Source organism: Acinetobacter boissieri (assembly GCF_900096955.1).
GTDB lineage: Bacteria > Pseudomonadota > Gammaproteobacteria > Pseudomonadales > Moraxellaceae > Acinetobacter > Acinetobacter boissieri.
In genome coordinates this window covers 1-55346 of the sequence record NZ_FMYL01000007.1, presented here as the reverse complement: position 1 = coordinate 55346, position 55346 = coordinate 1, and the positions used below count along the sequence as shown (strand labels likewise).

69 protein-coding genes, 4 tRNA genes and 3 pseudogenes (1 of these 76 running past the window's edge) are annotated in these 55346 nt (G+C 39.4%); 55 read left to right on the top strand and 21 right to left on the bottom strand.

From position 1 onward, the window contains the following. The 4 genes from asd to BLS38_RS08320 form a co-directional block, all read right to left on the bottom strand. Positions 1-50, bottom strand: the 5' end (the start) of a protein-coding gene (gene asd / locus BLS38_RS08335; RefSeq protein ID WP_092748532.1) for an aspartate-semialdehyde dehydrogenase. It extends 1069 nt beyond the left edge of the window; 50 of the gene's 1119 nt are visible here — the first part of the coding sequence; the start codon lies at positions 48-50; the stop codon falls past the left edge of the window. A gap of 120 nt (positions 51-170) precedes the next feature. Then, positions 171-1112, bottom strand: a complete 942-nt coding sequence (locus BLS38_RS08330; protein ID WP_092748530.1) for an LpxL/LpxP family acyltransferase — start codon at positions 1110-1112, stop codon at positions 171-173. Between the two features lie 76 nt (positions 1113-1188). Continuing rightward, a complete protein-coding gene (locus BLS38_RS08325; RefSeq protein ID WP_092748528.1) occupies positions 1189-1581 on the bottom strand; it encodes a tautomerase family protein in 393 nt (130 codons plus the stop codon). Positions 1582-1648: 67 nt separating this feature from the next. Next, positions 1649-3520 carry an ATP-binding cassette domain-containing protein gene (locus BLS38_RS08320; protein ID WP_092748526.1) on the bottom strand — a complete coding sequence of 624 codons (1872 nt, stop codon included), beginning with the start codon at positions 3518-3520 and terminating at the stop codon, positions 1649-1651. A 36-nt stretch (positions 3521-3556) separates the two neighbouring features. On the opposite strand from BLS38_RS08320, the gene BLS38_RS08315 reads away from it, so the two are divergent. The 9 genes from BLS38_RS08315 (at position 3557) to BLS38_RS08275 (ending at position 12009) form a co-directional block, all read left to right on the top strand. Next, complete coding sequence (locus BLS38_RS08315; protein ID WP_092748524.1) at positions 3557-3799, top strand: SlyX family protein; 243 nt, start codon at positions 3557-3559, stop codon at positions 3797-3799. Positions 3800-3871: 72 nt separating this feature from the next. After that, positions 3872-4681, top strand: coding sequence for a PIN domain-containing protein (locus BLS38_RS08310; RefSeq protein ID WP_092748522.1), 810 nt, complete (start codon positions 3872-3874; stop codon positions 4679-4681). A gap of 169 nt (positions 4682-4850) precedes the next feature. Continuing rightward, on the top strand, positions 4851-5303 hold the full coding sequence (locus BLS38_RS08305) for an ammonium transporter (RefSeq protein WP_171258557.1): 453 nt from the start codon (positions 4851-4853) through the stop codon (positions 5301-5303). 25 nt (positions 5304-5328) lie between these two features. Further along, positions 5329-7971 carry a type I DNA topoisomerase gene (gene topA, locus BLS38_RS08300; protein WP_092748520.1) on the top strand — a complete coding sequence of 881 codons (2643 nt, stop codon included), beginning with the start codon at positions 5329-5331 and terminating at the stop codon, positions 7969-7971. 33 nt (positions 7972-8004) lie between these two features. Beyond that, positions 8005-8760 (top strand): hypothetical protein, encoded by a 756-nt coding sequence (locus tag BLS38_RS08295; RefSeq protein ID WP_092748518.1) that lies wholly within the window; start codon positions 8005-8007, stop codon positions 8758-8760. 35 nt (positions 8761-8795) lie between these two features. Continuing rightward, the gene (locus tag BLS38_RS08290) at positions 8796-10778 is read left to right on the top strand and encodes an ATP-dependent helicase (protein ID WP_092748516.1); all 1983 of its coding nucleotides are present in this window, start codon (positions 8796-8798) and stop codon (positions 10776-10778) included. 59 nt (positions 10779-10837) lie between these two features. Then, complete coding sequence (locus BLS38_RS08285) at positions 10838-11077, top strand: RNA recognition motif domain-containing protein (RefSeq protein ID WP_092748514.1); 240 nt, start codon at positions 10838-10840, stop codon at positions 11075-11077. A 35-nt stretch (positions 11078-11112) separates the two neighbouring features. Continuing rightward, positions 11113-11619, top strand: a complete 507-nt coding sequence (locus BLS38_RS08280) for a DUF6586 family protein (protein ID WP_092748512.1) — start codon at positions 11113-11115, stop codon at positions 11617-11619. A 108-nt stretch (positions 11620-11727) separates the two neighbouring features. After that, positions 11728-12009: a hypothetical protein gene (locus tag BLS38_RS08275; RefSeq protein WP_092748510.1), complete on the top strand. Its 282-nt coding sequence runs from the start codon at positions 11728-11730 to the stop codon at positions 12007-12009. A gap of 53 nt (positions 12010-12062) precedes the next feature. On the opposite strand, the gene BLS38_RS08270 is transcribed toward BLS38_RS08275, so the two are convergent. The 3 genes from BLS38_RS08270 to rpmB all read right to left on the bottom strand — a co-directional run bounded on the left by BLS38_RS08270 (position 12063) and on the right by rpmB (position 14296). Further along, positions 12063-13775: a cation:proton antiporter gene (locus tag BLS38_RS08270; protein WP_092748755.1), complete on the bottom strand. Its 1713-nt coding sequence runs from the start codon at positions 13773-13775 to the stop codon at positions 12063-12065. Positions 13776-13891: 116 nt separating this feature from the next. Beyond that, positions 13892-14047, bottom strand: coding sequence for a 50S ribosomal protein L33 (gene rpmG, locus BLS38_RS08265; protein WP_001205031.1), 156 nt, complete (start codon positions 14045-14047; stop codon positions 13892-13894). A gap of 12 nt (positions 14048-14059) precedes the next feature. Further along, a complete protein-coding gene (gene rpmB / locus BLS38_RS08260) occupies positions 14060-14296 on the bottom strand; it encodes a 50S ribosomal protein L28 (protein ID WP_092748508.1) in 237 nt (78 codons plus the stop codon). 483 nt (positions 14297-14779) lie between these two features. On the opposite strand from rpmB, the gene BLS38_RS08255 reads away from it, so the two are divergent. Then, positions 14780-15466: a TetR/AcrR family transcriptional regulator gene (locus BLS38_RS08255; RefSeq protein ID WP_092748753.1), complete on the top strand. Its 687-nt coding sequence runs from the start codon at positions 14780-14782 to the stop codon at positions 15464-15466. A 73-nt stretch (positions 15467-15539) separates the two neighbouring features. Further along, positions 15540-16403, top strand: a complete 864-nt coding sequence (gene purU, locus BLS38_RS08250) for a formyltetrahydrofolate deformylase (protein ID WP_092748506.1) — start codon at positions 15540-15542, stop codon at positions 16401-16403. Between the two features lie 53 nt (positions 16404-16456). On the opposite strand, the gene yihA is transcribed toward purU, so the two are convergent. Then, on the bottom strand, positions 16457-17236 hold the full coding sequence (gene yihA / locus BLS38_RS08245) for a ribosome biogenesis GTP-binding protein YihA/YsxC (protein ID WP_092748504.1): 780 nt from the start codon (positions 17234-17236) through the stop codon (positions 16457-16459). A 202-nt stretch (positions 17237-17438) separates the two neighbouring features. Between yihA and BLS38_RS08240 the strand changes: the two genes are divergently transcribed. The 29 genes and pseudogenes from BLS38_RS08240 to rplQ all read left to right on the top strand — a co-directional run bounded on the left by BLS38_RS08240 (position 17439) and on the right by rplQ (position 31970). Continuing rightward, complete coding sequence (locus BLS38_RS08240; RefSeq protein WP_092748502.1) at positions 17439-18155, top strand: type 1 glutamine amidotransferase; 717 nt, start codon at positions 17439-17441, stop codon at positions 18153-18155. A 246-nt stretch (positions 18156-18401) separates the two neighbouring features. Then, the gene (rpsJ, locus tag BLS38_RS08235) at positions 18402-18713 is read left to right on the top strand and encodes a 30S ribosomal protein S10 (protein WP_000070912.1); all 312 of its coding nucleotides are present in this window, start codon (positions 18402-18404) and stop codon (positions 18711-18713) included. A 57-nt stretch (positions 18714-18770) separates the two neighbouring features. Beyond that, a complete protein-coding gene (gene rplC, locus BLS38_RS08230) occupies positions 18771-19409 on the top strand; it encodes a 50S ribosomal protein L3 (protein WP_092748500.1) in 639 nt (212 codons plus the stop codon). A gap of 11 nt (positions 19410-19420) precedes the next feature. Then, positions 19421-20023 (top strand): 50S ribosomal protein L4, encoded by a 603-nt coding sequence (gene rplD, locus BLS38_RS08225; RefSeq protein ID WP_092748498.1) that lies wholly within the window; start codon positions 19421-19423, stop codon positions 20021-20023. Continuing rightward, positions 20020-20340: a 50S ribosomal protein L23 gene (rplW, locus tag BLS38_RS08220; protein ID WP_092748496.1), complete on the top strand. Its 321-nt coding sequence runs from the start codon at positions 20020-20022 to the stop codon at positions 20338-20340. Before rplD ends, rplW begins: the two co-directional genes overlap by 4 nt. Positions 20341-20351: 11 nt before the next feature. Then, positions 20352-21176, top strand: coding sequence for a 50S ribosomal protein L2 (gene rplB / locus BLS38_RS08215; RefSeq protein ID WP_092748494.1), 825 nt, complete (start codon positions 20352-20354; stop codon positions 21174-21176). A 20-nt stretch (positions 21177-21196) separates the two neighbouring features. After that, positions 21197-21472 carry a 30S ribosomal protein S19 gene (rpsS, locus tag BLS38_RS08210; protein ID WP_092748492.1) on the top strand — a complete coding sequence of 92 codons (276 nt, stop codon included), beginning with the start codon at positions 21197-21199 and terminating at the stop codon, positions 21470-21472. A gap of 10 nt (positions 21473-21482) precedes the next feature. Beyond that, on the top strand, positions 21483-21812 hold the full coding sequence (gene rplV / locus BLS38_RS08205; RefSeq protein WP_092748490.1) for a 50S ribosomal protein L22: 330 nt from the start codon (positions 21483-21485) through the stop codon (positions 21810-21812). 1 nt (position 21813) lies between these two features. Beyond that, positions 21814-22627, top strand: a pseudogene (rpsC, locus tag BLS38_RS08200) (30S ribosomal protein S3). After that, complete coding sequence (gene rplP / locus BLS38_RS08195; protein ID WP_092748486.1) at positions 22567-22980, top strand: 50S ribosomal protein L16; 414 nt, start codon at positions 22567-22569, stop codon at positions 22978-22980. The pseudogene rpsC and the gene rplP overlap by 61 nt, the downstream one beginning before the upstream one ends. Beyond that, positions 22980-23177 (top strand): 50S ribosomal protein L29, encoded by a 198-nt coding sequence (gene rpmC / locus BLS38_RS08190; RefSeq protein WP_092748484.1) that lies wholly within the window; start codon positions 22980-22982, stop codon positions 23175-23177. Before rplP ends, rpmC begins: the two co-directional genes overlap by 1 nt. Then, on the top strand, positions 23174-23431 hold the full coding sequence (gene rpsQ, locus BLS38_RS08185; protein WP_092748482.1) for a 30S ribosomal protein S17: 258 nt from the start codon (positions 23174-23176) through the stop codon (positions 23429-23431). The genes rpmC and rpsQ overlap by 4 nt, the downstream gene beginning before the upstream one ends. Positions 23432-23523: 92 nt before the next feature. After that, positions 23524-23892 (top strand): 50S ribosomal protein L14, encoded by a 369-nt coding sequence (gene rplN, locus BLS38_RS08180; RefSeq protein WP_092748480.1) that lies wholly within the window; start codon positions 23524-23526, stop codon positions 23890-23892. Positions 23893-23902: 10 nt separating this feature from the next. Further along, positions 23903-24223: a 50S ribosomal protein L24 gene (rplX, locus tag BLS38_RS08175; RefSeq protein WP_092748478.1), complete on the top strand. Its 321-nt coding sequence runs from the start codon at positions 23903-23905 to the stop codon at positions 24221-24223. 16 nt (positions 24224-24239) lie between these two features. After that, positions 24240-24776, top strand: a complete 537-nt coding sequence (gene rplE / locus BLS38_RS08170) for a 50S ribosomal protein L5 (protein ID WP_092748476.1) — start codon at positions 24240-24242, stop codon at positions 24774-24776. Positions 24777-24785: 9 nt separating this feature from the next. Continuing rightward, positions 24786-25091, top strand: coding sequence for a 30S ribosomal protein S14 (gene rpsN, locus BLS38_RS08165; protein WP_092748473.1), 306 nt, complete (start codon positions 24786-24788; stop codon positions 25089-25091). Positions 25092-25102: 11 nt separating this feature from the next. Continuing rightward, entirely contained in the window at positions 25103-25498 is a 396-nt protein-coding gene (gene rpsH / locus BLS38_RS08160; protein WP_092748471.1) for a 30S ribosomal protein S8, read from the top strand. Between the two features lie 13 nt (positions 25499-25511). After that, a complete protein-coding gene (gene rplF / locus BLS38_RS08155; RefSeq protein WP_092748469.1) occupies positions 25512-26045 on the top strand; it encodes a 50S ribosomal protein L6 in 534 nt (177 codons plus the stop codon). A gap of 14 nt (positions 26046-26059) precedes the next feature. After that, the gene (gene rplR / locus BLS38_RS08150) at positions 26060-26410 is read left to right on the top strand and encodes a 50S ribosomal protein L18 (protein ID WP_092748467.1); all 351 of its coding nucleotides are present in this window, start codon (positions 26060-26062) and stop codon (positions 26408-26410) included. A 2-nt stretch (positions 26411-26412) separates the two neighbouring features. After that, entirely contained in the window at positions 26413-26910 is a 498-nt protein-coding gene (rpsE, locus tag BLS38_RS08145; protein ID WP_092748465.1) for a 30S ribosomal protein S5, read from the top strand. 7 nt (positions 26911-26917) lie between these two features. Continuing rightward, a complete protein-coding gene (gene rpmD / locus BLS38_RS08140) occupies positions 26918-27094 on the top strand; it encodes a 50S ribosomal protein L30 (protein WP_092748463.1) in 177 nt (58 codons plus the stop codon). Positions 27095-27098: 4 nt separating this feature from the next. Further along, a complete protein-coding gene (gene rplO / locus BLS38_RS08135; protein WP_092748461.1) occupies positions 27099-27539 on the top strand; it encodes a 50S ribosomal protein L15 in 441 nt (146 codons plus the stop codon). Positions 27540-27583: 44 nt separating this feature from the next. After that, on the top strand, positions 27584-28903 hold the full coding sequence (gene secY, locus BLS38_RS08130) for a preprotein translocase subunit SecY (RefSeq protein ID WP_171258562.1): 1320 nt from the start codon (positions 27584-27586) through the stop codon (positions 28901-28903). Positions 28904-28924: 21 nt separating this feature from the next. Continuing rightward, positions 28925-29041, top strand: coding sequence for a 50S ribosomal protein L36 (rpmJ, locus tag BLS38_RS08125; protein WP_017395330.1), 117 nt, complete (start codon positions 28925-28927; stop codon positions 29039-29041). 108 nt (positions 29042-29149) lie between these two features. After that, a complete protein-coding gene (rpsM, locus tag BLS38_RS08120; protein ID WP_092748457.1) occupies positions 29150-29506 on the top strand; it encodes a 30S ribosomal protein S13 in 357 nt (118 codons plus the stop codon). A gap of 20 nt (positions 29507-29526) precedes the next feature. Next, the gene (rpsK, locus tag BLS38_RS08115; RefSeq protein WP_088823437.1) at positions 29527-29913 is read left to right on the top strand and encodes a 30S ribosomal protein S11; all 387 of its coding nucleotides are present in this window, start codon (positions 29527-29529) and stop codon (positions 29911-29913) included. Between the two features lie 12 nt (positions 29914-29925). Beyond that, positions 29926-30549: a 30S ribosomal protein S4 gene (rpsD, locus tag BLS38_RS08110; RefSeq protein WP_092748455.1), complete on the top strand. Its 624-nt coding sequence runs from the start codon at positions 29926-29928 to the stop codon at positions 30547-30549. A 17-nt stretch (positions 30550-30566) separates the two neighbouring features. Continuing rightward, positions 30567-31574 (top strand): DNA-directed RNA polymerase subunit alpha, encoded by a 1008-nt coding sequence (locus BLS38_RS08105; protein ID WP_092748453.1) that lies wholly within the window; start codon positions 30567-30569, stop codon positions 31572-31574. An 18-nt stretch (positions 31575-31592) separates the two neighbouring features. Beyond that, positions 31593-31970 carry a 50S ribosomal protein L17 gene (gene rplQ / locus BLS38_RS08100; protein WP_092748451.1) on the top strand — a complete coding sequence of 126 codons (378 nt, stop codon included), beginning with the start codon at positions 31593-31595 and terminating at the stop codon, positions 31968-31970. 101 nt (positions 31971-32071) lie between these two features. On the opposite strand, the pseudogene BLS38_RS13185 reads toward rplQ, so the two are convergent. Beyond that, positions 32072-32527, bottom strand: a pseudogene (locus BLS38_RS13185) (transposase); the annotation flags it as partial. Here BLS38_RS13185 and BLS38_RS08090 point away from each other — a divergent pair. From BLS38_RS08090 to BLS38_RS08075, 4 genes and pseudogenes are all read left to right on the top strand, one after another. After that, positions 32525-32797: pseudogene (locus tag BLS38_RS08090) on the top strand (hypothetical protein); the annotation flags it as partial. The pseudogenes BLS38_RS13185 and BLS38_RS08090 sit on opposite strands and share 3 nt — an antisense overlap. Then, positions 32686-32919: a hypothetical protein gene (locus BLS38_RS13350; protein ID WP_425283478.1), complete on the top strand. Its 234-nt coding sequence runs from the start codon at positions 32686-32688 to the stop codon at positions 32917-32919. The pseudogene BLS38_RS08090 and the gene BLS38_RS13350, both read left to right, overlap by 112 nt. A 549-nt stretch (positions 32920-33468) precedes the next feature. After that, positions 33469-33717, top strand: coding sequence for an FAD assembly factor SdhE (locus tag BLS38_RS08080; protein WP_092748445.1), 249 nt, complete (start codon positions 33469-33471; stop codon positions 33715-33717). Next, the gene (locus BLS38_RS08075) at positions 33710-34111 is read left to right on the top strand and encodes a hypothetical protein (protein ID WP_092748443.1); all 402 of its coding nucleotides are present in this window, start codon (positions 33710-33712) and stop codon (positions 34109-34111) included. The genes BLS38_RS08080 and BLS38_RS08075 overlap by 8 nt, the downstream gene beginning before the upstream one ends. An 11-nt stretch (positions 34112-34122) precedes the next feature. Here BLS38_RS08075 and BLS38_RS08070 read toward each other — a convergent pair whose 3' ends face one another. The 3 genes from BLS38_RS08070 to rnr form a co-directional block, all read right to left on the bottom strand. After that, positions 34123-34326, bottom strand: coding sequence for a YheV family putative zinc ribbon protein (locus tag BLS38_RS08070; RefSeq protein ID WP_092748441.1), 204 nt, complete (start codon positions 34324-34326; stop codon positions 34123-34125). A gap of 29 nt (positions 34327-34355) precedes the next feature. Continuing rightward, positions 34356-36395 (bottom strand): M3 family metallopeptidase, encoded by a 2040-nt coding sequence (locus BLS38_RS08065; RefSeq protein WP_092748439.1) that lies wholly within the window; start codon positions 36393-36395, stop codon positions 34356-34358. A gap of 171 nt (positions 36396-36566) precedes the next feature. Then, positions 36567-38990: a ribonuclease R gene (gene rnr / locus BLS38_RS08060; protein ID WP_213030510.1), complete on the bottom strand. Its 2424-nt coding sequence runs from the start codon at positions 38988-38990 to the stop codon at positions 36567-36569. A gap of 301 nt (positions 38991-39291) precedes the next feature. On the opposite strand from rnr, the gene BLS38_RS08055 reads away from it, so the two are divergent. The 6 genes from BLS38_RS08055 to BLS38_RS08030 all read left to right on the top strand — a co-directional run bounded on the left by BLS38_RS08055 (position 39292) and on the right by BLS38_RS08030 (position 41187). Further along, positions 39292-39381, top strand: a tRNA-Ser gene (locus BLS38_RS08055). A gap of 9 nt (positions 39382-39390) precedes the next feature. Then, positions 39391-39467 (top strand) — tRNA-Arg (locus BLS38_RS08050). A gap of 40 nt (positions 39468-39507) precedes the next feature. After that, positions 39508-39584 (top strand) — tRNA-Arg (locus BLS38_RS08045). Between the two features lie 228 nt (positions 39585-39812). Next, positions 39813-39889: transfer RNA gene (locus BLS38_RS08040), tRNA-Arg, on the top strand. 131 nt (positions 39890-40020) lie between these two features. Next, the gene (locus BLS38_RS08035; RefSeq protein WP_092748435.1) at positions 40021-40521 is read left to right on the top strand and encodes a YcxB family protein; all 501 of its coding nucleotides are present in this window, start codon (positions 40021-40023) and stop codon (positions 40519-40521) included. Positions 40522-40551: 30 nt separating this feature from the next. Further along, positions 40552-41187: a fumarylacetoacetate hydrolase family protein gene (locus tag BLS38_RS08030; protein WP_092748433.1), complete on the top strand. Its 636-nt coding sequence runs from the start codon at positions 40552-40554 to the stop codon at positions 41185-41187. A 57-nt stretch (positions 41188-41244) separates the two neighbouring features. Here BLS38_RS08030 and BLS38_RS08025 read toward each other — a convergent pair whose 3' ends face one another. From BLS38_RS08025 to miaB, 7 genes are all read right to left on the bottom strand, one after another. Continuing rightward, the gene (locus BLS38_RS08025; protein ID WP_092748431.1) at positions 41245-42510 is read right to left on the bottom strand and encodes a YihY family inner membrane protein; all 1266 of its coding nucleotides are present in this window, start codon (positions 42508-42510) and stop codon (positions 41245-41247) included. Positions 42511-42723: 213 nt separating this feature from the next. Beyond that, the gene (locus tag BLS38_RS08020; protein ID WP_092748429.1) at positions 42724-43296 is read right to left on the bottom strand and encodes a xanthine phosphoribosyltransferase; all 573 of its coding nucleotides are present in this window, start codon (positions 43294-43296) and stop codon (positions 42724-42726) included. A 98-nt stretch (positions 43297-43394) separates the two neighbouring features. After that, the gene (locus tag BLS38_RS08015) at positions 43395-44090 is read right to left on the bottom strand and encodes a DUF3108 domain-containing protein (protein ID WP_092748427.1); all 696 of its coding nucleotides are present in this window, start codon (positions 44088-44090) and stop codon (positions 43395-43397) included. Positions 44091-44185: 95 nt separating this feature from the next. Then, positions 44186-44812 (bottom strand): hypothetical protein, encoded by a 627-nt coding sequence (locus BLS38_RS08010; protein WP_092748425.1) that lies wholly within the window; start codon positions 44810-44812, stop codon positions 44186-44188. A gap of 158 nt (positions 44813-44970) precedes the next feature. Beyond that, complete coding sequence (gene ybeY, locus BLS38_RS08005; protein WP_092748423.1) at positions 44971-45462, bottom strand: rRNA maturation RNase YbeY; 492 nt, start codon at positions 45460-45462, stop codon at positions 44971-44973. Positions 45463-45488: 26 nt separating this feature from the next. Continuing rightward, the gene (locus BLS38_RS08000; RefSeq protein WP_092748421.1) at positions 45489-46562 is read right to left on the bottom strand and encodes a PhoH family protein; all 1074 of its coding nucleotides are present in this window, start codon (positions 46560-46562) and stop codon (positions 45489-45491) included. A gap of 40 nt (positions 46563-46602) precedes the next feature. After that, the gene (gene miaB / locus BLS38_RS07995; RefSeq protein WP_092748419.1) at positions 46603-48069 is read right to left on the bottom strand and encodes a tRNA (N6-isopentenyl adenosine(37)-C2)-methylthiotransferase MiaB; all 1467 of its coding nucleotides are present in this window, start codon (positions 48067-48069) and stop codon (positions 46603-46605) included. A 209-nt stretch (positions 48070-48278) separates the two neighbouring features. On the opposite strand from miaB, the gene BLS38_RS07990 reads away from it, so the two are divergent. The 3 genes from BLS38_RS07990 (at position 48279) to BLS38_RS07980 (ending at position 52115) form a co-directional block, all read left to right on the top strand. Further along, positions 48279-50237 (top strand): lytic transglycosylase domain-containing protein, encoded by a 1959-nt coding sequence (locus BLS38_RS07990; RefSeq protein WP_213030509.1) that lies wholly within the window; start codon positions 48279-48281, stop codon positions 50235-50237. A 72-nt stretch (positions 50238-50309) separates the two neighbouring features. Further along, positions 50310-50975, top strand: a complete 666-nt coding sequence (locus tag BLS38_RS07985) for a ribonuclease T2 family protein (protein ID WP_143230120.1) — start codon at positions 50310-50312, stop codon at positions 50973-50975. Positions 50976-51131: 156 nt separating this feature from the next. Beyond that, positions 51132-52115, top strand: coding sequence for a malate dehydrogenase (locus BLS38_RS07980; protein WP_092748415.1), 984 nt, complete (start codon positions 51132-51134; stop codon positions 52113-52115). Positions 52116-52164: 49 nt separating this feature from the next. On the opposite strand, the gene BLS38_RS07975 is transcribed toward BLS38_RS07980, so the two are convergent. Further along, positions 52165-52683 carry a hypothetical protein gene (locus BLS38_RS07975; protein ID WP_092748412.1) on the bottom strand — a complete coding sequence of 173 codons (519 nt, stop codon included), beginning with the start codon at positions 52681-52683 and terminating at the stop codon, positions 52165-52167. A 42-nt stretch (positions 52684-52725) separates the two neighbouring features. Continuing rightward, positions 52726-53328 (bottom strand): 2OG-Fe(II) oxygenase, encoded by a 603-nt coding sequence (locus BLS38_RS07970; RefSeq protein ID WP_092748410.1) that lies wholly within the window; start codon positions 53326-53328, stop codon positions 52726-52728. Between the two features lie 111 nt (positions 53329-53439). Between BLS38_RS07970 and BLS38_RS07965 the strand changes: the two genes are divergently transcribed. After that, positions 53440-54297 carry a 23S rRNA (adenine(2030)-N(6))-methyltransferase RlmJ gene (locus BLS38_RS07965; RefSeq protein WP_092748408.1) on the top strand — a complete coding sequence of 286 codons (858 nt, stop codon included), beginning with the start codon at positions 53440-53442 and terminating at the stop codon, positions 54295-54297. A 34-nt stretch (positions 54298-54331) separates the two neighbouring features. Continuing rightward, entirely contained in the window at positions 54332-55147 is an 816-nt protein-coding gene (pssA, locus tag BLS38_RS07960; RefSeq protein ID WP_092748406.1) for a CDP-diacylglycerol--serine O-phosphatidyltransferase, read from the top strand. Positions 55148-55346 lie beyond the last annotated feature (199 nt).

The window sequence follows — 55346 nt, the reverse complement described above, 5'->3', positions numbered from 1 at the left end:
ATTAGAACAGAACCAACCATTCCACGCCAACCGACCAGACCTACTTTCATGTCATTGTGCCTCGGTAGTGTATCAAAATAAAAAAGGACTTCCGAGTGTATCAAACCTAGTTTGAACTGCAACAGTTACTTGTACTGAAATACATGATTTTTTTAAGGGTTTAGCGATCTTTATTGGTAAATGTTTGGATAGCCTTCAGGTCTAGTTTTAAATCGTCTGTGAAACCACATGTATTGGGTGGGTGCAATGCGTAGTTGTTGCTCAATAATTTTGTTTACTCGAGTCGCATCTTCAAGCTCATTGTTTGAGGGCATTTGATCAAGCAGAGGTTCAATTAAAATTTTGTAACGAGGGTTCTTATCATCGCCATCACGGTAAAAATATAGCGGAATGGCGACCGCTTTAGAAATCTTTAGTAATCTGCGATGTGCGGTCACTGTTGCGGCAGGCTCACCAAAAAAAGGGGCCATGATACCTTGTTTTAGGCCAAAGTCCTGGTCTGGGCTATACCAAATGGCATCACCTGCTTTGAGGTGTTTAATCAGCCCTCGCATATCATCATGGTCAATTTGTGTTTTGTAGATGGTGGCACGACAACGATAAATTAACATGTCGAGCAGTGGGTTGTTTTGTGGTCTGTAGACGACATCGGGGCTAAAGTATTTTGAGCAAATATAGCCACCTGCATCAAGTAGGGTACTGTGTGTACCAAGGAGTAAAATACCTTGTCCATTTTTTTGTGCGTTTTCGATATGTTCTAAGCCTTCAATACTGACGCGACCTTTAAACCAATGGGGTTTATACCATGCATTAAGTGTTTCAAAAACGCCAAGCATCATGTCATGAAAGACCTGTTTGCTCTGCGCATACACTTGTTTTTCTGACCATTCAGGAAAGCATACTTTTAAATTGGTGATTGTCGTTTTTTTACGTGACTTAAGCAGACCCCAGCATAGATTTGCCAAAGTATGTGCAATGGAGCGTTGTATGAACCATGGTAAAATAGCAAGGAGCATGAGCAGTATAATAGATAACCAATTTAGCCAGTATTTGGGCTGTAAAAACTGGTAGTAAAATTTGCCAGGAATATACTGTGGACTAGGATTACTCATACGTAAAAAGGTCGATCTTTAGATAAAAACGATTGTAGTTTAACATGCCATCTTTGGGTTTTAATATGTTCGCTATCTATTCTAGATGGACCGTATAGTTTAACTGTAATTCATCAGCCACTTTGCCTCGAATGCCCCAATGTGAACGTGGGGTCTCAAAAATGGTGATTTCAATGTCTTGCGGTGAGATACCACATTGTTGTTGTATGTTATGAAAAATTGTTTTGATGAGTTGTTTTTTATGTACTTCGCTCCGTCCTTCAAACATAGATATTTCAATGATGGTGTAGTGCGATGAACGGTCATTTGGATAAATAAAGTTTTCACGACTCAGTGTAATAAAGCGTTGAAAGCGTTTGTCTTCTGGTAAGTTTAAACAACTCACTAAGGCATCATGAATGGCTTCAGAAAGCTTGTCTCTAAATTGGGTAATTGTATATTGTTCTGCATATATTTTAATGTGTGACATGTTAGACCTATTATTTTTATAGTGAATAACCCCAAACCATCATGTGTTGGTTTGGGGTAAATATTGCTTATTTATTATCTAAAGTGTCCCAACGCTCAATTTTTTCAAGCAGTTGTTCTTCAATTTCTGCAAGACGTTGGCTCGCAAGTGTTGCTGCGCCTGCATCTTTTACAAACCAAGAACCATCAGCCAATTTATCGGTCAATTCGGTTTGCTCTTTCTCTAGCTTCTCAATCTCTTGTGGTAGTTGTTCAAGCTCACGTTGATCTTTATAGCTCAGCTTGGTTTTTGGTGTCGTATTCGTTTTTTCAGCTTTCGGACTTTCTTTTTTTACTGCTGTTGGCGTCGTGCTTGGGCGCTGCGCCAAATAGTCTTGATAGCCACCAATGTATTCTTCAATACCGCCTTTACCATCAAAGACCCATGTTGATGTCACCACATTGTCCATAAATGCACGGTCATGGCTAATCAGAAGCAGTGTGCCTTTGTATTCACCTAACATGTCTTCAAGTAGCTCTAAAGTCACCATATCTAGGTCGTTGGTGGGTTCGTCCATTACAATCAAGTTAGATGGTTTTAGTAGTAGTTTTGCCAGTAAAACACGGTTTCTTTCACCACCTGAGAGTGCTTTTACAGGCGTGCGGGCACGTTCTGGTAGAAACAAAAAGTCTTGTAAGTAGCTTAAAATATGACGGCGTTGTCCGTTAACATCCACGAAGTCAGAGCCTTCCGACACGTTGTTAGCAACAGTGTTTTCTAGATCAAGTTGGTTACGTAGCTGATCGAAGTATGCAATTTCTAATTGCGTTCCAATTTTCACTTCACCTGTATGTGGTAAATCACCCAAAATAGCCTTAATGAGCGTTGTTTTACCTACACCATTGTCACCCACAAGGCCAATACGGTCGCCACGCATGACGACTGTTGAGAAGTTTTTAATTAGTGGTGTGTCATCATAGCTCACACTAATGTTGTCAATTTCAAAGACCAGTTTGCCTGAACGTTGGGCAGTTTGTACGCCCATATTGACTTTACCTTGCTGTGAACGTCTGGCTTTTGACTCATCTCGCAGTGCTTTGAGTGCACGTACACGACCTTCATTACGGGTACGTCGGGCTTTAACGCCTTGACGAATCCACGCTTCTTCTTCCGCTAATTTTTTATCAAATAAAGCATTTTGCTTTTCTTCTGCTTCCATTTGTTGTGCTTTGAGTTCGAGATAGCGTGTGTAGTTGCCTTCATAACTACGCAATGTACCACGGTCTAGCTCTACAATACGTGTGGCTAAGCGGTCTACAAATGAACGGTCATGTGAAATGAACAGGAGTGTAAGGTTGTTTTGTTCGAGTAAAAATTTCTCTAACCATTCAATACTTTCCACATCTAAGTGGTTGGTTGGCTCATCAAGGAGTAAAATATCTGGTTGCATGAGTAAGGCTCTTGCCAATAACACACGGCGTTTTCGTCCCCCAGATAAGTCAGCAAGGTCAGCTTCTGGGTCTAAGCCCATTTTTGCTAAAATGGTATTGACTTTGGTTTCTAATGACCAGCCGTCAAGCTGATCCATTTGATGTTGTAAATCTCCCATTCTTTCACATGCTTGCATGTCGCCAAGAACACACGCATCGCTCGCTTCATTGTATTTTCTTAAAATTTGAGCGACTTCACCTGCACCATCTGCCACAATGTCGGCCACTCGACCACTGTCCATAGGTACGTCTTGGGTGAGCATAGATACGGTCAGGCTGTTTTGTACTAAAACTTCGCCTTTATCAGGTTGCAAAGTACCTTCAATCAGTTTAAGTAAAGTAGATTTACCTTCACCATTACGACCAATTAAACATACTCGCTCGCCACGTTCTAAAGTAAAATGCGCGCCATCGAGGAGGGCAGGGCCACCAAATGCAAGTTGGACGTCCCTTAGTGTAATATAGGCCATAATGTTTCCTAAAGTTTTAAAATACAGGAGTGTGAAATGACAACACCAGTAAATGATGATTTTGGTTTATTGTCTGCACCCATTGAAGATTTGCAAGTGCGTATTGCATTTTTAGATGATTTGGTTGAGCAGTTAAATCAGCAGTTAGTCTGCCAGCATCAAGAAATCAGTGTGTTAAAAAAGCAAATGCAATTGTTGTATCAGCGTGTAGAAAATGCAGATTTATCGGAAGGGGTTGCGACATTTGACCCATTTACCAATAAACCACCGCACTACTAAATGCTGTTGCAAACTTGGCTATATTAGCATAGATATAGAGGTGTACTTTTTATAATAGATGAATAATTGGTAATGAATAAAATTTTACTCATCGATATTGAAAATTGTGGTCGAGCATTACATCAGTTACAGCATCAATTAAATGATTATGCGCAAGTTTATGTGGTATATGCCACGTCTAATGTCAATTTTTCTTTAGATGAGTTACATGATTTTTTGCCCTTTATACAAGCAGGTCGTTTTCATTTATTAAAAATGTCAAAGGCCGGTAAAGATGCTGCTGACTTTGGTTTAGCCTTTTGGGCGGGTAAATTGAGTCAGCAATATCATGCACAAGATGTTGTATTTGATATTGTATCGCACGATCATGCGATGTGTTATGTGTCGGAACTTTTACAGCGTCAAGGATTTGATGTAAACATTAAACATCAATTGGTTGAGCATGTGGAAGATGTGTTGTGGGTGAAACTATTACACACGTGGTCTAAAGTACAAAATAAACCAACCACATCTGAAGCATGTATAAACGCAATTTGTTCTTGGCTTAAAGTGGATCGCTTGCAGGCCGCGCAATTATTAAAACGATTGGTTACAGAAAAGTATTTTGTTCAATCACAAAAGGTTTCTCAAGTAAACGTGAAACCACATCTGCAATTTTTATATGAATATAGTTGTTATTTGGCCAAGCAAAAAAGTAAACCAGCAACAAAAACTGCACTACTCAATTCAATTAAAAACGTGATGAAAATAGATAAAGAGCAGACACTCATCGATCGGTTTAATTTGTTATGTAAGTATTGTATTGTGAATACAAATGATAAAAATAATAAAGTGCAGTACAACACAGATGTCATTTGTCGTTATGTACAACAAGAATTGTAATATTTTTCTGTTTAGATCAATACACATTATAAAAATATAAATAGGTATTGAAAATCTATCATTCAAGATTACTATACAGCACTATTGATTGCTGAAAGTTGTGTAAATGTGCACAATGCTTGCCTTTTTCATTCAGATTATGTAAACCTAATAGCAAGGTTTGTGGGAGATGGTTACGACCATGGGTCTTTGGATTACCTTAATTATTGTAGTATTTGTTGTAGGTTCAATATTTGGTGCACGTGTGAACCCGAGAGAAAAAGCATTGGGTGAGACGCGTGATAAGGCACGAAAAATGGGTCTTTACCCTCGGTTACTGCCTGCACCTGCATGGACAAAGATTGAAAAAGCAGCAGAAAATCGAGCCAGTATGGTAGCTTACTATAATGTATTGCTCCCACAAGCGAGATTACCGCTCATGCGGGCTTGTGTTGAAAATGGCATGTTTGTTGTGGTGCATGGCGCGGACAAATTTAAAGACCACCCCGTTCCATTAACAGGTGTTTATGCAGTAGATATGCAAGCCAACAGTATCGGGTTGTACTGGAACGAAGAGGCTGATCTGCATGGTACACAATTAGAACAGATGAAAACCTTTTTAATGTCTTTAGCAGACGTTTAATTTAGTAATAGGATACAAACAACACATGGCGAATGCTTCTACAACCACAGTGAAATCCACCACAGCAAAGACAGGCACCGTGGCTAAAAAACGTGCCTTAGTGATTGTGGAATCGCCTGCTAAAGCTAAAACTATTAATAAATATTTAGGTTCAGAATATATCGTTCGCTCATCTGTTGGGCATGTACGTGATTTACCGACAGGTGGTTCAGCAAAAACGACAGAGAAAAAACCTGCAACACGTACCAAGTTGACCGATGCACAAAAGCAAAAAAAAGCACAATTGGCGCTGGTTAATCGTATGGGAATCGACCCAGAGCATGATTGGAAAGCCCATTACGAAGTGCTACCGGGTAAAGAAAATGTAGTGTCTGAGCTTAAAAAACTCGCTGCACAGGCCGATGAAATCTATCTCGCAACCGATTTGGACCGTGAAGGTGAAGCGATCGCATGGCATTTAAGAGAAGTCATTGGTGGTGATGCATCGCGTTATCACCGCGTGGTCTTTAATGAAATTACTAAAAATGCCATTCAGGATGCTTTTAAAAAACCAACACGTTTAGACATAGACCGAGTGAATGCACAACAAGCACGTCGATTTTTAGACCGTGTGGTTGGTTTTATGATTTCGCCACTTTTGTGGGAGAAAATTGCCAGAGGACTTTCAGCAGGGCGTGTGCAATCGGTGGCTGTAAAATTGGTTGTAGAGCGTGAACGAGAAATTCGTGCATTTATTCCAGAAGAATATTGGCAAATTTTTGCAGATACGCAGTCTAAGAAAGACCCGATTCGTTTAGAAGCAGTGAAACACTTGGGTAAAACACTCAAGCTAAAAAATAAAGCAGATACAGATGCCATTTTAGACATACTTAAAACGGCAGATTTTACTGTTGCACAGCGTGAAGATAAACCCACTAAAGTTAATCCGAGTGCGCCTTATATCACCTCTACGTTACAGCAAGCAGCCAGTACACGACTTGGCTTTTCTGTAAAGAAAACCATGACCTTAGCACAGCGCTTGTATGAAGCGGGTTTCATTACCTATATGCGTACTGACTCGACTTTTTTAAGTGACGATGCGGTAAATATGGTACGTGGCCATATTACCGAACAATATGGTGATCAATATTTACCTGCACAGCCTAACCGTTATGGTAATAAAGCGGGGGCACAAGAAGCCCACGAAGCCATTCGTCCATCGAATGTAGCTTTAAAAGGTGATCAGTTAGCAGGTGCAGAGCGTGACGCACAGCGTTTATATGATTTAATTTGGCGTCAATTTGTAGCTTGTCAGATGACACCTGCACAATATCTATCGTCAACATTACACGTGAAAGCAGGTGATGTCGATTTAAAAGCCAAAGGCCGTACTTTGGTGTTTGATGGCTTCACTCGTGTACGTGGTGCCAATAAATCTGACGACGATATTTTATTGCCTGCGGTACAAGTGGGTGAAACACTTAAACTCGAACAACTTGATCCGAGCCAGCATTTTACGAAGCCACCTGCACGTTTTACTGAAGCTTCTTTGGTGAAAGAGCTTGAGAAAAAAGGCATTGGTCGACCATCAACTTATGCAGCTATTATTTCGACCATTCAAGATAGAGGATATGTCAAGCTTGAAAATCGTCGTCTGTTTGCTGAAAAAATGGGTGAGATTGTTACCGAACGATTGGGTGAAAGCTTTAGTAACCTCATGAACTATGCCTTTACAGCAGACTTAGAGGGTCAGCTTGATAAAGTTGCTGTGGGTGATCGTGACTGGAAAGAGCTACTGAATAGCTTTTACGGTGACTTTAAAACACGCCTAACTACAGCTCAGGGTGAAGAAGGCATGCGCCGTAATCAGCCTGTTGAAGTCGCAGAAGTACATTGTCCCGAGTGTGAACGTGCTATGCAAATTCGTACAGGAACAACGGGGGTGTTTTTAGGCTGTTCAGGCTATAACTTGCCACCGAAAGAACGTTGCAAAGGTACACTCAACCTTACACCTGTCGAGTCTTTGGCAATACTGTCTGATGATGAAGGGGCTGAAACAGCCGACCTCATGTCAAAAAGACGTTGTCCAAAGTGTAGTACAGCCATGGACAGCTATGTGGTCGATGGTGGACGTAAATTACATGTGTGTGGTAATAACCCAGACTGTGATGGTTTTGAAGTTGAAGAAGGCGAATTTAAAATCAAGGGTTACGATGGGCCAACCATTCCTTGTGATAAATGTGATGCTGAAATGCAACTCAAAACAGGCCGTTTTGGGCCATATTTTGCCTGTTTAAGTTGTGATAATACGCGCAAAGTGCTTAAAAATGGTCAACCCGCACCACCACGTGTAGACCCAATTAAAATGGAACATGTTCGTTCAGCCAAGCACGATGACTTTTTTGTACTGAGAGATGGTGCTGCAGGATTGTTTTTAGCAGCCAGTAAGTTTCCCAAAATACGCGAAACACGCACACCTAAAGTCAGTGAATTACGTACCGTTGCAGATCAGCTCGATGCTAAGTATCAATACCTTTTAGAAGCGCCTGATCAAGATCCAGAAGGCCAAGCGACAATTGTTCGTTTTAGTCGTAAAAATCAGACCCAATACATTGGTTCTGAGAATGCAGAAGGCAAATCAACAAAATGGAGCTTGATTTATAAAGACGGTCGTTGGGTTGAAGAGTAAGTGTCTTAAATAACATATTGAGAATAAGATCGTATGTGGAAAAAAGCTAGAATTGCGATCTTATTAGCAATTTTATTATATGTAGTGGTAGATGCATGGCGAGATCAAAATCAAAATTGGACTCGCCCTATTGCTGTATTGTTACATCCAATAAATGCTGATGGTACAGCAGAAACTCAAGCCTATATTCAGCAGTTACAACAGTATCAGTTTGGAGAAATTTCGAGTTACCTCAGACAAAGTGCGCAGCAATATGGGCAAAATACACATTTTTTAATGTTACTCGGACGACCATTGCAAGTGTTGCCGCCTACTGTACCGACACAGGGTGGTATTTGGCAAAGTATATGGTGGAGTCTGAAATTTCGTTACTATGCATGGCAACAACAGTCATCTGTAGACCCTACAGCGACAGTCGTACTATATTTAAATTATTACTCACCAAAAACACGGCAACGACTTGTGCACTCCACTGCTTTAGAGCGAGGGCGTATTGGTAGTGTGAATTTATTTTCAGATCCGCAGCAAAATGCACAAAATGAAGTCGTGATTGCACACGAGTTACTGCATGCATTTGGTGCAACAGATAAATATGATTTAAGTACAGGGCAACCGATTTACCCCAATGGTTATGCTGATTTACAACAACAGCCATTATTGCCACAACATATGGCAGAGCTCATGGCAGGTTATATTCCAATCACACCTCAGCAAAGTAAAATGCCACAAAATTTAGAGCAAACCAAAGTGGGTGCAGTGACTGCAAAAGAAATTGGCTGGGCTAAGTAAGTCACTGCTGTACAGCCCTCAGTAAGGAATACTACATGACATTAGAGCAGTTGTTGTCCGAATTAAATGAGCAACAGCGTATGGCTGTTACAACAGATCAAGCTCACTGTTTAGTATTGGCTGGTGCAGGCTGCGGTAAAACAAAAACGATTATTTCACGTGCAGCATATTTAATTGCTCAAGGCTTACCTGCAAGAAATGTACAAATTTTGACATTTACTCGTAGAGCAGCCAGTGAAATTGTCACACGTGTTGAGCAATATTTAGGGGAGAGTGCTCAAGGACTACGAGCTTCTACTTTTCATACATTTTGTATTTCCTTATTACGCCGTCATAGTAAAGCATTAGGTTTGGGGCAATTTACAGTGATTGACCGCGATGACCAAGTGATGATATTTCGTTTACTGCGTGGTAAAGGAAAAGATAATGCACTGCCCAAAGCTGCGCAGCTGTGTGATATTTATTCTTTTGCTCGGAATACACGCTGTAAGCTTTCAGAAGCCATTGAAAAATTATTACCAGAAGTCATCAATCAGAAACAACAGATTGCTGAAGTAATGAAAGCATATGAAGTGCGTAAGCATCGTAGTGGTTTTTTTGATTATGATGATATTTTGGCAGTGGTTGCCACACACTTACATCAGTCACCTGCATTTTTAGCATCGGTTGTACAACAGCATCATGTGTTTTTAGTGGATGAAATGCAAGATACCAACCCCTTACAATGGGCGATACTGGAGCCTTTGATTAGCCATTCTCAAATTTTTTGTGTGGGTGATGATGCTCAGTCTATTTATGGCTTTAGAGGTGCAGATTTTGAAAATATTCATCGATTTAAAAGCCATGTCCCCAATGCTACGGTGTATAAACTCGAAAAGAACTATCGTTCCACACAACAAATTTTAGATGTTTCAAATTGGTTGTTAGGGCAAAGTGAGATTGCATATAATAAATCTTTAGTTGCCCATCGCAAAACTCAGAGTACGCCACAATTTCATTTATTTAGTAACGAATTTGAAGAAGCCAGTTGGATTGCTCAAGATATCTATACACGACATCATGATAATAATACATCATGGCATGAGCACATGGTACTTGTGCGTTCAGCATATGCGGCACGCCATATTGAACGTGCTTTCATTGCTATGTCTATTCCTTATCGATTTATTGGTGGGGCAAAGTTATTAGAGTCGGCACATGTTAAAGATGTATTGAGTATGCTCAGAGTGGTAATTAATGTTAAAGATGATATTGCTTGGATGCGCTTTTTAACTTTATGGAATGGTATTGGTGATGTTGGTGCGAGTAAAATTGCGCTACACATGAACACGTATACGAGTTTAACCGAATGTTGCGACTATCTTGCCTCTAAGGTTAACAAAATTCCGACTCAAGCGGTTGATGGTTTAAGGCAACTAGCAGATCTCACTACGCAGGTTGAAACTTGTATGGTTTTGGCTGTAGGGTTATTAACGGCGCAACTTGAAGAAAAATATCAACAAGATTGGTCAAAACGCCAAAAAGACTTTAAGTTAGTAGAGCAACTGGCAAGCAAGCATCAACATCTCGCCCAGTTTTTAGAAGAATATGTACTTGAGCCAATTTCTATTGCAGATGTAAAGCAAGCCATTGTTGAAGATATTGTGACACTTACCACGATCCATTCAGCCAAAGGCTTAGAAGAAAATGTATGTTATGTGCCTCATTTATCAGTGGGTTTTTATCCACATGCGCGGACACAGGGTGATTTTGATGCCGTTGAAGAAGAGCGCCGTGTTTTGTATGTTGCTCTAACACGTGCAAGACATGAGCTGATTTTGACTAAACATGAATCTGTGAGTTGGAGTTATGATCTGCAAGATGATCAAGGTCGTCATGTGAGTGGTTATTTTTTAAATGATTTTCCGAGTGATTTGGTTGATGTTAAAGTGCATCAACGAACATCTATGAATCATGGTTTGCAAAAAGCATCTGCAAATGGTGTAAAAAAAATCTCATTTGACTTAGATTTAGATTAAACTGCACCGCTATTTTTCGAGATCTGCTTTGTCAGTCTCAAGCAAATTGAGTGAATGATATGAAAATTTTAGTACGTAATTTAGAACGATCAGTGACAGAAGCTGAGCTTCGTGAGTTATTTCTTCCTTTTGGTGAAGTAGAAGCATGCGCTGTGGTCTTAGATCAAGCCACTGGAAAATCAAAAGGCTTTGGTTTTGTAGAAATGCCTCATGGTCGTGATGCTGTAAAAGCCATTAAAGGCTTGAATACTTTAAGAGTGAAAGGCATTGGTATACGTGTAAAGGCTGCTACTGAATAACATTTGCACAAATTATACGTATTTGAGGAGTAGTTATGTCTAGAGTGGCACGTTATCATGCAGACCGTACCAACCAAAAATTGTATTTTGCACGGTTAGGCTGTGTGCAGGCAGAAACACTATGTGACAATATACAGCAAGCCCAAGGCCATAAAGAAGCTGTTGTATTCCATTTGCAAGGTGCTGTTTTAGCATTTTTGCAAGAGTTGGTGCGTTATTATCGTTTACCAGACATACAACCTACACTCCAATCTATTGAACAAAAAATGGCTGAAAAAGGGCAGGTATCTCCTGAAATCTCAGTACTCAAACAACTTTCAAAAGATGGTTTCTTGGCTGAATTAAATCATGCTTATCGTATGTGTCAATATAGTCCAGAGCCAACTCAGCCACAGGCAGAGCAAGATACATCATCACATTTGATTATTAAAGTTACCCAAGGTCCGCAATCTTGGTTGCCCGATACGACAATCTTAAGGGATTGGTATCAGCAATTGATGCATCTGATTAATGGCTTTCGAGATGAAATGGTTGAGTTCTAATCATAAAATAATGCAAATACGCACTTGAAATTTTACTTTTGATCCCAGATATAGGTTAGTCTAAGGCTTAAGCAATGCACCGGTAATCACGGTGTACTAGGAGGTGAAATGTCTATTCAACAGCAACTCAAAGAACTTTTTGGTAGTCAAGAGGCTGTGCTTGAGTTAGTACAACTTGAAAGCGGAGAGCTTGCGTTACGTAATGCAGACTCGGAAAAAGCGCCTCTGATGACAATTCAATTTAATGACGAAGTTAAAGCTATACTTGGCGATCAAGCAGGTAGTGTGGCGCAAAATATGGTGCAAGCTGCGCTCTTTAGTTTGCTTGAAAAACAAATGAATCAAATCAATGCTGAAATTGTCGATGAACAACCACAATACTTTAGCTAATGATGTAAAAAATGCGCCTTTATAGCGCATTTTTTACATGCTTATATTAAATTTTAATGGCCTTTTTGGTGGGCTGCATCAATATGTTTTAAAATATATTGGCTCATATTTATTGCCATTTGCTCTTTTGCATAAAACACCTGACCTACATCATCTGTACGAATGACTTCAGCTTCTTCTTTATTTTCAGCACATAATAGTACTTCAATTGCTGGATTCAACTGTTTTGAAATATCTACAATACGGTGAATATCTAAAATATCCATGGGTGAAATGACTACTAATCGTGCATGTTGAATGTGTGCTTGAATGAGTACACTTGGTTCGGTTGCAACACCACACACAGCAGCAATATCTTTATCTCGTAAGTCTTCAACAATCTCTCGATTCTCTTCAGCAATCACGACTTTAATATGTTGCTCTATCAATTTTTGTGTAATACGGCGCCCAACTTCACCATAACCAATCATGACCACTTGATCACGTAAATAGTTTTGATCAACGGCATCTGGCAACATTGCGAGAGGATCGCTGCTGCGTTCAAGTAAGCGAGCTAAAGATGAACGGCCACGAATCCATTGTTGCACAGGTTCTATCGCAGTAAACATAAATGAGTTGAGTGTAATTGAAAACAATGCACCTGCTAAAATCAAGTTTTGTGCTTCAGTCGTGAGTAGACCTAAAGAGATACCAAGGGCGGCCAAAATAAAAGAAAACTCTCCAATTTGTGCCAAACTTGCTCCGACGGTGAGTGCTGTATTGAGTGGATAGCGAAAAAATAACACCAATGCCATGGCCGCAATTGTTTTTCCCGCCACAATAATGGCAACAACAGCTAAAATATGTAGTGGTTTTTCAATTAAAATATGTGGGTCAAAGAGCATACCAACAGAAACAAAGAATAAAATGGCAAAAATTTCACGTAATGGTAGGGTTTCCTCTTCAGCACGATGACAAAAGTCAGACTCTTTTACTACCATACCCGCGAAAAATGCTCCAAGTGCCATAGATACACCAAATACAGCGTAAGCACCGTAAGCGATTGATACAGCACAAGCCACCACTGTGAGGGTAAATAACTCTCTTGAACCAAGTCGTGCTACAAATTGCATAATTGCAGGAATTAAACGTTTACCAATAATGAGCATGAACGCAATAAAGCCACTGACTTTAAGTAGTGTGATTAAAATCGTGAGCCAAATGGCATGTTGAGGTCCGTGGGTATCTATATGTTTACCACCGAGTAAAACTGAAATTGCAGGGAGTAATACCAACACAATAACCATCATGAGGTCTTCGACCAATAACCAACCGACCGCAATTTTGCCATTGACTGAAGAAAGTAATCCTTTATCGCCTAGCGCTTTGAGTAACACCACTGTACTTGCACAAGATAAACATAACCCGAAGACTAATGCGCTTCCAAATGGCCATCCCCACAACATAGAAACTGTAATGCCAAGTAAAGTGGCCACAGTAATTTGCAAGATGGCACCAGGTAAAGCAATTCTTTTGACTTCAAGTAAATCTTTTAATGAAAAGTGCATACCTACACCAAACATTAGAAACATCACACCAAGCTCAGCCAATTGGTTGGCAAGTGATACATCTCCAACCATACCCGGTGTATTAGGGCTAATAATAATCCCTGCAATTAAATAACCAACCAAAGGGGGTAGCCTTAGCCGTGCAGCAAGATATCCAAAAACAAGTGCAAGACCAAAACCAATCGCGAGTAATATAATTAGATCAACATCATGTGGCACAAGCTGACTCCCCAAAAACTGACACAATAAAAAGCTAAAAATGATGATATATAGAAGTGTAATATAAAAGGCAAAAAAAACGACCCCAAAAGGAGTCGTTTTTAAAAAAACTAAAATTATTTGATTTTAGCTTCTTTGAAAATTACGTGTTGACGGATTTTTGGATCAAACTTTTTGATTTCCATTTTTTCCGGCATTGTACGTTTGTTCTTCGTAGTCGTGTAGAAATAACCTGTACCCGCAGAAGAAACTAGGCGAATTTTGTCACGCATTGCAATGACTCCTTAGATCTTTTGGCCTTGAGCACGAAGATCTGCTACAACCTTTTCAATGCCCTTTTTGTCGATAATACGCATACCTTTAGTGGTTAAACGAAGACGTACGAAACGCTTTTCGCTTTCTAACCAAAAACGGTGGTGATGCAGGTTCGGCTCGAACCGGCGCTTGGTTTTGTTGTTTGCGTGTGAGACGTTGTTACCAACGACTGGACGCTTGCCGGTAACTTGGCAAACCTTAGACATGGTGGAACTCCATTGATTTAGCCAACAGCAAACCTGTGGCCAGTCATAAAACAAACAGATTGAATTTATTCAAGGGGCGTTTTATATCAAAAATGCGATTAAAAGACAAGCATATTTGTATAAAATGGCAGATTATCTAGTGCAATAGCTCATGCCTTAACCATTTTAAAATGGTGAGCAGTAAGAAAATTAAATCTAGATATATCTGTCTACATGTATGGGAGATATTTTGTATAAAAAATAAACGAAAAGCCATACTTAACCCGATTTGGGGGTCATTTTAAATAGAAATGCACAATTGGAGCAAGTATATTTTATTGAGAAATCAATAATTGTAGCAAAATCAAACTATTCTTATACGATCTTTATGAGATCATTTGGGTTGGTGGTTTACTGTATTATATTTTAGAGTAAATATTCTAGATAAAACTATGAAAATTGACCATAATAGACCATCTGCTTTTAACGTGTGTGGTTTGGGTTGTGTTGAAGAAAAAAACATCAAAAACAAAACAACGTATCTTAGATACTAGCTTAGTATTATTTAACGAGCAAGGTGAGCGAGCAGTCACGACGAATCATATTGCAGCTGCTTTGCAAATGAGTCCTGGTAACTTATATTATCACTATAATAATAAACAAGAAATTATTAAAGCACTCACAGAGCAATATCAGCAACAGACCCTAGCAATGCTTGCATTGCCAACAGACCGTGCTGTGACTGCAAATGATAAAATTATTTATTTCAAAGCATTGAGTGAGCAGTTGTGGAGTTATCGTTTCTTACATCGAGATGTTTATGGTCTAGTAGAGAAAGATCAGCATTTTAATCAAGAGTATGCGCAATTTGCGAGTAATATTATGCAACGAGTGCAGGTGTTATATCAGGCATTTATTCATGAAGGCCTTATGAAAATGTCAGCGACAGAAATGGAAGCTTTAATTATTAATGTTTGGATTATTTTAACCAATTGGACTAACTTTTTATTTATGTCTGGACATTTAAATGGCCATAACCACTCGCAAGAAAAATGGTCTTTATTTGCTTTACGTCAGTTGGTTTTACTAGAGTCTCCTTACTTGATTGGAGAGAGTAGACAAACCTATGAACATCTATTGGTATCAATGGAAGAATCAAATCTATTTGCGAAGGTCTCTCAATCTTCATGAAAATGCTATGCGTGCGAAAATCAGATGCGTATAATCAGTGCAATTTTAAATTGAAGAAGTGATATATCACCCTATGAATACGACCACGACAAATACAGCCCGTTTATTGATTACCTGTGAAGATAAGGCCGGTATTGTTCAGGCTGTATCTAGTTTTTTATATCATCAAGGTGCAAATATTACTGCGTTAGATCAATATGCAACAGAGGCTCAAGGTGGCCGCTACTTCATGCGTGTTGAATTTGAGATTGAACATTTGCAGACCAAAAAAGATGGCCTTGTAGAAACTTTTCAAGCGAATGTTGCAGGGCGTTATGACATGCAGTGGCGTTTGGCCTGTGTAAGTGATCTTAAAAAAGTAGGTATTTTGGTTTCACGTGTAGATCATGCTTTACTTGAATTGTTATGGCGCCATGCACGTGGCTTGCTTCCATGTGAAATTACTCATGTTGTTTCAAATCATGACACATTAAAAGTTGCAGTAGAGCAGTTTGGTATTCCTTTTACAGTTGTAGCTGTAAATAAAGACAATAAAGTCGAAGCAGAAGCAGAAATTCACAAAATTATGCAAGGGAATGATTTGCTTGTATTGGCACGTTATATGCAGATTTTAAGTGCCGACTTTGTCGAAAAGTGGCCAATGCAGGTCATTAACATTCATCATTCATTTTTACCTGCATTTGTGGGTGCAAATCCATATAAACAAGCCTATGAAAAAGGCGTGAAGCTGATTGGTGCAACAGCACATTATGTCACTGCTGATTTAGATCAAGGGCCAATTATTGAGCAAGATGTCGAACGTGTAAGCCATGAGTACAGCGTAGAACAGTTGCGTGAATTGGGTCAAGATGTCGAGCGTAATGTGCTTGCTAGAGCGGTAAGAAGTCACTTAGAAGATCGAATCATTGTCGATGGGCACAAAACGGTAGTATTTTAAGCCAGCATTTAATAAAAAAGCCTATATTCAGTACTTATGAATATAGGCTTTTTTTAATCTTCAATATCTTTTTCAGAGACTTCAGGAATCTCAGAGACATCAATGTCTTCTGTTTTTTGCTCAAGCGTGAAGTGCAGACGACCCGCCATTACAGATGCAAGCTCTTCTAATCCTTGTTTATTTAAAGATGAGAACAGTTGAATAGAGAAATCAAGCTTCATTTTCTTTAAATGATTTTTAACCTCAATAAGTACTTTATTTGCTGGGCCGCGATTCAGTTTATCTGCTTTTGTGAGTAAAATATGTACAAAGAGATGGCGTGAATATGCCCATTCAAGCATCATTAAATCAAAGTGCTGTAACGGGTGTCGAATATCCATAAGAAGCACTAGGCCTTGTAAGCTTTGTCGCTCAATCAGATAGTGTTCTAACTCTTTTTGCCAAACTCTTTTCATTTCTTCAGGGACGGCAGCATAACCGTAACCAGGTAAATCGACTAGGCGCTGATCGGGGTTACCTAAACTAAAGAAGTTAAGCATTTGTGTGCGACCAGGTCGTTTAGAGGCACGAGCCAATTGACGCTGATTGGTGAGTGCATTAATTGCACTTGATTTTCCAGCATTAGAACGCCCTGCAAACGCAATTTCATAGCCTGTATCTTCAACGCATAAGCTGAGTTTAGGTGCGCTCATTAAGAAAGTGGCTTTGCGTAACCAATTTAAGCTTTGTGTTGCATATACTGTTAATGCCGGATCTACCTCTTTTTCGTAACTAATTTTTTGCTTAGGTGCAAGTTTCGCTTTAGTGTCTTTAGATTTGGCATAACGATGCATATGTATTTCACAGCAAATAACAATTTAGTCATTAGTATAAACAAATAAATGATGCACTGCGAATTTCATTCAATACAACGATAGAAATTGTTCATGTAAGTGATTACGATGATCCTGTAATGATTTATACCATATTATTTAAGTTGGCTTTATTTTTGCAGTTAGATTTTTAACAATCTATTTTATGTATATGAGAACAACAATGAAGCAAAATTTGAGAGTACACTGCTTTCAACATACTGCTTGTGATAATTTAAACAGCTGTCGTGAGTTATTGCTTACGCACCACGCTCAAGTCAGTACCACAGAGTTTTTTGCACTACCCACTGAAATTGCTTTAGATATAGAAGCCTTGCCTAACATTCAAGATGTTGATTTACTTATTGTTATGGGAGGTAAGATTCATGCTGAAGATGAAGCAAATTACCCTTGGTTGAAGATTGAAAAGCGTTGGATTCGTCGTTATATTGCTTTAAAAAAGCCAGTGTTGGGTTTGTGTGTTGGTGGGCAAATTATTGCCAGTGCGCTAGGCGCACCTGTATTAAAGAATGAAAGGTATACAATGAGTTGGAATAGGGTGCAAAGTGTTGCTAATTTACCCAATGATTGCTTTAAAATGCCCCAAGAAATGCATGTCATGTCATTGAGTCAAGATATTTCTGCCTTACCTAAGGGTGCAATTTCTTTAGCAACAAACGAAAATTTTCAGAATTCGTGTTACCAAATTGGTCGAAATATTTTGGGTTTTCAGTTCTCTTTAGAAATCACTCAAGATGGTTTGACTGAGTTTTTGGACGAAGCAGAGAATATCTTTGATACGGAACAGTCATTTATTCAGCTTAAAAATGCACCTAAAGATTATTTTTTGAACAGTCATCGTGTTTTAGAGCAAGCAATAGAATATGTGTTGCAACCGTAGTCCAGTTTTTGGCATGACTATACATAAAAGAGTAATCTATCCTAAAAATAATTTGCTTAATCTGTAAACAGTCGTTATAATAAAGCACCTTCAATTCGAAGGGCAGTGTCTTAATTTAGATTACTGTATCGTTACAGTCATGGCATCGATCATGACCTTAGTGATTTTCACTACCCTTGACACTTACCAATAGGTGAGGTGCGTCATGGGTGATTCTTTATATATTTTGGCTTGGAGTTTACTGGTATGTCTAACCAGAGAATCCGTATCCGTCTTAAGTCTTTTGATCATCGTCTGATTGATCAATCTGCTCAAGAGATCGTAGAAACAGCTAAGCGTACTGGTGCACAAGTGTGTGGTCCAATCCCGATGCCTACTCGCATCGAACGCTTCAACGTTCTGACTTCACCGCATGTGAATAAAGATGCGCGTGATCAATACGAAATACGCACCTACAAACGTTTGATCGACATCGTTCAACCAACAGACAAAACTGTTGATGCATTGATGAAATTAGATCTTGCAGCTGGTGTTGATGTTCAGATCGCATTGGGATAAGGCTTGTCGGTTGATTAACTTAAGTTAATTAAGCCGCATTTTAAGAGGTTTACACACATGGCTATTGGTTTAGTCGGTCGTAAATGCGGTATGACCCGTATTTTTACAGAAGCCGGTGTTTCTGTGCCTGTTACAGTGATTGAAGTGGATGCGAACCGCATTACTCAAATCAAAACACTTGAAACTGATGGTTATCAAGCTGTTCAAGTAACAACTGGCGAACGCCGTGAGTCGCGCGTAACAAAGGCTCAAAAAGGTCATTTTGCAAAAGCTGGTGTTTCAGCTGGTCGTTTAGTGAAAGAATTCCGTGCTACGGAAGCTGAACTAGAAGGTCGTGAAGTTGGTGGAACAATCGGTGTGGATTTGTTTACAGTAGGTCAAGTTGTTGACATTACTGGACAATCTAAAGGTAAAGGTTTCCAAGGTGGTGTTAAGCGTTGGAACTTCCGTACGCAAGATGCAACACACGGTAACTCACTATCTCACCGTGCACTTGGTTCAACAGGTCAAAACCAAACACCTGGACGCGTATTTAAAGGCAAGAAAATGCCTGGTCACTTAGGTGATGCTCGCGTAACAGTTCAAGGTCTTGAAGTTGTTTCAATCGATGCAGAGCGTTCAATTCTTGTTGTTAAGGGTGCAATTCCTGGTTCAACAGGTGGTGACGTTGTTGTTCGTCCTACGATCAAGGCTTGAGGGGAAATAACGTGAATTTAAAAACTGTTTCCGGTTCTGCTGTTGAATTGTCTGAAGTTGCTTTTGGTCGTGAATTTAACGAAGCACTTGTACACCAAGTTGTTACTGCTTATTTAGCAGGTGGTCGTCAAGGTTCTCGCGCTCAAAAATCACGTGGTGAAGTATCTGGTGGTGGTATTAAACCATTCCGTCAAAAAGGTACTGGCCGTGCACGTGCAGGCTCAATTCGTAGCCCAATCTGGGTTGGTGGTGGTAAGACTTTTGCTGCTCGTCCACAAGATTGGTCTCAAAAAGTTAACCGTAAAATGTATCGCGGTGCGATGCAATGTATTCTTGCTGAGTTAGTTCGTCAAGAGCGCTTAGTACTTGTTGAAGACGTTCAGGTTTCTGCGCCTAAAACAAAAGAATTACTTGCAAAGCTAAACGAATTAAATGCACCACGTGCATTAATCGTTACTGATGCTGTAGATGAGAACTTGTATCTTGCAGCACGCAACTTGCCACATGTAGATGTGATTGATTCAGCGACAATTGATCCTGTAAGTCTAATCGCTTTTGATAAAGTTGTGATGTCTGTAGCTGCTGCTAAGAAAATTGAGGTAGAACTCGGATGAATAACGAACGTATCTATCAAATCCTTCGTGGACCAGTATTCTCAGAGAAAGCACAAGTTTTAGGCGAAACAGCAGGCGTTCAAGTATTTAAAGTAGATATTAATGCTACTAAACTTGAAGTTAAAAAAGCTGTAGAGCAACTATTTGGTGTTGAAGTTGTGAAAGTAAATACAACGATCACTAAAGGTAAAACAAAACGCTTTGGTAAAACATTAGGACGTCGTTCTGATGTTAAAAAAGCATACGTCACCCTGAAAGCTGGCCAAGATGTTGAAATGGCTGACTTGGGCGATACCGCTGAAACCACAGCGGAATAAGGACGAGAATTATGCCTATTCAAAAATGTAAGCCAACGTCTCCAGGACGTCGCTTTGTAGAAAAAGTGGTTCATGACCACCTATACAAAGGTCGCCCTTTTGCCGCATTGGTAGAAAGTAAAAAAAGAACAGGTGGTCGTAATAATAACGGTCATATTACTACTCGCCATGTTGGTGGTGGTCATAAACAAAACTATCGTATTGTTGACTTTAAGCGCAATAAAGATAGTGTTCCTGCAACTGTAGAACGTATTGAATACGATCCTAACCGTACAGCGCATATTGCTTTGTTAGTATATGCTGATGGTGAGCGTCGTTATATCATTGCACCTAAAGGCCTACGCGCTGGTGATAAAGTACAATCTGGTAACGATGCTCCAATTCGTCCAGGTAACTGCTTGCCACTTCGCAACATGCCAATCGGTTCAACGCTACACAATATTGAACTTAAAATCGGTAAAGGTGCTCAGTTAGCACGTTCTGCTGGTACTTCTGTTCAGTTATTGGGTCGTGACGGTTCTTATGCAATCCTTCGTCTACGTTCAGGTGAAATGCGTAAAGTTCATGTTGAATGTCGTGCTGTAATCGGTGAAGTGTCTAACCAAGAAAGTAACTTACGTTCACTTGGTAAAGCTGGTGCTTCTCGTTGGCGTGGTGTTCGTCCTACCGTACGTGGTATGGCTATGAACCCAGTAGATCACCCACACGGTGGTGGTGAAGGGCGTAACAAGGGTATTCAACCTGTGAGCCCATGGGGTCAAAAAGCTAAAGGGTACAAAACACGTACCAATAAGCGTACGACTAAGATGATTATTCGCGACCGTCGCGTTAAGTAACAAGTAAAGGAATCTGACAAATGCCTCGTTCATTGAAAAAAGGCCCATTCGTCGATGCGCACTTGTTCGCTAAGATTGAAGTGGCTGTTGCAAGTAATTCACGCAAGCCGATCAAAACTTGGTCTCGTCGTTCGATGATCCTCCCAGACTTTGTTGGTTTAACAATTTCTGTTCACAATGGTCGTAACCATGTTCCAGTGATTGTCTCTGAGCATATGGTTGGTCATAAACTCGGTGAATTTGCGCCAACTCGTACCTATCGTGGTCACGGTGTTGACAAGAAGTCTAAACGTTAAGGGTGCTATGATGGAAGTTACTGCAAAATTACGCGGTGCCGCTATCTCGGCACAAAAAACACGTTTGGTTGCTGATCAAGTCCGTGGTAAATCGATTGCTCGTGCATTAGATATCTTAAACTTTAGCAATAAAAAAGCTGCTGTTTTTGTTAAAAAAGCACTAGAATCTGCGATTGCAAATGCTGAACACAATAACAATTTAGATGTTGATGACCTTAAAGTTTCAACAATCTATGTTGATGAAGGTGTGAGCTTGAAGCGTATTATGCCACGTGCGAAAGGTCGTGCAGATCGCATTACTAAGCGTACTTGTCACATCACTGTTAAGGTAGGAGTTTGATATGGGTCAGAAGGTTCATCCAATCGGTATCCGCCTAGGTGTTGTGAAACGTCATAACGCTAACTGGTATGCGAGTCCGAAACAATATTCTGAATATTTACTAAAAGATCTTCAAGTTCGTGAGTTTTTAACGAAGAAGTTGAAGAGTGCAATGGTAAGTAATATTCTTATCGAACGTCCAACGGGTGCAGCTAAAATAACAATTAGCACAGCTCGTCCTGGTATCGTTATTGGTAAGAAAGGCGAAGACATTGAGAAATTACAACGTGAGCTTACCTCAATCATGGGTATGCCAGCACAAGTAAGTATCAATGAAATCGAACGCCCAGACTTAGATGCGAAACTTGTTGCTGAAGCGATTGCTTCTCAGTTAGAAAAGCGTGTGATGTTCCGTCGTGCAATGAAGCGTGCGGTACAAAACTCTATGCGTGCTGGTGCTAAGGGTATCAAAGTCGAAGTTTCTGGCCGTCTTGGTGGTGCAGAAATTGCACGTACTGAATGGTATCGTGAGGGTCGTGTGCCTTTACATACACTTCGTGCGGATATTGACTATGCATCTGTACGTGCTGAAACAACTTACGGTACGATCGGCGTTAAAGTATGGGTCTTCCGTGGTGAGATTCTAGGTGGCATGAAACAAGTCATGAACCCTGCACCACAAGAAGAGCGTCCAGCGAAACGTGGTCGCGGTCGTGAAGGTCAAGAGCGTCGTGGTCGTCGCAATGATCGTTCTGCTGCTAAGGGAGAATAATTCATGTTGCAACCTAAACGTACAAAATTTCGTAAAGTGCAAAAAGGCCGTAACACTGGTCTAGCACATCGCGGTAGTACTGTATCTTTTGGTACAATTGCGCTTAAGTCAGTTGAACGTGGTCGTATGACTGCACGTCAAATTGAAGCTGCTCGTCGTACTATTAGCCGTCGTGTTAAACGTGGTGGTAAAATCTTCATTCGTGTATTCCCAGACAAACCAATTACTCAAAAGCCTCTTGAAGTGCGTATGGGTAAAGGTAAAGGTAGTGTGGAATACTGGGTTTGTGAAATCAAACCAGGTAAGATTCTTTACGAGATGGAAGGTGTAAGCGAAGAATTAGCGCGTGAAGCATTTGCTTTAGCTGCTGCTAAACTTCCGTTTAAAACTGCTATCGTGAATCGGACGGTAATGTAATGAAAACTAAAGATCTACGTGAAAAATCGGTAGAAGAGTTGAAAGCTGTGCTTGATGAAACTCAGCTAAACCAATTCCGTCTTCGTATGGCTAAAGCAACTGGTCAATTGGGTAAAACGCACGAAGTGCCTGTTACTCGTAAAACTATTGCTCGTATTAAGACACTCCTTACCGAAAAAGAGGGGAACGGACAATGAATGAAAAAACAGTCCGCACGTTGACTGGTAAAGTCGTAAGCGACAAAATGGAAAAATCTATTGTTGTGCTTATTGAACGCCAAGTTCAACACCCGTTGTATGGCAAATCAATCCGCCGTTCAACAAAATTACACGCTCATGATGAGAACAATGTTGCTAAGATTGGCGACACTGTGACCATTAAAGAAAGCCGCCCAGTATCTAAAACTAAAGCTTGGGCTTTAGTTGAAGTTGTTGAAGCAGCTGCTGAGTAATTAGACGTTCTTGTTGCATCATCGGTTGATTTCGAGTACGCTATGCGTCTTTCGAAATTGTGACCGGTGATGCTCGGTTTTGGAGTAGGGCAATGATTCAAACCGAAACGATGCTTGACGTAGCAGACAACAGTGGTGCACGCCGCGTACAGTGTATTAAAGTACTGGGTGGTTCACACCGTCGTTATGCTTCAGTTGGCGATATTATTAAAGTTACTGTAAAAGAAGCAATCCCGCGTGGCCGTGTTAAAAAAGGTGACGTGATGAATGCAGTTGTTGTGCGTACAAAATTTGGTACTCGTCGTCCAGATGGATCAGTGATCCGTTTTGATGATAATGCTGCAGTTTTGTTAAACAATAACAAAGCACCGATTGCAACTCGTATCTTTGGACCAGTGACTCGTGAACTTCGTACTGAACAGTTTATGAAAATTATTTCATTAGCTCCAGAAGTTCTATAAAGAGGCGATCATGGCTAAAATCAGAAAAGGCGATCAAATTATTGTGATCGCAGGTAAAGAGAAAGGCAAACAAGGTACTGTTTTGTCTGTTTCTAATGACCGTATTAAGGTTGAAGGCCTTAATTTGGTGAAGAAGCACCAAAAACCTAATAAAGCAACAGGCGCCGAAGGCGGTATTGTTACTCAAGAGGCGGCGCTTCATATCTCTAATGTGGCAATTTTAAATGCTACAACCCAAAAAGCTGACCGTATTGGTTACCAATTTGATGAAAACAACACAAAAACTCGTGTATATAAATCAAATGGTGAATCAGTGGCGGTAGCAAAGTAATAGGTTGAAAAAGGCAATGGCCAGACTTAAAACACGTTACAACGAAGAGCTCAAGGCAAAGTTAAGAGAAGAACTTGGTCTAGCAAACGTAATGCAAATTCCACGCATTACAAAAATTACACTGAATATGGGTGTTGGTGCTGCAGCAGCTGATAAGAAATTATTAGATGGTGCACTTTCTGATATGCAACTTATTGCTGGTCAGAAGCCTGTACTTACACTTGCTCGTAAATCAATCGCTGGTTTTAAAATCCGTGATGGTTGGCCAATCGGATGTAAAGTTACATTACGTGGCGAGCAAATGTATGAGTTCTTAGACCGTTTGATCTCTATTGCAATCCCTCGTATCCGTGACTTCCGTGGTTTTTCTTCAAAATCATTTGATGGTCGTGGTAACTATTCAATGGGTTTGAAAGAGCAAATCGTTTTTCCTGAAATCGATTTTGATAAGATTGATCGTATTCGTGGTATGGATATTACTATTACTACGACTGCTCGCACCGATGACGAAGGCCGTGCGCTTATGCGTACATTCGGCTTCCCGTTCAAATAAGAGGTCGATATGGCTAAGAAAGGTATGATTAATCGCGAATTAAAGCGCGAAAAAACAGTTACTAAATTTGCTGCAAAACGTGCTGAATTAAAAGCAGTGATTGCAAATGCAAATGCAAGTGACGAAGAACGTTTCGAGGCAATGCTAAAATTACAAGCGTTGCCACGTAATGCATCTCCTGTACGTCTTCGCAACCGTTGTGGTTTAACTGGTCGCCCTCATGGTTACTTCCGTAAATTCGGCTTAAGCCGTAATAAATTACGTGAAACAGTAATGCAAGGTGATGTACCGGGCGTTGTGAAAGCTAGCTGGTAAGGGGCGACTATATGAGTATGCAAGATACCGTTGCCGACATGCTAACACGTGTTCGTAACGCACAAATGGCAAAAAAACAAACTGTTTCTATGCCAAGTTCTAATCTAAAAGTTGCAATTGCAAACGTTTTAGAACAAGAAGGTTATATTTCAAATGTAGAAGTTGCTGATCTTGAAGGCAAAGCTACTTTGACTATTACTTTAAAATATTTCGAAGGCAAACCAGTTATCGAAACTGTGAAACGTGTAAGCCGTCCAGGTTTACGTCAGTATCGCGGTAAAGATAAACTTCCAAGCGTTAAGCAAGGTTTGGGTATTGCAATTGTTTCTACAAGCAAAGGCATCATGACTGATCGCGCTGCACGTGCTGCAGGCATCGGTGGTGAAGTTATTGCTTTTGTTTCTTAATAGGTGATTCCTCATGTCTCGTGTGGCTAAAGCCCCAGTAACTGTACCAAATGGTGTATCAGTTACTCAGAACGGCCGGCAGGTCGAAGTGAAAGGCACGAAAGGTACATTGTCTTTCAACCTGCATGCGCTGGTCGAGCTAAAACAGGAAGAAGGTCAACTTCAACTTGCTCCAGTTAAAAACTCGCAAGATGCTTGGATGCAAGCTGGTACTGCTCGCGCTGTATTAAATAATCTTGTTAAAGGCGTAAACGAAGGCTTTGAACGTAAACTCCAACTTGTTGGCGTTGGTTATAAAGCTGCAGTAAAAGGAAGTGTAGTAAATCTTAACCTAGGTTTCTCACATCCAATTGATTACGCATTACCTGAAGGTGTAACTGCAGAAACTCCGACTGCAACTGAAATTGTGCTGAAATCAGCAAACAAACAGTTGTTAGGCCAAGTGGCTGCAAATATTCGTGCTTATCGTTCTCCTGAGCCATATAAAGGTAAAGGTGTTCGTTATTCGGATGAAGTTATTCTTCGTAAAGAAGCTAAGAAGAAATAAGGCGCGAGGTTCTTATGAACGAAAAGAAACAATCCCGTTTGCGTCGTGCAAAAAGCACACGCTTGCACATTCGTGCATTGGGTGCGACTCGTTTGTGCGTCAACCGCACACCGCGTCACATCTATGCTCAAATTATCTCTGCAGATGGTGGCAAAGTATTAGCTCAAGCTTCTACTTTAGATACATCACTACGTAGCGATGGCACTGGTAACGTTGCAGCTGCAACTAAAGTGGGTGCATTAATCGCAGAACGTGCAAAAGCTGCTGGTGTTACAAAAGTTGCATTTGATCGTTCTGGTTTTAAATATCATGGTCGTATCAAAGCTTTAGCTGATGCTGCCCGTGAAGCTGGCTTGGAGTTCTAATCATGGCGAAAGTTGAACAAAACGAAGGTCTCGTTGAGAAACTGGTTGCCGTTGATCGTGTAGCCAAGGTTGTAAAAGGTGGTCGTATTTTCTCTTTCACAGCATTGACTGTGGTAGGTGATGGTAACGGTCGTGTTGGTTTTGGTCGCGGTAAAGCGCGTGAAGTTCCTGCTGCTATTTCTAAAGCACTTGAAGCAGCACGTCGCAACATGATTACTGTTGACCTAAGCGGAAACACTTTACAACACCCTGTGAATGGCCGTCATGGTGCAAGCCGTGTGTATATGCAGCCTGCTTCAGAAGGTACTGGTGTAATTGCTGGTGGTGCGATGCGTGCTGTTTTAGAAGCAGCAGGTGTGCATAACGTACTTGCTAAATGTTATGGTTCTACAAATGCTGCTAACGTAGTTAACGCGACTTTTAAAGGTTTGCGTGATATGACTTCTCCTGAGAAAGTCGCTGCGAAACGTGGTAAAACTGTAGCAGAAATTCAAGGGTAAATAGATCATGAAAACGATTAAAGTTACCCAGATCAAATCTTCTTCGCACCGTTTGAAAAATCATAAACTGTGCCTACAAGGTTTAGGTCTGCGTCGCATCGGTCATACTGTAGAAGTGCAAGATACACCTTCTAACCGTGGTATGATCAATAAAGTCTACTATATGGTTAGTGTAGAGGGGTAAGGCTATGACTCTGCGTTTAAATGAACTATCACCTGCAGAAGGTGCAAAGCGCGAACACCGTCGTCTTGGCCGTGGTATCGGTTCTGGTGTCGGTAAGACTGGTGGTCGTGGTGTTAAAGGGCAAAAATCACGTAAAAGCGGTGGCGTTCGTCCCGGCTTTGAAGGTGGTCAAACAGCACTTTATCGTCGTTTGCCTAAGTTTGGTTTCACAAGTCAGTTAGCGTTAAAAACTGCTGAAGTACGTGTTTCTGAATTAAATAAAGTTGAAGGCGATATTGTTAGCCTTGAAACTTTAAAGGCTGCAAACGTTGTGCGTCGTGACCAAATACGTGCTCGTATTGTGCTTTCAGGCGAAGTAACTCGTGCATTCACTGTTAAAGGTGTTGTGTTGACTAAAGGCGCTAAAGTTGCAATTGAAGCTGCTGGCGGTAAAGTCGAGGAGTAATACGAGTGTCTATGTCTCCTAGTTCTTCAAGTCATGTTCACATGATGAAAGCTCAGCCTTTCCACGTAAAATACCGTGAAATTATACGTCGCATGGTGTTTTTAATCTGTGCATTATTGGTGTTTAGACTAGGATCGCATATTCCCGTACCAGGCATAAATAATGCAGCACTAGAGCATTTGTTTAATGCAAATCAAGGAACAATTCTTGGTTTGTTTAACATGTTCTCTGGTGGTGCATTACAACGTATGTCTATTCTAGCACTAGGAATCATGCCTTATATTTCTGCCTCGATTATTGTGCAGTTAATGTCAACAGTGATTCCTTCTTTAGAAGCTTTGAAAAAAGAAGGCGAGCAAGGTAAACGTAAAATTAATCAATATACCCGACAAGGGACTTTGATTTTAGCAATAGTCCAAGCTACAGGTATGTGTGCAGGGTTAATCTCTCAAGGCATTACTTTAAACTCGGGCTTGGCATTTTACATTCCTGCAGTAACATCTTTGATTGCTGGAACAATGTTTTTAATGTGGTTGGGAGAGCAAATTACCGAACGTGGTATTGGTAATGGTATCTCTATGATCATATTTGCAGGCATTGTTGCAAATCTACCTAATTTAGTTTTACAGTCGTTCTCTGCAGTAGAAAATGGCCAAACAAGTATAATTGGCTTGGTAGTGCTTGCATTGCTTGCACTTGCTGTTTTAATTGCGATTGTATTTATTGAAAAAGCACAACGTAGAATTACTGTAAACTATGCACAAAAACAACAAGGACGTCGAATTTTTACTGCGCAACAAACACATTTGCCATTAAAAATTAATATGGCTGGTGTTATTCCAGCAATTTTTGCAAGCTCACTCCTATTGTTCCCGGCAAGTCTTGGGCAGTGGGTAGGTAGTACAGATCCTAATGCTGGTTTTATTAAGCGTGGTTTGCAAGATTTGGCGCTCGTGTTGTCGCCTGGACATACGTTGTACTTGGTGTTGTTCGCTGCGCTAATTATATTTTTCTGTTATTTCTATACGGCATTGGTATTTAGTCCCAAAGAAGTTGCAGAAAATTTAAAACGTAGTGGTGCTTATGTGCCTGGTATACGCCCAGGAGAGCAAACAGCTCGTTACTTAGATCATATTCTCAATCGTTTGACGTTTATTGGTGCGATATATATTACCTTTATTTGTTTAATGCCAATGATACTGCAAAGTACATTTAGTATGACAATGAATGTTGGTGGTACATCATTGTTAATTGTTGTAGTTGTCGTAATGGATTTTATGGCCCAACTACAGTCACACTTGACATCACATCAATATGATAATCAAACATTGATGAAAAAAACGACAGCTCATCCTAAGGGATAAGCGCACTTAGAGGTTTTCATCATGAAAGTACAAGCTTCTGTAAAGAAAATTTGTGGTAGCTGTAAAGTTATCCGTCGTAATGGGGTTATTCGCGTGATTTGTAACGCAGAACCTCGTCATAAACAGCGTCAAGGTTAATAAAATAACTTAGACTGTTGATTTCAGTAGGTGAATTGAGTTAATATCCGCTCCTTAAGAATTTTAATGGGTGGTCTGTTAACTCAACTGCCTTTTTGGAGAAAGTGAATGGCTCGTATTGCCGGTGTAAACATTCCGGATAACAAGCATGCTGTTATCTCCCTCACTTACATTTTTGGTGTAGGTCGTCACACTGCAGAGAATATTCTTGCAGCTGCTGGCATTGGCTTCACTACAAAAGTACGTGAATTGGATGATGCTCAGCTTGATGCGATTCGCGCAGAAGTTGCTAAGGTTCCAACCGAAGGTGATTTGCGTCGCGAAATTTCCATGAACATTAAACGTTTAATGGATTTAGGTTGCTATCGTGGCCTTCGTCATCGTCGTAGCTTGCCTGTCCGCGGTCAACGCACAAAAACTAACGCACGTACCCGCAAAGGTCCGCGCAAACCGATTAAAAAGTAAGATTTTCTGGAAGCTAAAAGATGGCTAAAGATACTCGCGCACGCAAGAAGGTCACTCGTACCGTCTCTGAAGGTGTTGCACACATTCACGCTTCTTTTAATAACACCATTGTAACGATTACCGATCGTCAAGGTAATGCATTGGCTTGGGCTACCTCTGGTGGACAAGGCTTCCGTGGTTCACGTAAATCAACTCCGTTTGCTGCTCAGGTAGCTGCTGAAGTTGCTGGTAAAGCTGCTTTAGATTACGGTTTGAAAAACTTGGAAGTCCTTGTGAAAGGTCCTGGTCCAGGTCGTGAGTCCGCGGTTCGTGCATTAGGAGCAGTGGGTTATAAGATTAGCAGCATTACCGATGTGACACCAATTCCTCACAACGGTTGTCGTCCACCTAAAAAACGTCGCGTCTAAGGAGAAACATTCATGGCTCGTTATATTGGTCCAAAATGCAAACTCTCTCGTCGTGAAGGGACTGACCTGCAACTTAAATCTGGCGTTAAACCATTTGACGTCAAAACTAAAAAACATGCTAAAGCACCTGGTCAACATGGCCAGTCACGTGCAAAGCAATCAGAGTACTCACTACAATTACGTGAAAAACAAAAAGTACGTCGTATGTACGGTGTTTTAGAGCGTCAGTTTAGTAATTACTATAAAGAAGCTGCTCGTGTTAAAGGCGCAACAGGTGAAAACTTATTAAAGTTACTTGAAAGCCGTCTTGATAACGTTGTTTATCGCATGGGTTTTGGTTCTACACGTGCAGAAGCGCGTCAATTAGTAAGTCACCGTTCTATTACTTTAAATGGTCGTCGTGTAAACATTGCGTCTATTCAAGTAAAAGCTGGTGATGTAATTGCCGTACACGAAGGTGCTAAACAACAACTACGTATTAAAAGCGCAGTTGAATTAGCGACTCAACGTGGTCTTCCTACTTGGATTGAGATTGATCATTCTAAATTTGAAGGTACGTTTAAAGCTGCACCAGATCGTTCTGATCTACCTGCTGAAATCAATGAAAGCTTGATTGTAGAATTGTATTCTAAATAATCCTTGAGGTAGCAATAATGACGCGTACTGCAAACGAGTTTCTTACTCCGCAAGCGATCAAGGTCGAAGCGGCAAGCGGGACCTCGGCAAAAGTGATTCTTGAACCATTAGAGCGTGGCTTTGGTCATACTCTTGGTAATGCTTTACGTCGCATTCTATTGTCTTCTTTGCCTGGCGCTGCTGTGGTAGAAGTTGAAATAGAAGGCGTCGAGCACGAGTACAGTACTTTAGAAGGCTTGCAGCAGGACATCGTCGAGCTCTTGCTGAACCTTAAAGGATTGTCGATTAAGCTGTTCGATCAAAATGAAGCATATTTAACATTAGAAAAACAAGGTCCAGGCGATGTTACAGCTGCTGACCTTCGTTTGCCACATAATGTTGAATTGGTTAACCCTGAGCATGTGATCGGTACTTTGAGTACATCTGGTTCATTAAAGATGCGCCTTAAAGTTGCTCAAGGTCGTGGCTATGAAACATCTGATTCACGTTTTCCTGAAGGCGAAACTCGCCCAGTTGGACGTTTACAGTTAGATGCAAGCTATAGCCCAATCAAACGTATTTCTTACACTGTTGAAAATGCACGTGTAGAACAACGTACAGACCTTGATAAGTTGATCATTGATCTTGAAACAAATGGTACTGTTGATCCTGAAGAAGCAATTCGTAAGGCAGCAACAATCTTGCAACAGCAAATCGCAATATTTGTTGACTTGCAAAAAGATCAAACACCAGTTGCTCAAGAACCTCGCGAAGAAGTTGATCCAATCTTGCTTCGTCCAGTAGATGATCTAGAGCTTACTGTTCGTTCTGCGAATTGTTTAAAAGCAGAAAATATTTATTACATTGGTGATCTTGTTCAGCGTACTGAAGTAGAGTTGTTAAAAACTCCAAACTTGGGTAAAAAATCGTTGACTGAGATTAAAGATGTGTTGGCATCGAAAGGTTTACAACTAGGTATGCGTCTAGAGAACTGGCCACCAGCTAGTCTTCGTATGGACGACCGTTTTGCCTATCGTAGCCGTTAATTAAGTAGGACTATCACCATGCGTCATCGTAATAGTGGTGTGAAATTAGGCCGTACAAGCAGCCACCGTAAGGCGTTGTTTCAAAATTTAGCAAATGCTCTAGTTGAGCATGAGTTAATTAAAACGACTTTACCTAAGGCGAAAGAGCTTCGTCGTGTTGCTGAGCCTTTAATCACTTTAGCTAAAAACGACACTGTAGCAAACCGTCGTATCGCGTTTGCTCGTACTCGTAATGCAGCAACTGTTGGTAAGTTATTTACCGTTCTAGGCCCTCGCTACAAAGAGCGTAACGGCGGCTATCTACGCGTGCTTAAAGCAGGCTTCCGTGCTGGAGATGCAGCACCGATGGCTTATATCGAGCTTGTAGATCGTGAAGTAAATACTTCAGCAGAGTAATTGCTTAAGTAATAATAAAAAAGGTCAGATTATCTGGCCTTTTTTATTACATATAACTTCTTTAATCTATAGTAACTCGAATTCTTTTTGAGCTGAAGCCTTCATAACTTGAATGGTCTGCTTATTAACATTGCACATAAAGACGCATAAATTCTAGATAAATACCCTTGAACACTTCTCGCTTTATTTGTCTAAGTTGTATTTTCCTTTAAGTAAACTGAATAAGGTCTCAATCTTATTTCTTTTTTTTAAATGGTGCTGATCTATCTTAAGTGTTTGAATAATATTTATATTTCTTTGGTGGTAAGTCACTAAATCAATACTTTGCAACTTCAGTCTCTCTTTCAGGATTTGGCTAATATAGCCATGATCTGCATAAACTGTCGCTTTAAAAGCTTTGACTAAATCTTCTACTATTTTAATATTGAGAATATGTCCATTTGATAAAGTTGTACTGACCATATCTCCATCAGCATTATTGCCACATGTAACTTACAGCCAAAGAACTATCCCATAGAAATTTTACCTATAGTCAAACAATCAAAAATATAAGAATGAGTTATTTAGAACATTTTAGACGAAAAGTCATAGCGAAGCTTGAGGAAGGATATTCCATACGAGTGGTATCTGCATCATTTGAAATTGATAAAAATACAATTTTGAGTTGGAAAAACGGATTGACGTTAAAAGAACTTGACCACGGAAAAATTTTAAAATTGACGATGACGAACTCCATGCAGATATTAAAAAGTATCCTGATGATTATCAGTATGAGCGTGCTGTACGTCTTTTCTGCTCAGCAGAATCTTATTGGTTATGCATTAAAACGTTTAGGAATTACAGTGGAAAAAAGACCTTACAGCACTCACAAGCAAAAGAATCCCTCAGATCAGCATTCACCAAAGTTTTAGATCAACTTCAACAAAAAACACCCCATTGTTTATCTTGATGGAAGTGGGTTCAAATCACACGATCATCGATCTCATGGTTATTCTCCCAAAGGAACACCATGTTATGGTTGATTTAACTGGCAATCAAAGAACCAAACCAATCCGATTGGTGCATTATATCAAGGTCAACTATTTTGTAGTCGGCTTATTCTAGTGCAAAATTAATTCAGATGTATTTCATTTCTGGGTAGAGCATTTTCTTATTTCTGAATTACCTACACACTGTGTCATCGTGATGGATAATGCGACCCGCCATGAACGAATAGATATACAGGAATTATTAGAACAACCTAGGCATTAAATTTTATGGCTTCCCTTGTATAGCCCAGATTTACATTTTATTGAAAAGATATGGGCATGAATTAAGAAAAAGAGAAAATAATGGCGGGAAGATTGTATTGATCAACTCTTTCAGATATTTTTCACTTCTGTGTGAATAATTAGATTATTTGATTATAGTTACTCAACTTATAGTTATAATTTTGTCCTTTTTTAGCGAAATACTTAAACAGAATTCTTGTTATAATTATATAAAATATGGAATAAAAATGATGAATTTACAACAACGCAAAACTATTTATAGAGCAAGACGAGGTTTAAAAGAATTAGATATTTATTTTGACCCTTATGTAAGGCAATATTATTTAAATGCATCTGAAACAGAACAAAAGCTCTTTGAAGAATTAATCGAATGTGAAGATCCAGATTTACTCGATTGGTTTATGAATGAAGATAAATCACCGTCTGAAGAAATAAAAGTATTTATTCAAAAACTAAAGTGTTATATACATGGGTGATCTCTATTTTCCAATTTCTAAAAGCCGTTTAAAGTATTGGTTCCAATTCATTTTATTTGTTTTAATGGTAATCTTTATATATCAATCAGTTGGACTTACTTATACTATTTTACTAGTAGGTTTTTTAACTTGGAATTTATATGTTTTTTTTAAGAAAACACCCAAATTATACTCATTGGCATGGTTAGATAAAAATATATGGACGTTTGAGTACATAGATGGTGTAGTAACGAAAGAAGTGTGTTCAATTTTAGATCATCAATTATATTTTGCTTTTTGTTTTGCTAAAAAAGAGAAATGGTCTACCCAAATTGTTTGGAGAGACCAATTGACAGGTAAAGATTATAAAAAAATGAAAATCTTAGCAAAGATTTATGGTAAGTCATTAAATTAAAAAGATAATATTCAACCTTTAGGTCTGAATTTAATAACACCAACCTCATCTACTTGACTTAATTTACTTGAGTTTATTTGTTGTGGACGTGTATCACGATAATCACACGAAATACATTCGATATGTTCTTCACCTAAGTGATTGGTGAGCATAATAATACGATCTAAAGCCTGACATTTAGGGCAGACAGCACCTGCAATAAATCTTTTTTTCATAAAATTATACTCACCATATATTACTCAATTTATGAAGATACGGTTGCTTCAGTCCAACCTTGGTGTTTTAACAGGGCATCTATTTTTGGTTCACGACCCCTAAATTGGATGAAAGCATCAAGAGCATCGTTTTTGCCCCCTACAGCTAGAATAGCAGATCTGAATTCATGGCCAGTGGCTTGGTTAAATAGCCCTTCTTCTTCAAAGCGCTCAAATGCATCACTTGCTAATACTTCTGCCCATTTATAAGAATAGTAACCTGCAGCATAGCCGCCAGCAAAAATATGACTAAAGCTATGTTGAAAACGATTATATTTAATCGTTGGTAATACTGAGATTTTAGCACGAAGTTCGTCAAGCATATGCTGTACTTCTGGAGCATTTAAGGCTTTATTTTGCATATGAATACTGAGGTCAAATAAAGCAAATTCAATTTGACGTAAGGTTTGCATACCTGACTGGAAGAAGCGTGCATTGAGTAATGCATCAAGCAAGTGTTGAGGAAGCGTTTCTTTTGTATTTACGTGCCCTGTAAGTTGGTCAAGTGCAGTTTTATCCCAAGTCCAAAACTCCATAAATTGGCTTGGAAGCTCAACAGCATCCCATGCTACGCCATTGGTTCCCGCTACAGATATGTTATCTACCTCGGTAAGCATATGATGTAGGCCATGTCCAAACTCATGGAATAGCGTAAGTACTTCATCATGGGTAATGAGAGCAGGTTGATCTGCGACAGGCGGTGTAAAGTTGCATACCATGTAACAGATTGGCTTTTGTAAGCCATTTGAGGTTTGCATTCTAGAGTGTGCGCCATTCATCCATGCACCGCCTCGTTTACCTTGGCGAGCGTATAGGTCGAAATAAAAGCCAGCAATTACTTCGCCTTGATCTTCAATTTCAAAATACTGTACATCTTTATGCCATACAGGTGCTTTTCGTTCAATAATATCTATTTTATAGAGCTGTTTAATAATACCAAATAAACCTTCAATCACTTTTGGTGCGGGGAAGTAAGGCTTGAGCTCTTCTTGTGACAAGTTAAATAGTTGTTGTTTGAGCTTTTCTGAATAAAAAGTCGCATCCCATGGTTGAATTTGGGTGATGCCATCTTTTGTTGCAATCTCTTTGAGAGCTTGAATTTCTTCAGATGCTGGTTTTTTTGCATGTTCTGCAAGGTTGAGTAAAAACTCATGTACCGTATTTACATCAGGTGCCATTTTTGCTGCAATTGAAAATTCTGCATAGTTATTAAAACCGAGTAACTCCGATTTTTCTTGGCGAAGTTGCAAGATTTCTTCAATGATTGCTGTATTATCTAGCGAAGGATCAGAACCTTGGTCCGATGCTTTAGTGCAGTAGGCTTTATAGAGTGCTTCTCGCAATTCGCGATCTTCAGCATACGTCATAATCGCAATATATGATGGAAAATCAAGTGTTGCAGCAGCTTGTTCTAGTTGATGTTGCTGTCCATATTGTTTCAGTAGCTCTACCGCACTGTCTGGTAAGCCTTTTAGTTCTGCTTCTGTCAGTGGTTTGACATAAGCTTGGGTTGCGTCAAGTACATGGTTAGAGAAATCTGAAGATAGTTGTGATAAGCGTGCTGAAATTTCTGCAAAACGAGTTTTCTTTTCTCCTTCTAATGCAACGCCTGAACGTTTGAAATTATCGAGTGATAGACGAATGGCACTTTGTTGTGCTTCATCAAGTTGTTTAAATGCATCACTATCATGCAGTGCCTGGTAGGTTTGATATAAAGCGGTATGTTGTCCAATGTGCGTTGAAAACTGACTTAATTGAGGAAGCACAGCTTGATAGGCTTCACGTGTTTCTGCATCACTCATTACAGTATTGAGGTGAGAGAGAGTGCCCCATGTTGCATCAATTTGGTTAGATAACTCATCTAAGTTATTAATGGTATCCATCTGTGCTTCAACAGTATGTGGCACCGTTTTAAGCTCATCTAAAAAAGATTGTCCTTTTAAAATAACGTCTTCTACGTTTTTTTTGAGTTGAGTAATAGTAATATTTGAAAAATCGGATACTGGCAAGGTTGCCGTAGAGAGTGTCATTACATGATTGCCTAATTGGGTGTATATTTATAGGTTTATGCGTTTCCCCTATTAAAATCAAGGGTTATTTACGTTTTATTAACTATATTTTATGGTTTTGTGTGGCATTCTTTGATAGAAGTAGATCAAGCCAAGACAATGCTTGGCTTGATCTTTAGACGGGCTCGCTATTTAGTCTTGTTTTATTTTCGCATTAGATTTTTTCTTCTTCTTAGACTTTTTAATTTTCTCTTTACTCCCTGTTTTTTTCTGATCTGTGTCTGCTTTGTAGCTACTTGATTTTTTAGAGCTACGTTTTTTCTTTTTCACAGGTTCTGCAGGTTTTTCTTCGCTTACAGGGTTAGATTTACTGACTTTCTTTGCAATAGGTACAAAGCCATCTTCAGTGGGCACTGGTCTTTGTGTACGTGGTGCTCGCTCACGAACAGCACGGCCCGCATGAGTTACCTGTTTAGTTAAAGAAAAATCGATTTTACGTTCTTCTAAGTTTACGCCAGCCACTTGAATTTTGACTTCATCGCCTAACCCAAAAACTTGCCCACGGTTTTGCCCGATTAATGTCTGACTTGATGCATCGTATACAAAGAAATCATCACCCAATTGGCTAATATGAATCATACCATCAACATATAAATCTTTAAGCGTGATGAATAAGCCAAATTCTGTAACAGTCGTAATGTGTCCGATAAACTCATCACCTAAATGCTGTTGCATATAGTGGCATTTAAGCCAAGATGTTACGCTACGAGATGCCTCATCTGCACGTCGTTCAGTCCGTGAAAAATGCTCACCCGCATCATTTAGGGCTTGACCTGAAATAGGCGATAGTTTTTCGCTGAGTTTGGCTTTAATTGCGCGATGTAGCAGTAAATCTGGATAACGACGAATCGGTGAAGTGAAATGTGTATATGCATCGTATGCTAAGCCAAAGTGCCCCGCATTTTTAGCACCATAGTATGCTTGCATCATTGAACGTAACAAGACTGCGTGAATAGTTTGCGCATCTACACGGTCTTTTGTGGCTTCAATAATAGCTTGATAATCTGCTTGTGTCGGCTGTTCTGGAAAATGAAAACCAAGAAGCTTTACAAAGTCACGTACTTTTTGAGTACGAGAAAATTCAGGTGGCTCATGTACACGGTATAGCATATCTACATCATTGGTGAGTGCATATTCAGCCGCAGCGACGTTGGCCAATAACATGCATTCTTCAATCAGTTTATGGGCTTCATTACGAGATCTTGGTAAGATTTCTTTAATGCCTCCTAACTCATCAAAGGTCATATACGTTTCTGTCGTTTCGAATTCCATCGCATGGCGTTCGCTACGTAAGCCTTTCAAAATTTGATACAGTTGGAATAAGGTATTGAGCGATTTATGGATGCTTTTGTCTTCTGGAATAGCTTTCGTTTCGCCATCAAAAAACTGACCCACTTGGGTATACGTTAAGCGTGCTTTAGAATGCATAACACTTGGATAAAACTTGTACCCTGTAACACGGCCTAAACGAGATAAAGTTAAATCACAGACCATACACAATCGGTCGACATGTGGGTTAAGTGAACATAGCCCATTAGACAAAGCTTCAGGGAGCATTGGAAGTACATAGTGAGGGAAGTAAACCGATGTACCTCGCTCTTGTGCTTCATCATCTAAAGGCTTGCCTAAACGCACATAGTGGCTGACATCGGCAATTGCCACAACAACACGATAACCACCCCCTGGGCGTTTTTCAGCATAGACTGCGTCGTCAAAATCTCGGGCATCTTCACCATCAATGGTGACCAATGGCAAATCTCTTAAATCAATACGGTCAGCTCGGTCTTTAGCGGTAGGTTCTTTGAAACGCTCAGCTTCAGCAACCACTTCTTCTGGAAATTCGTAGGGTAGGCCAAACTCTAAAATGGTTTGTGGAATAATAATTTCAGTGTCTGCTTTATCCGCCATAGATTGTACAACATGCCCTGTGGCAAAGCTGTCACGGGTTGGATAATCATCTATAGCTATACGAACTGAATCACCAAGTTTTATTTGTGCATGCGCAACAAGCTCTTTTTCAAGTGTAATCGGCTGATGTTGGTTTGGCATGGCTGGTTGAATAAAATATTCACCTTCGTGTTGGCACAGTTTACCAATGAGTTGTTTAACACGGTGCTGTTTAATTTCTTCAATACGCCCCCATGTTTTTCCTTTGCGATCTATAGATGTTTTACGCACAGCAACTCTATCGCCGTTAAATGCCAATCTAAGTTCACGTTCAGCAAGTTGTAGTTTTTCTTCACCATCAATTTGTGCAACACCAAAACCTTTACTATTAATGTAAACCGTAGCGTCTTGCGTTGGTTCAGGTGCTAGTATAAAAAACTTAATGCCTTCTTTGCCTAATTGGCCGTCTCTAATCATCGCATTTAAACGATGTCCAAGTGCTTCTATACTTTTTTGGTCTTGTATTTGAAAGTGATCTACTAATTCTGCATGAGAGAGGGCAGTATTGGCTTGTTGAATCGTATCTGAAATAAGCGTACGACTTGGAATTGGGTTGTCGTAGCGTTCTGATTCGGACTTTGCTTCGGGGTCGACCCAGTTTTTATCCATGGTGTCACTTCTTATATGTACATAAATGATGGTCTTACTTTAGCATAAGTCATAGATTGGCACACGGAACATCATTTATAGATGCATTTATTTACTAACTTGTGGTGTGATCATTGCGTGATTTGAAATAACAGACCACATTAGGCAGTCAAATAAATGGGTTATGAAAAATAATTGTGTATAAAAAGAACAAATTAGCTAAAATTGTTTAAAAATTAATTAATCAATGCATTATTTTTAAAATAATTGCTTTCATCCCTTGCGTAAGGGACATGAAGTTTGTATTATGGCGTCTCGTTACGGTGAGATGGGTGAGTGGCTGAAACCACATCCCTGCTAAGGATGCATACGGGTAACTGTATCGAGGGTTCGAATCCCTCTCTCACCGCCACGATTTAATGCGCTCATAGCTCAGCTGGATAGAGCACTTGGCTACGAACTAAGGGGTCGGGAGTTCGAATCTCTCTGAGCGCACCAAATCAAATACAAGTAACGACACGCCAATATGGCAACTGATGCGCTCATAGCTCAGCTGGATAGAGCACTTGGCTACGAACTAAGGGGTCGGGAGTTCGAATCTCTCTGAGCGCACCATATTAAAATTACCGCTAAATGATAGCGGTTTTTTTATGTCTGTAATTTATAGATTTAACAACTTTTTTATATCTGCTGTGGCATCTTGTTTTCAAAAGAAATTATATTGATGGCTTAACTCGTAAAACTCTATATATTGCATAAATAAGCAACATCTGTGCTTTAATCTATGAAAAAAGCTATGCAATTGATTAAAACTGCGTATAATGCGCAACATTGAAAAACAATGCGCTCATAGCTCAGCTGGATAGAGCACTTGGCTACGAACTAAGGGGTCGGGAGTTCGAATCTCTCTGAGCGCACCAATTTTTAAGAAACCGCTAAATATAGCGGTTTTTTTGTATGTTTATTTTCTGTGTTGATTAAAACAAGCCATACTAAAAAAAAGTACTTTATGCTCTAATAGGTCATATTTTTATGTCCTGTAAAGTGAATTATGTCTGAAGCAAACGTTGCGCTCTCGATCAGTTATTTATTAAATCTTGAAGAATCGCAAGATGGGTTTAAACACATCACACTGGGTAAAAAACAAGTGACTCAATTTATTACGCCCCTCATTAGTATTGGCTTAATTATTTGGGGTTTTTATTTGGGAGTTACTGGTTTAGGCCGAGATTATGTGATTTTAGGTGCAATTTTTTTACTGGTACAATCTGCAGTGCGTTATATATTACTGCCACAAATTTTTAAGCGTCAATTTGTGAAATATCAAATGGGTAAAAATCAGCAAACTTTAGCGTTATCTCAAAACACCTTTAAAGTGATGAGCGAAACGCACGAAAGAACGTATGCTTATTCGGAAGTAAAACGCTTTGTTGAAGGGCGATTGACTTATGTGGTAGAGCTCAAAAGTCGTGTAGTTATTATTGTACCTAAACGGGCATTAACAGAGCCACAGCAAAAAATACTTTTAGAAAATACATTTAAACGTGTTTAATAGAAATACATTTTTATAAGCTAGAACATAATGAACATTAAACCTTCAAAAATTATATGTATTGGCCGTAGTTATGCGGCACATGCGAAAGAGTTAGGGAATGCAATTCCAACACGACCTGTACTATTCATTAAACCTCCGAGTAGTTTAACAACGACAGCAAGAGGGGTGACGTGGAATCGTGCATTAGGAAGTTGTCATTATGAGTGTGAGCTCAGTTTAAGACTAGACCGCCCGCTCAGTGGCGTTATAGATCCTCAACAGGCTTTAGAGGCCATTGGTGCGGTCACTTTAGGTTTGGACTTAACACTTAGAGACTTACAAACTGAATTAAAAGGTAAAGGCGAGCCGTGGGAACGAGCAAAAGCATTTGATGGCTCTTGTATTCTTGGTGATTGGATAGATGTATCTGAAGTTAACTTAAATCATGTTCAATATGAATTTAGTTTAAATGGCGAAGTTCGTCAGCAGGGCGACACAGCACTATTACTGGTTTCAATTGCAGATATGTTGTGTGATATGAGCCAAGCATTTACGCTTGAAGCAGGTGATGTTGTTATGACAGGTACACCAGCAGGCGTAGGTGCGTTGGCAACCGGTGACGTATTACGTATGACTTTGTTTACTTCAAAGGAAAATATTGTGTGGCAAACACAAGTTCACTAAATTTCTCATAAATTAGGCATGCGATTTGATGGCACTGCATGCCTATTAAATCAAAGATTAGCGTTTATTTTCTGAAGAGAGTTGGTCTTCAAATAAACTGGATAATGGTACCGAGAGTTGCTCTGCTAAGTAATTGTTTGAGCTGACCAGAAGTGGACCAATACGCTTCATCCATTCATCGTCTGGGTGAATATGACCAATGTCCTGATTACTTGGTAAAGCGAAAGGCATTTCATTATAGAATTCCCAAAAATCAACATGCATTAAGTTCCTAACCAATACATATTCATCTTGGCTTGTGCGCTTGATGAGTTGCTGTTGTTCAAGAAGCTCTATATATGCAGGCCAGCGACCAACTTCACCACGACCTAATATTTTTAAGCCTTCTTTTTCAGTGACAGCTTCACCTAGCATTTGTTTTTTATAAAAGAGTTCTAAAATATCTAGCATCATTACCATAGGATGGCGTTTTTGTATTTTACCAGAACTAAAAGAGGTAATAGCAAAGCTTACTTCAACACCAAGTAAAATAATGTTCCAAGATAGAAATATCCATAACAGAAAAATAGGTACGGCTGCAAATGCACCATAAATGAGCTCATAACTGGTAAAGTTTGACATGATGTAGCCAAAAAAGGCTTTTAAAAGTTGAAAAACTGTACCGCTAAAGAGTCCTGCAATGAGTGCAGATTTAAGTGGAATGGTGCGATTTGGAATGGTCCAATAAATAAAGAAAAAGCCAGTGATTGTTAAACCATAAGAAATAATCGCTAAAAAGAATGTGCTGTCTATTTCATAACCAGTAAAGTTGTTGTTTAATACATTAAGAGATGCAACTGCAGAAGAAATTGCAAAGGCACTCCCGAGTAAAATTGGCCCAAGCGAAATAATGGTCCAATAGCGCATAAAGCCCATAATACCACTACGTTTGTCTTTAATACGCCATATTCGATTGAATACATCTTCAATACTATTAAGCATCATAACTGATGTAACAAATAAGAATAAAATACCAATGACTGTAAGATTGCTTGATTTATCAGCAAAAGAGCTTAGTGCTTTATCGAATGCAATTGAACTTTTAGGTAAGAAGTTACTATAAATCAGTTGCTGTAATTGTTGGCGTGCCGGTTCGAGTGCTTTGATTGAAGATATAATCACTAAAAACACGGTTAACATGGGTACCACTGCAAAAAGTGTGGTGTAAGTTAGAGAAGCTGATTTATCACGGCAACGATCTGATTCGAAACGTGAGATAACAAACATGATAAATTGGAACCATGTTTTCTCATAAAAAGGAAGTTTTTTTAAATATTGAAGCATTAATAGGGTGCCTCTTTGTTTTGATCAGTGTGTTGGTTCAACATCAGAGTATCAATTTCATCTGTTGATTGGCGTGGTTGAAATATAGATGAGCCACGATGACAATATATTATTGTCGGTATTATAGTCAAAATAACTAGAGAAAAGAAAGGCGAGTATTTGAGAGTACCGCCACAATCAAAAAGAGGTCATCTATATGACCTCTCAGTTTGCTTATTTAATAAAAGTGACTTTTTCATTGTCAAGTGAGGCAATACGAGCTAAAGATTCGACTCTATAGCCTTTATTAAGCAGTAAATCACGTCCAGTTTGGAATGATTTTTCAATCACAATCCCAATACCAACCACTTCGGCATTTGCTTGATGAATCAGGTCTGCGAGTCCCAATGCGGCTTGGCCATTGGCTAAAAAGTCATCAATAACTAAAACTTTGTCTGTGGCATGTATATGTTTGTTAGAGATGGCAATGGTGCTTTCAGTTTGTTTAGTAAATGAATACACTTTTGCACGGTACAAGTCATCTTTGAGTGTTAAAGACTGGTATTTGCGTGCAAAAATGACTTGTACACCAAGCTCTAGACCTGCCATAACTGCAGGAGCAATGCCCGAAGCTTCAATGGTAATAATTTTGGTAATGCCGGCATCTTTAAAGCGTGCTGCAAACTCTTTCCCAATTTGCTGCATCAGTACAGGATCAATTTGGTGATTTAAAAAGGCATCAACTTTTAAAACATTGTTTGATAGAACGATACCTTCGTTTAAGATTTTCTGTTCTAGTGCATGCACGATGAAAGACCTCTAGTGTGGGAGTGCTAAGAAAGCGGATATGTATTTTAAAAAGCAGGCTAAAAATTGCAAGTTTAAAATATCGAAAATCCATAACTTTATTGGTTTTTATAACTTATAAGAGTAATTCCGTAAGAATTTCCTTCATCGTTATGTGCAACTTTCACAGGTAAATAGCCAAATTGTGGTGCAAGCCAAAACATGGTATTTCGCTCTGGTTTATTATATTCAAGTTTAAATTTGACGGTATTGAGTGTGCCATAAGGGGTTTGAATAGTTTCTTCCCCCATATTTACAAACTTACGTGCATCTACGCCTTTCGCATCGGTAATGTAATAAGTTGATTTGAGTTTTTTATTTAATAGATCTTCACGAATTTGAATTTCAGCGTTGAGTTCATCAAGTGGGTTGTATTCGAGTTTAAAGCTACGCTTAGTGTCATTTTTTTGTGTATAAATGGTGTTTTTTGCATGATTAAAATCGATGCTTAACTTGTCGGAGATCCCAATATATTTGGTAGTGCGATTAAAATTGTTTGAAATGAGCTGACCATTTTTAATACTAAATTGGCTACTTTCAGACGCAGATGCAATAAACCCTGCTTTGGCTGAAAACTTATAGTTCCACGTGTCATTATTGACTTGGCTTAAACTGCGTGTTGCAGTACTAATATTTTTTCCATTGTATGAGAACTGATAGGTCGCTTCAAACGGTGTGATTGCAAAAGCAGACACAGACATTAGTACACAACTGCTTACTGCCAAGCGAAGAGTCGCAATTTTTAAATTTATCATGTCATTGATCAATCAATACTTTGTTATGACTATGATTTCATAGTTTGAATACTTTTTTTATAGTAAATCTGTATGTAAGCTGGCAGATTTGACTTTTATTGTACCTCTTGTGGTTTTGCAACCTTATTCATCATTGCTGCAAGATTTAAGTTTCCTTTGAGCACCAATTCTGTTTCACGCAGGACAGCATGGTTAATTCGAACTTTATTCAAAGTTTCTAAAATAGATTGGTTTTTTCCGAGCCACTGATTAAGGTCTAAGTGTAGTAGTTCGTCTTTTACGGTGAGTACATTAAAGTGTTGTAAAATTTTACCGAGAGGGTCTTTTTTTAATACTTTCTGGTAGAAAAATAGCGCAGTTTGTACAACCCATTGCTGTAATTTGTTTTTATAGGTGGCATCTAAGATTTGAGTTTGACTGATTTGCTCAAAAACTATGAGCTGTGTGGTTTTATTTAATTCCATTTGTAATAGCTTTAAATCTACAAATAATGTGGTATGTAAGCCTTGCACGTCAATTGTGGCATATAAACGTAGCCAATCGTCATGTAAGTCTGCATGTAAATCTTTGAGAAGTCCGACATTGTCTGTCACAAATTTTTTTAACGTTGCATTGAGAAACACTTGTGATACTGCAAATTCACGCTGTTCTTCAATAAACCCGCCAGCTTTTTGATATACGCGTTGTACATAATGAGAGAGGTTGTCTATAAGCGCTTGCATAAATCTTTCCAATGAATGGCGATGTTTTTGTGATATTGCTTTGAATTAGACCAAAAAATGATGTGTTAATCCATGCTTTTGCCTTGATTATCAGCAAAAAAGCAATTTTTGAGCTAATCAAGGGGCTAATTCGGCTTATATACTGCAATTACTGTATTTTACTTAGTCGCCGTTACTGTGTGATAGGGGTTGTCTATATGAAGTTTTTGCAAAATCTCAATTTCAAGTTGTTCCATTTCTTCAGCATCTGCTTCGCTAATTTCGTGGTCATAACCAAGTAAATGTAAGACACCGTGTACAAGCATGTGGGTGAAATGATGAATTGCAGTTTTCTTTTGGTTTTTTGCTTCTTCCAATACCACAGGAATACAAATCACCAAATCACCCAGTGGCATACAATCCAGTTGTTCTAAAACTTCTTCAGGAACTTCACTTGGGAAAGACAATACATTGGTTGGCTTATCTTTTTGTCGGTATTGTAAATTGAGCTCGTGGCTTTCATCTAAATCCACACAAGCAATGCCGATATCACAATCTTGTTTTAAAGACAGGTGACGTAAAGCTGTTTCAATAACTTTTTTAATATAAATTCGTTTTAGCACCAATTCAGGTGCTAAAACGTGTTGTTGTAGTGTGAGATCAAGCTTCAATGATAATCCTTAATAAGGTAATAGAATTAGTGTTGTTGATCCGCTGCAGAGTCATTTTCAGCAGTCAGTGCTTCTTGACGTGCTTTGCGTTCAGCACGTTCAGTGGCATTGAATCGCTGTTGTTCTGAGTCCCAACCTTCGTAAGCCTCAACGATTTTTTGTACCAATTGATGGCGTACAACGTCACGCGAGTGGAAACGAGTGATATGAATTTCTTTCACAGGTTCTAATACACGTAAAGCGTGAGCAAGACCAGATTGGTGGCCACGAGGTAAATCAACTTGAGTAATGTCACCTGTAATAACAGCACGTGAGCCAAATCCCAAGCGAGTTAGAAACATTTTCATTTGTTCAGGTGTCGTGTTTTGTGCTTCGTCTAAAATCACAAAAGAGTGATTGAGCGTACGACCACGCATGTAAGCTAGCGGTGCAACTTCAATGACTTGGCGTTCAATCAGTTTGGCTACTTTTTCAAAGCCTAACATTTCATAGAGCGCATCATATAAAGGGCGTAGGTAAGGGTCAATCTTTTGGCTTAAATCACCCGGTAAAAAGCCCAGTTTTTCACCTGCTTCAACTGCGGGACGCACCAATAAAATACGCTGAATTTCATTTCTTTCAAGCATATCTGTTGCTGCAGCAACAGCCAAGTAGGTTTTACCTGTACCTGCAGGGCCAATACCAAATGAAATATCGCTTTGTAAAATACGCTGTACATAGCGTTTTTGGTTTGCCCCACGTGGGTTGATTCGACCTTTGCGTGTTTGTAGCCACACATCGTCTAAACCGGTATGTTCTTGTCCATCATCATTCATAAGGTCTTGGTCAGTTTGACTGCCTTGAATCATTAAATGAATTTGTTCTGCTGTGACTTGTTTTGAGAGTTCAGACTCTTCATATAATTTATTGAGTAATGACTCGGCACGTGCCACAGTATCGAGGTCGCCGTCAACGTAAAATGAATCGCCTCGGTGAATGATATTGACATCTAGGCGTTGTTCGATTTGTTTTAAATGACTATTGTAAGCACCTAACATAATTTTTAGGTGCTCCATAGAAATACCTGGAAAAGCAACTGTACGTCTTATAGATGTAGTCAAGTGTATCCCTTTTTAGTGGTTGTTTATCTACCCTTCTACATTACGCCACGTCAGCCTCAACATTCAAGAGGTGACCGAAAACAAAATTCAAGGTTTTGATTTCAGTGACTTCTACCTCTACAAAACGCCCAATTAAACTGGCATCGCCAATAAAGCTCACTAAACGGGTGTTATCTGCTGTACCGACCAAAATATTTTCATCTTTTTGAGAAACATTTTCGACTAAAACACGTTGTACTGTACCGAGCATAGCATCTGTTTTATCAATACTTGATTTTTTAATCACTTGTTGCACTTGAGCAAGGCGTGCTTTTTTTACAAGGTCTGGAATCGTATCTTCAAGTTCTGCTGCAGGCGTACCTGGACGTTTTGAATAAATAAAGCTATAGGAGTGATCGAAGTCAAGCGCTTTAATAAATTGCATTGTTTCATTAAAGTGTTGGTCTGTTTCACCCGGGAAACCAATAATAAAATCACTTGATAAGTGCATATCGGGGCGAATCTGACGTAACTTGGCAATTTTATCGGTGTAAACATCAATTTTATGGTTGCGTTTCATGGCTTGTAGTACATCGTTTGAACCACTTTGTACAGGCAAGTGTAGGTGAGACACCATTTGTGGTAAATCACGGTAGCACTCTATGAGCTCTTCTGAAAATTCAAGGGGGTGAGATGTGGTATAGCGTAAGCGTCCAATACCTGGAATGGCCGCAACTAAACGAAGTAATTCAGCAAATGTGCAAATACCACCATCAAATGTTTCGCCACGGTAGCCATTTACGTTTTGTCCAAGTAAAGAAATTTCTCTCACACCTTTTTCAGCCAGTGTTGCAATTTCTTCAATCACGTCATCTAGTGGGCGAGATACTTCCTCTCCACGGGTATACGGCACAACGCAGAATGAACAATATTTAGAACAGCCTTCCATAATGGAAACAAATGCTTTGTGTCCTTCAACACGTGGCTCAGGTAAAAAGTCGAACTTTTCAATGTCTGGAAATGAAATATCGACCAGTTTAATTTTGTCTTTTTTAGGCGTAGTAATTTGCGTTTCATGCTGATCAAGCATTTGCGGTAAACGGTGCAGGGTTTGTGGGCCAAAAACCATATCTACATACGGTGCACGTTTTTGTATGTTGTCACCTTCTTGCGAAGCAACACAGCCACCCACCCCAATAATCAGATCTGGGTTGTTTTGTTTAATCTTTCGCCATCTGCCTAATTCGCTAAATACTTTTTCTTGTGCTTTTTCACGAATTGAGCAAGTATTCATAAGTAGAATATCTGCATCGTTAGGATTGTCTGTGAGCACGTAGCCGTGAGAGTCTCCGAGTAAGTCTGCCATACGGTGACTGTCGTATTCATTCATTTGACACCCTTGCGTTTCGATATACAGTTTTTTAACTGTCGTTGAAATAGAGCTGGGGTGCGAATGCTGGGTAACAGTGTTTTCTGAGGCAGCGTGAGTACCGTTGGCACGAGAAGGAATGAATGTTTGAACCGTCATGTAGGCTCCTAAGACAAAAGGTTAAGCATGGAAGCACATGGCTTCACACAACAGTAAAAAAGGTGGCGTATTCTAGCATTTTTATTGCGTTGCGAGTAGCTTTTGATAAAGACGCTTTATGATCATTTTTTGAATTACACAACATAACAGCTTATTGGTGCTTGAACGATTAAAATCACCATTTATTAATAATGAGATTAGTTTATTTTATGCGTGATTTATGGGTGCAGTATAAGCAAAAAACTTTTCGATACGTTGGTTTGACGGTAATCGCTTTGTCTGCAAATGACCTGTATGCATCGAATGAACAGTTTAATGATGCATTAAATGCAAGTAATCGCGGTAATAGTGCATTGCTAGATCAATATACTGCAAGTATGCAATCAGACGTACTTGGCTATTACCCGCAATACTTTCAGCTCAATATGGATTTGGTGACGCAATCTCCAACCAGTATCTTACAATTTATTCAAAGCTATCCTAACTCGGCTATGGCAGAAAAGCTGGCTGCTGACTATGTTGAAGAAAAAGTAAAAATTTCCGATTTTCCGAGTGCTCAACAGATTATTCACTATGTATCAAACCCAGATCCCGCAGAAAAATGTGCCATTGCACAAGTGCGGGCACAATCTGGAGATGCTCTTGTTTTTGCTGAATTTAAAGATTTATGGCTAAGCACAAGCACTCAGCCAGACAGTTGTTTGGGTCTGATTCGTATGATGCTCAATAGTTCAATGATTACCGCAACAGATAAAAAACAGCGCGTATGGGCTCAGTTACGTGCAGGGCAAATTGGGCTTGCTGTATCCAGTGCACAAGGTCTAGGCTTGAATTTGACCATCAATCAACTCATGCAAATTCAAACCAATCCTTTGGGATATTTATGGTCAGCACCTAAAAATAACGACACAGATTATGCTTATCTTATTTTTGCATTGGGTCGTCTAGCAGATTCAGATTTGACGACAGCATTAAGTAGTGTTGGGCGTACTGTAGAAACTACACCGCCAGATGTGCAAAAGTATTTGTATAGAACTGTGGCTTATATTGGCGGTACAAGTGTATTAAAGAACAATTTTAATCGTATTATTTTAGATGATTTCGATGCCAGCTATGGTTTGCCATTTAGCCCTGAAGAAGCTGAAATTTATGCAAGACAAGCGATTCGTTTTAGTGCATGGGATAGTTTGATTCGTGCAATTTCTGTGATGAGTGTTACCCAGCAACAAGAAGATCGCTGGCAGTATTGGCTCGCACGTGCAGATGAACAAAGAAACGATCAAGCATCAAAACAACAAGCACAAGACATTTATCAAAACTTAGCCCAAAGTGGAGATGACTATCATAACTTGTTGGCACAAGAACGAATAGGTAAAAGATATAACCGTATTGATCAAGCAACTGCATCAGAAAGTGATCAGCAGCGTTTGACTCAAGATTTGAATTTTAATCGAGCATTTACTTTAAAACAGATTTCAGCACCTGCAAGCTTTAGTATTAGAGAATGGAATTGGGCAGTTCGCCAAGCGTATTTAAAACAAGATGACGGATTGCTTTTAGCGGCAGCACAAAGAGCGGCATTAATGGGTTGGTATGATCGCGCGATTTATGCGGCTGACCGTACAGTCAATGTTCATAATTATAATCTGCGTTATCTCACGCCTAATCAAAACGCCGTTTTGATGCACAGTGCAAATGTTGGCCTAGATCCTGCATGGGCGTACGGCTTAATGCGACAAGAAAGTCGTTTTGTAACGACAGCTCGCTCTAATGTAGGTGCTGGCGGTCTTATGCAAATTATGCCAAATACGGCTAAATTAGTCGCTAAACAAATGGGCGAAACCTATACCCCTTTAGCACTGAGTGATATGAACACCAATGTCCGTTACGGCACCTATTATCTTTCGATGATACAGGGCCAATTGAGCGGTAACCCTGTACTTGCGACAGCAGGCTATAACGCAGGACCAAATCGTGCATTAAGATGGCAACCAACAGATCAAGCATTGGTGGCAGATCAGTATGTTGAAACGATTCCAATTGATGAAACGCGTAACTATGTCAAAAATGTAATGACCAATACCATTCATTATGGTGCTATTTTAGGGCAAGGTAATCAATATATGAGTAAGTGGATGAAACCTATTCCGTTACGTAGTACCAATTAAGTTATATTAGGGATGATATTTAATGTTAGATTTTATTGTGCAACCTAAAGTGAAAAGGTCAGTGGTGATGTAATGGCTTGGGCACAACAGTCAAGATCTCGCATATTTTATGTGGTTGTTTTATTTAGTGGCGCATGGGTTTACTTTACTGCAACGCCAGTTTTTGCCAGCAAAAGTAATGTCAATACAGGTTATATTTTACATATTCAAATGACACCTGCAATTTGTGCACTTGATATTAATCAGAAAAAACAACGAAAATGTTTAGAAGGGTACTCTTTAACGATCGCAAGTTTAATCCCAGAAACTTTTGATAATAACTGTGCAACAGATTCATCTGCAAATTTACCACCTTTACAGGCCAAAGTTGTCGCACGAGTAATTCCAGATGAAGCTTATCGTGTGCAACTATGGCGTACAATTGGTGGTTGTACACAAATGACAGCATCACAATATTTTAGAACGATTATTAACTATGCACAAAACCTGAAAATTCCAATGGTACTTACAGACACAAGTTCAAATAATGTACAAAAAATAGCATTAGAAGGGCAGTTCTTTGCCTTAAATAAGGGGTTGCCCGAGCGAAGTGTGGTTTTGAATTGCCAAAAAGAAGGTCGCACTGCATATTTAACGCACGTAAGCATCTGTTATAAAAATAATGGTCAGTTTAAATCGTGTCCGACCAGCATGGTGTCTAATTGCCCAAATAATATAATGATTCAAGGAACATACTAAATCTAATTTTTGTGTTGTGAAATGATCATGATAATGCATGATTAAATATGCATCTTTCGCAAGATTAAAGTACAATCTTGAGCATTTCATATCAACAGAATCGTGGTTCAAAGACGATCTAATGATATTTACAACACCCAAATGGAGAAAAGGACAATGAAGCAACCCGTTCGCGTTACTGTTACTGGAGCAGCAGGTCAAATCGGATACAGCTTACTATTCCGTATTGCAAGTGGTGAAATGCTAGGGAAAGATCAACCAGTCATCTTACAACTACTAGAAATTCCGGTTGAAAAAGCACAACAAGCTCTACAAGGCGTAAAAATGGAGCTCGATGATTGTGCATTTCCATTATTAAATGAAATTATCTGTACAGATGACCCAAATGTAGCTTTTAAAGATACCGATTATGCGTTGCTTGTTGGTGCACGTCCACGTGGTCCGGGTATGGAGCGTGCTGATCTGTTGCAGGAAAATGCAAAAATCTTCACTGTACAAGGCAAAGCGCTGAATGATCATGCAAGCCGTGATGTAAAAGTATTGGTGGTAGGTAATCCTGCAAATACCAATGCTTATATTGCAATGAAATCTGCGCCAGATCTACCTGCAAAAAACTTTACTGCAATGTTACGTTTAGACCATAACCGTGCATTAACGCAATTGGCCCAAAAAGCCAATATCGCTGTGGCAGACATTAAAAAATTAACGGTATGGGGCAACCATTCACCAACCATGTATGCAGATTATCGTTTTGCAACAGTAAATGGTCAAAGCCTTAAAGACAAAATTAACGATAACGCTTGGAATAAAGACGAGTTCTTGCCAACGGTTGGAAAACGCGGTGCAGCAATTATCAACGCGCGCGGTTTATCTTCAGCAGCATCAGCTGCCAATGCGGCAATTGACCACATGCATGATTGGGCACTGGGTACATCTGGTGAGTGGGTAACAATGGGTATTCCATCAGATGGATCATACGGTATTCCAGAAGGTGTGATGTACGGTGTGCCTGTGACTTGTGAGAATGGTGAATATACGCGCGTGGAAGGCTTAGAAATAGATGCCTTTAGCCGTGAGCGTATGGATTTTACTTTACAAGAGCTAGAAGAAGAGCGAGCAGCGATTTCGCACTTACTATAATAGTCAGTTATTAGTAAAAAACACCGCTTTTATGGCGGTGTTTTTTTGATTAAGATAAATGTTCGTGTATGAGTTCTTTAAACCAAATTTCGTCTTTCAATACTTGAAATGCAGAATGTTGTAAGAGCATCTCTAAGTCTTTATTTGTACAAGCCAAATATTTACTGAGCCAATGTCGTGTTAAAGCCAACTCTTTTTTACACTTACAAGCATATGCAAGTATCAAGTAAACATTCGCTTGTTTTAAATGCGCTAAAGGCTTTAAAATTTGTTGCGTAATGGTAGCGAATTTTATGTCATGTGTTAGTTCATAATACAGCATGTAGGCATGCGCTAAAGCCAAAGATAAATCCACATACAATGAAGTATCTATGTCTTCAAACTCTATACGAGCTTGCTCTAATAGCGCAATTGCTTCATGTAAAAAATGTATTTTTTCTGACTTATGCTGACTTAATTCAACCAAAGTTAAGCGTAATTGACCACGCTCTAACGCTAATTCAGCAGAATTTGCTTCTAAATACATTTGGTCTGTTTCACCAATGCGTTGAATGACTGATTTACTCATAGCATAACCTATATAAAGTACTTATATTGCCCATACATACTATCACCAAGTTTGACGATCATGTCTTAGCCATGCGGTAATAGACAAGCGTTGTTGTTTAGAAATTTGAACCTCATGTAGCAAGTTACTGTCAAAAATGACCATTCTATTTGGTTTTGGAATAATGACATGCCAAGCGTCATGCTTATCTTGTAAGCGCAGTTCACCGCCCCAGTTATCTTGCCAAGCATTGTGCATATAAAACACAGTTGAAATGATTCGATCATTTTTTTGTTGAGGGTTATCTCTATGTAAAGCATAGGCTTCACCAATGCCATAACGTGCAAAATGTGCTTCAACATGATTAATACCCATAAAAAAAGCCTGATTAAACACCTTTCCTAGAGCCAATAAATTTGCACGATGTTGTTGTGCAAGCACTTGAGCATCATCAAGCCATAAAATGTGGTCACTACGAATATGGCTGACGACACCATTTTGAATACCTGCTGCGCGAAACTCATTTAGATGAGATAAGCACTCTATATTTAACGCCGTGAAATAGTCATTATTATAGACTCGATCAACAATACAAAAACCATAAGAATCAAGCTGATCTAAGATTAAACCAGTATCCCAATGAGCTGGAAAAGAGGCATTAAGCATAATTAAATCGTAACAAAAGCGAAGAATAGATCTATTAGAACAGTTTTACGCACAGCATGGAAAAAAAAATTCGTGTTAAGATGTAGCTTGAAATGAGGGAAATACACACCTATGAACTATCGTCACCACTTCCATGCGGGTAATTTTGCTGATGTAATGAAGCATGTTTTACTGCTTCAACTACTCAATCGCTTAAACCAAAAAGATAAACCATACTGTTATATCGACACACATGGTGGTGCGGGTAAGTACGACCTTTCAAAGGCACCTTCACAAAAATCAGGTGAGTTTCTATCGGGAATTCATCGTCTTATTCAATTAACAGCACAAGAAAAAAAGACTGCTCCAGAAACAGTCAAACATTACTTAAAACTTGTAGAAGAACTTAGAACACAAGATGGACAGGGTGCATACCCCGGTTCCCCTTGGTTTGCACTCAAAGGAATGAGAGAAGTAGACCGTGCAACAATCTTTGAAATGCAACCGGACGTTTTTCAACTATTAGATCATCATATCTATGACAAACGTGCAGGATTACATCAACGAGATGCTTACGAAGGCCTTTTAGGTGTTATTCCACCAAAAGAAAAACGTGGTTTAGTCATGATTGATCCACCGTATGAAATAGAGCGTCAAGACTTTCCACAACTCATAGAACTGTTGAAAAATGCATATGCAAAATGGCCCACAGGTGTATTTGCAGTATGGTATCCGATTAAAGATCGTGTCATGGTCGATCGTTTTCTTAAAAAAATGGCAAACACCGGTATTCGCCGTCAATTGGTTTGTGAAATTTGCGTGTGGCCAGATGACACACCAGTGGGTTTAAATGGCTGTGGTCTACTTGTGATTAATCCACCTTGGAAATTTGCAGAGCAAGCGAGAGAATCATTAAAATGGTTAGCACCTTACTTAAAAATGCATGAGCTCGGTGGTTCGGTTGTTGTAAAAACCACTGTTGGTGAATAATTGCAGTAAATCAGGATATTTAGGAAACCCACAAATGACTAAGACACCAAAGCCAAATGATGAATATTCTGATGAAAACCATGATGGCTTTACATTCGAGGTGATCGAAGAAGAAGACACCAATGAGGGGCAAAGAGTGAAACGCCGTGGTATTTATCTTTGGCCAAACTTGATTACAACAGCAGCGATGCTGTGTGGTTTCTACTCTATTATTGCCAGTATGGAAAGCCATTATTTACATGCATTATATGCAATTTTTCTTGCAGCATTTCTAGATGGGTTAGATGGTCGCGTTGCAAGAGCAATAGGGGCGCAAAGTGCGTTTGGCGAACAGCTTGACTCGCTGTCAGATCTTATTGCATTTGGTTTAGCACCTGCAGTACTCATGTACAGTTGGAGTTTACACAGTTTAGGTCGCATAGGATTGGCTTGTTGTTTTATTTACGCTGCTTGTGCTGCTTTTCGCCTAGCGAGATTTAATGTACAAATAGGCTCTGTTGATAAACGCTACTTTATTGGTATTGCAAGCCCATTGGGTGCAATATTGGTTGTTTCATTGGTTTGGGTGAGTAGAGACTATCCACATCTTTTTGATGTAAAAGATAAAACCATACAAATTATATATGCTGCATTTATGGTTATTGTTGGTATTCTCATGGTATCTAACATGAAATACTACTCATTTAAGCAAGTAGACCGCAGTCGAGTTCCTTTCATTGTTATGTTACCTGTTGTCATGATTCTTGCAGCAATGACCTACAATATTCCCGTTGGTATTTTAGTTGTATCCCTACTTTATGTACTCTCTGGATTTATCACTACATTCTTTGCTAAAGAAAAAGCACAGTAAAATTGATAAGTTGATCAGCCAAATTGGTGCTTTTGCGATATAAAAAAGTAACAATTTGGCTTTTTTTATAAGATATATTCCTTTTTAGCTTAAAAACCGAGCACCTGAATGAGATAATTAAAGAAAGGTATTGCGTTAGGAGATTATTGATCTATAATGCGTATCCATCGGCGGTGCTGTTGAGAGAAACTTCTTGATA

Excerpts from the sequence above, each read along its gene's own strand:
- BLS38_RS08330 (WP_092748530.1), bottom strand. The coding sequence starts at position 1,112 with ATGAGTAATCCTAGTCCACAGTATATTCCTGGCAAATTTTACTACCAG.
- BLS38_RS08325 (WP_092748528.1), bottom strand. The coding sequence starts at position 1,581 with ATGTCACACATTAAAATATATGCAGAACAATATACAATTACCCAATTT.
- BLS38_RS08320 (WP_092748526.1), bottom strand. The coding sequence starts at position 3,520 with ATGGCCTATATTACACTAAGGGACGTCCAACTTGCATTTGGTGGCCCT.
- BLS38_RS08315 (WP_092748524.1), top strand. The coding sequence starts at position 3,557 with ATGACAACACCAGTAAATGATGATTTTGGTTTATTGTCTGCACCCATT.
- BLS38_RS08310 (WP_092748522.1), top strand. The coding sequence starts at position 3,872 with ATGAATAAAATTTTACTCATCGATATTGAAAATTGTGGTCGAGCATTA.
- BLS38_RS08305 (WP_171258557.1), top strand. The coding sequence starts at position 4,851 with ATGGTTACGACCATGGGTCTTTGGATTACCTTAATTATTGTAGTATTT.
- topA (WP_092748520.1), top strand. The coding sequence starts at position 5,329 with ATGGCGAATGCTTCTACAACCACAGTGAAATCCACCACAGCAAAGACA.
- BLS38_RS08295 (WP_092748518.1), top strand. The coding sequence starts at position 8,005 with ATGTGGAAAAAAGCTAGAATTGCGATCTTATTAGCAATTTTATTATAT.
- BLS38_RS08290 (WP_092748516.1), top strand. The coding sequence starts at position 8,796 with ATGACATTAGAGCAGTTGTTGTCCGAATTAAATGAGCAACAGCGTATG.
- BLS38_RS08285 (WP_092748514.1), top strand. The coding sequence starts at position 10,838 with ATGAAAATTTTAGTACGTAATTTAGAACGATCAGTGACAGAAGCTGAG.
- BLS38_RS08280 (WP_092748512.1), top strand. The coding sequence starts at position 11,113 with ATGTCTAGAGTGGCACGTTATCATGCAGACCGTACCAACCAAAAATTG.
- BLS38_RS08275 (WP_092748510.1), top strand. The coding sequence starts at position 11,728 with ATGTCTATTCAACAGCAACTCAAAGAACTTTTTGGTAGTCAAGAGGCT.
- rpmG (WP_001205031.1), bottom strand. The coding sequence starts at position 14,047 with ATGCGTGACAAAATTCGCCTAGTTTCTTCTGCGGGTACAGGTTATTTC.
- rpmB (WP_092748508.1), bottom strand. The coding sequence starts at position 14,296 with ATGTCTAAGGTTTGCCAAGTTACCGGCAAGCGTCCAGTCGTTGGTAAC.
- purU (WP_092748506.1), top strand. The coding sequence starts at position 15,540 with ATGAATACGACCACGACAAATACAGCCCGTTTATTGATTACCTGTGAA.
- yihA (WP_092748504.1), bottom strand. The coding sequence starts at position 17,236 with ATGCATCGTTATGCCAAATCTAAAGACACTAAAGCGAAACTTGCACCT.
- BLS38_RS08240 (WP_092748502.1), top strand. The coding sequence starts at position 17,439 with ATGAAGCAAAATTTGAGAGTACACTGCTTTCAACATACTGCTTGTGAT.
- rpsJ (WP_000070912.1), top strand. The coding sequence starts at position 18,402 with ATGTCTAACCAGAGAATCCGTATCCGTCTTAAGTCTTTTGATCATCGT.
- rplC (WP_092748500.1), top strand. The coding sequence starts at position 18,771 with ATGGCTATTGGTTTAGTCGGTCGTAAATGCGGTATGACCCGTATTTTT.
- rplW (WP_092748496.1), top strand. The coding sequence starts at position 20,020 with ATGAATAACGAACGTATCTATCAAATCCTTCGTGGACCAGTATTCTCA.
- rplB (WP_092748494.1), top strand. The coding sequence starts at position 20,352 with ATGCCTATTCAAAAATGTAAGCCAACGTCTCCAGGACGTCGCTTTGTA.
- rpsS (WP_092748492.1), top strand. The coding sequence starts at position 21,197 with ATGCCTCGTTCATTGAAAAAAGGCCCATTCGTCGATGCGCACTTGTTC.
- rplV (WP_092748490.1), top strand. The coding sequence starts at position 21,483 with ATGGAAGTTACTGCAAAATTACGCGGTGCCGCTATCTCGGCACAAAAA.
- rplP (WP_092748486.1), top strand. The coding sequence starts at position 22,567 with ATGTTGCAACCTAAACGTACAAAATTTCGTAAAGTGCAAAAAGGCCGT.
- rpmC (WP_092748484.1), top strand. The coding sequence starts at position 22,980 with ATGAAAACTAAAGATCTACGTGAAAAATCGGTAGAAGAGTTGAAAGCT.
- rpsQ (WP_092748482.1), top strand. The coding sequence starts at position 23,174 with ATGAATGAAAAAACAGTCCGCACGTTGACTGGTAAAGTCGTAAGCGAC.
- rplN (WP_092748480.1), top strand. The coding sequence starts at position 23,524 with ATGATTCAAACCGAAACGATGCTTGACGTAGCAGACAACAGTGGTGCA.
- rplX (WP_092748478.1), top strand. The coding sequence starts at position 23,903 with ATGGCTAAAATCAGAAAAGGCGATCAAATTATTGTGATCGCAGGTAAA.
- rplE (WP_092748476.1), top strand. The coding sequence starts at position 24,240 with ATGGCCAGACTTAAAACACGTTACAACGAAGAGCTCAAGGCAAAGTTA.
- rpsN (WP_092748473.1), top strand. The coding sequence starts at position 24,786 with ATGGCTAAGAAAGGTATGATTAATCGCGAATTAAAGCGCGAAAAAACA.
- rpsH (WP_092748471.1), top strand. The coding sequence starts at position 25,103 with ATGAGTATGCAAGATACCGTTGCCGACATGCTAACACGTGTTCGTAAC.
- rplF (WP_092748469.1), top strand. The coding sequence starts at position 25,512 with ATGTCTCGTGTGGCTAAAGCCCCAGTAACTGTACCAAATGGTGTATCA.
- rplR (WP_092748467.1), top strand. The coding sequence starts at position 26,060 with ATGAACGAAAAGAAACAATCCCGTTTGCGTCGTGCAAAAAGCACACGC.
- rpsE (WP_092748465.1), top strand. The coding sequence starts at position 26,413 with ATGGCGAAAGTTGAACAAAACGAAGGTCTCGTTGAGAAACTGGTTGCC.
- rpmD (WP_092748463.1), top strand. The coding sequence starts at position 26,918 with ATGAAAACGATTAAAGTTACCCAGATCAAATCTTCTTCGCACCGTTTG.
- rplO (WP_092748461.1), top strand. The coding sequence starts at position 27,099 with ATGACTCTGCGTTTAAATGAACTATCACCTGCAGAAGGTGCAAAGCGC.
- secY (WP_171258562.1), top strand. The coding sequence starts at position 27,584 with ATGAAAGCTCAGCCTTTCCACGTAAAATACCGTGAAATTATACGTCGC.
- rpmJ (WP_017395330.1), top strand. The coding sequence starts at position 28,925 with ATGAAAGTACAAGCTTCTGTAAAGAAAATTTGTGGTAGCTGTAAAGTT.
- rpsM (WP_092748457.1), top strand. The coding sequence starts at position 29,150 with ATGGCTCGTATTGCCGGTGTAAACATTCCGGATAACAAGCATGCTGTT.
- rpsK (WP_088823437.1), top strand. The coding sequence starts at position 29,527 with ATGGCTAAAGATACTCGCGCACGCAAGAAGGTCACTCGTACCGTCTCT.
- rpsD (WP_092748455.1), top strand. The coding sequence starts at position 29,926 with ATGGCTCGTTATATTGGTCCAAAATGCAAACTCTCTCGTCGTGAAGGG.
- BLS38_RS08105 (WP_092748453.1), top strand. The coding sequence starts at position 30,567 with ATGACGCGTACTGCAAACGAGTTTCTTACTCCGCAAGCGATCAAGGTC.
- rplQ (WP_092748451.1), top strand. The coding sequence starts at position 31,593 with ATGCGTCATCGTAATAGTGGTGTGAAATTAGGCCGTACAAGCAGCCAC.
- BLS38_RS08080 (WP_092748445.1), top strand. The coding sequence starts at position 33,469 with ATGATGAATTTACAACAACGCAAAACTATTTATAGAGCAAGACGAGGT.
- BLS38_RS08075 (WP_092748443.1), top strand. The coding sequence starts at position 33,710 with ATGGGTGATCTCTATTTTCCAATTTCTAAAAGCCGTTTAAAGTATTGG.
- BLS38_RS08070 (WP_092748441.1), bottom strand. The coding sequence starts at position 34,326 with ATGAAAAAAAGATTTATTGCAGGTGCTGTCTGCCCTAAATGTCAGGCT.
- BLS38_RS08065 (WP_092748439.1), bottom strand. The coding sequence starts at position 36,395 with ATGACACTCTCTACGGCAACCTTGCCAGTATCCGATTTTTCAAATATT.
- rnr (WP_213030510.1), bottom strand. The coding sequence starts at position 38,990 with ATGGATAAAAACTGGGTCGACCCCGAAGCAAAGTCCGAATCAGAACGC.
- BLS38_RS08035 (WP_092748435.1), top strand. The coding sequence starts at position 40,021 with ATGTCTGAAGCAAACGTTGCGCTCTCGATCAGTTATTTATTAAATCTT.
- BLS38_RS08030 (WP_092748433.1), top strand. The coding sequence starts at position 40,552 with ATGAACATTAAACCTTCAAAAATTATATGTATTGGCCGTAGTTATGCG.
- BLS38_RS08025 (WP_092748431.1), bottom strand. The coding sequence starts at position 42,510 with ATGCTTCAATATTTAAAAAAACTTCCTTTTTATGAGAAAACATGGTTC.
- BLS38_RS08015 (WP_092748427.1), bottom strand. The coding sequence starts at position 44,090 with ATGATAAATTTAAAAATTGCGACTCTTCGCTTGGCAGTAAGCAGTTGT.
- BLS38_RS08010 (WP_092748425.1), bottom strand. The coding sequence starts at position 44,812 with ATGCAAGCGCTTATAGACAACCTCTCTCATTATGTACAACGCGTATAT.
- miaB (WP_092748419.1), bottom strand. The coding sequence starts at position 48,069 with ATGACGGTTCAAACATTCATTCCTTCTCGTGCCAACGGTACTCACGCT.
- BLS38_RS07990 (WP_213030509.1), top strand. The coding sequence starts at position 48,279 with ATGCGTGATTTATGGGTGCAGTATAAGCAAAAAACTTTTCGATACGTT.
- BLS38_RS07985 (WP_143230120.1), top strand. The coding sequence starts at position 50,310 with ATGGCTTGGGCACAACAGTCAAGATCTCGCATATTTTATGTGGTTGTT.
- BLS38_RS07980 (WP_092748415.1), top strand. The coding sequence starts at position 51,132 with ATGAAGCAACCCGTTCGCGTTACTGTTACTGGAGCAGCAGGTCAAATC.
- BLS38_RS07975 (WP_092748412.1), bottom strand. The coding sequence starts at position 52,683 with ATGAGTAAATCAGTCATTCAACGCATTGGTGAAACAGACCAAATGTAT.
- BLS38_RS07970 (WP_092748410.1), bottom strand. The coding sequence starts at position 53,328 with ATGCTTAATGCCTCTTTTCCAGCTCATTGGGATACTGGTTTAATCTTA.
- BLS38_RS07965 (WP_092748408.1), top strand. The coding sequence starts at position 53,440 with ATGAACTATCGTCACCACTTCCATGCGGGTAATTTTGCTGATGTAATG.
- pssA (WP_092748406.1), top strand. The coding sequence starts at position 54,332 with ATGACTAAGACACCAAAGCCAAATGATGAATATTCTGATGAAAACCAT.